Origin of the sequence: Bacillus sp. FSL K6-2971, from assembly GCF_038006405.1 — a bacterium.
In the GTDB taxonomy this organism is placed as follows: domain Bacteria; phylum Bacillota; class Bacilli; order Bacillales; family Bacillaceae; genus Bacillus; species Bacillus pumilus.
The window spans coordinates 2,351,117-2,408,787 of record NZ_JBBOVD010000001.1 but is presented as its reverse complement, the minus strand read 5'-3'; the positions used below and the strand labels follow the sequence as shown (position 1 = coordinate 2,408,787).

The window sequence follows — 57,671 nt, the reverse complement described above, 5'->3', positions numbered from 1 at the left end:
CAGCCAATTAAAGGATATCGTCAACATACAAAAAGGAGAGCTTCGCTTTGATGGGGCAGGGCTTTATGTGAACGATATTTACATCATGAATATCGGATTGCCCGAAAAGCAAAAGCTCATATTAGAGCATGGGATGGGCTTTATTTTGACACCGAAAAATTTCAACGCAGCCACAACGATTGCCAACCTTGGGCAGCGGCAAGCCATTTTATTTGATTTATCCAATGTACTTGGTGTGTATCGCGACTCTGGTGAACCATCCCTCTGTCCGCTCGCAAAGCGTGATTTGAATAACGGCACACTTGGTGTGTTCATTTTACCGCAATGGTATCGTGAAGATTTGGCTGTCCGTGTATTAGAAGAAGTACCCATTTTAGAAAATGCCATCAGAATGCCGACAGAGTTCATAAAAAAGAAAGTGAGGTAATAGGGCATGGCGAACACCATTGAACAATTTATACTCGCTGTGGCTACAACAAATAAAGAGCGGGTCATGGGCGGTACAGCCGTTTTTTTCTGTGAAAATAAAGAAGAACTCGACATGTACGCCATGAATTTAGAGGCCATTTTAGATGGAATTGCACACGGAATTGGAGAAGATCTTTACTTGATTGTCAAACATTTTTAAGTTATTCATTGTGGTCTGATTAAAAATTGATATAATATATAAGTTGAACCCTTCATGTTTGAAGGGTTTATTTCATAAAACTGAATGAAAATTTTAAATCCCGGTTGAAACATGATGATGAACATATTGAATCGCGGCTGGATTGAAAGGAAGGGTACTATGGGTAAACCTGTCGTAGCCATTGTTGGAAGGCCCAACGTTGGAAAATCTACAATTTTTAATCGAATCGCAGGCGAAAGAATATCGATTGTAGAAGACACACCTGGTGTAACAAGAGATCGAATTTATAGCTCTGCTGAATGGTTAAATTATGACTTTAACTTAATAGATACTGGTGGAATTGATATTGGAGATGAGCCATTTTTAGCGCAAATTCGCCATCAGGCAGAAATCGCAATGGATGAAGCGGATGTCATCATCTTTATGGTGAATGGCCGAGACGGTGTGACATCTGCGGATGAAGAAGTCGCAAAAATTTTATATCGCACGAAAAAGCCAGTTGTACTTGCTGTCAATAAACTGGACAACCCTGAAATGAGAAGTGACGTGTATGACTTTTATGCACTAGGGTTTGGCGAGCCATATCCGATTTCTGGAACGCACGGATTAGGTCTTGGTGATCTACTTGATGCAGTTGCAGAACACTTTAAGAACTTACCAGATACGCAGTATGACGAACAAGTTGTCCAGTTCTGCTTAATCGGTCGCCCGAATGTAGGGAAATCTTCTTTAGTGAATGCGATGCTCGGAGAAGACCGCGTCATTGTCAGCAACATCGCTGGTACAACAAGAGATGCTGTCGATACGATGTTTACGTACAATCAGCGTGACTTTGTCATTGTTGATACAGCAGGTATGAGAAAAAAAGGAAAAGTATACGAAACAACAGAGAAATACAGTGTGCTTCGTGCATTAAAAGCCATTGATCGTTCTGATGTTGTCGCTGTTGTTCTTGATGGTGAAGAAGGTATTATTGAACAGGACAAACGTATTGCAGGCTATGCACACGAAGCTGGTAAAGCCGTTGTGATCGTTGTGAACAAATGGGACGCTGTTGAAAAAGATGAGCGTACGATGAAGGAATTTGAGCAAAACATTCGTGAGCATTTTCAATTCTTAGATTATGCACCTGTCTTGTTTATGTCTGCTCTCACGAAAAAGAGAATTCATACGTTAATGCCGTCCATTATTACAGCTAGTGAAAATCATGCGATGCGCGTTCAAACGAATATTTTGAACGATATCATCATGGATGCAGTAGCCATGAATCCAACGCCGACTCATAATGGACAGCGCCTGAAAATTTATTATGCGACACAGGTGGCAATTAAGCCTCCGTCCTTTGTTGTGTTTGTAAACGATCCAGAGCTTATGCACTTTTCCTATGAACGTTTCCTAGAAAACCGCATTCGAGATGCGTTTGGTTTTGAAGGAACACCGATTAAAATATTTGCGAGAGCTAGAAAATAAAAAGGGTGAGCAGAATGAAGAAAATTTCAGTACTTGGAGCAGGAAGCTGGGGAACAGCTCTTGCTCTTGTATTAGCTGATAATCATCATGATGTACACATGTGGGGACATAGACAAGAGCTCATTGACCAAATCAATGAGAAACATGAAAATCATGATTACTTGCCAAATGTCGCACTGCCAGCGTCTATCCAGGCGACGACAGACATGAAGCAGGCGTTAGAGGGCACAGACGCTATTATTGTCGCTGTGCCAACAAAGGCCATTCGTGAAGTGTTGAAGCAGGCAAATGAGCTGATCACATCGAAAGTGCCGTTTGTCCATGTCAGTAAAGGGATTGAACCAGATACACTTCTTAGAATATCTCAAATGATTGAACAAGAAGTCCCAGGTGAGAAAAGAGAAGCTGTCGTCGTCTTATCAGGACCGAGCCACGCTGAGGAAGTAGGCTTGCGTCATCCGACAACTGTCACTGTCTCATCAGAAAATATTGAAGCGGCTCAATTTGTTCAAGATTTGTTCATGAACAACAACTTTAGAGTATACACAAACCCTGATGTGATTGGTGTAGAAATTGGCGGCGCACTGAAAAATATCATTGCTCTTGCGGCAGGGATCACAGACGGGCTTGGGTATGGTGACAATGCGAAAGCGGCGCTCATCACTAGAGGACTCGCTGAAATCGCACGTCTCGGTACAAAAATGGGAGGGAATCCTCTGACATTTGCCGGCTTAACGGGCGTTGGAGATTTGATCGTGACATGTACAAGTGTTCATTCACGTAACTGGCGCTGCGGAAATCTGCTTGGTAAAGGGTATAAGCTTGAAGAAGTGCTTGAAAAAATGGGGATGGTTGTCGAAGGCGTCCGTACAACAAAAGGCGCTTATCAGCTCTCCAAAGAATACAAGGTCAGCATGCCGATTACAGAGGCGCTTTACCACGTCCTGTTTGAAGGGAAAAAGGTCGACGATGCGGTCGAATCATTGATGGCACGTGTGAAAACACATGAAATGGAAGACCTTGTGAACATGTTTGAGAATCAAACAAAATAAATGGAAGACTGAACTTAGGCATGTAGAGGATGCAAGAAGGGGAAGACTTGCATAACATAGCAATGAAGTTTGAATAGAGCTTTGCCTCTACAGAATGAGGAAAAATAGTCGACCTAATGACTGAAGCAGAGTCCCCCTCTTTGCTTCAGTTTTTTTATGTGCTTTTTTCTGAATGATTGGAAAAATGATTGATATTTACCTTATTTTTGGTTTAGAATGAAATATAAACGCTTACAATTTGTTCGTTTTAAAGGGGGACAGGCACGATGAGTTTTGCTTTAATCAAGATGTGGTTTGCACTTGGTTCAATGGGGCTTATGTTTTTAGCTGTAGTAACCATTTATTTCAGTCGATTTAAGCTGAAGAGCCGGTTTCTTAAAATAACAGCCTCGACCGTCGCATACAGCTTGATGCTGATATCAGGTATCATTGTGTTTTTAGTTGTATTTAGCGGGCCGGTCAATGAATAAAGAAAAAGGAAGAATGTGATGATCAAAGCAAAAGTCAGTGTCACGTTGTTAGCACTTATTTTACTAACAGGATGTTTGTATCCAGAAAATCGCAAAACTGAAAACCGTGTGCCATATGAAGAGCAGCTGCAAAGCGTTCAGACAGCAATTGAGGAATTTCAAAAAGCAACAAATGGTCTTTTGCCGATTGAAACGAAAGAAGCAGACACGCCGGTTTATCAAAAGTACGTCATCGACTTTAAGCGCTTGTCACCAAGATATTTACACGATGTACCGTCGACATCTTTTGAAGGCGGGGGGGAATATATGTATGTCCTCACAGACGTCGAAAAAAAACCAACTGTGAAACTGCTTGATGTCAAAATGACGCAAACCATCAGTGAATTACGGCTTAGAATCAAAATATATCAAGATGAACATACATATCCGCCATACGGCAAAGTAGTATCAAACAATTTATATACGTTAAATGAAAAAAAGCTAGGCTTAAAATCGCCGCCTACGGTCATGAGCCCGGTGACAGGGAATTCCCTCCCATTACTGATTTCATCAAATGGCGAAATCTATGTGGACTACCGCAGTGATTTTGCTCATATTTTGAAGAATACGAAACGAAAGCTGAAACCAGGTGAAAACATTCAAGATGTCTATTGGCAGGAAACCCCGTTTGTACCCGCGTTTTCTGTCCCATATACCATCAACAAAAAAGGTGAGCCTGACTTTTTAGAAAAAAAGACGTCATAAACAAGAATGAACCTTTTTCCTCTGCATATAAATGAGGAGAAAGGTTTTTTTATGGCTAAACATACTCTCAAAACAAAAAAGGTGTCATATTCAAATAGGACAACGTCATACACATATATTGTCCAGACACCTTTCAAGCAAGTTTGATTGAAGAATAGAGTATTTTATTTGAAAACGAGGATAGCAAGTCCGGGAGGGGATCACTTGGAAAAAGTCGATATTTTCAAGGATATCGCTGAACGAACAGGAGGCGATATATATTTAGGAGTCGTTGGCGCTGTTCGTACAGGGAAATCTACGTTTATTAAAAAGTTTATGGAGCTCGTGGTGCTCCCGAATATCAATAATGAGGCAGATCGTGCAAGAGCACAGGATGAATTGCCGCAAAGCGCAGCAGGAAAAACCATTATGACCACTGAGCCAAAATTTGTACCGAATCAAGCGGCATCGATTCATGTGAGTGACGGTCTTGATGTCAACATCAGGCTTGTCGATTGTGTAGGATACACAGTCCCTGGTGCGCGCGGATATGAAGATGAAAATGGTCCAAGAATGATCAACACGCCGTGGTATGAAGAGCCAATCCCGTTCCATGAAGCAGCGGAAATTGGCACACGCAAGGTCATTCAAGAGCATTCTACCATTGGTGTTGTGATTACAACGGATGGTTCTATTGGAGAAATTCCAAGACATGATTATATTGAATCTGAAGAACGTGTGATTGATGAACTCAAAGAGGTTGGAAAGCCGTTTATTATGGTGATCAACTCTGTGAGACCCTATCATCCTGAAACAGAGGCGCTGCGGCAGGAACTGAGCCAAAAATATGATATTCCAGTACTCTCCATGAGTGTAGAAAGTATGAGAGAGCAAGACGTCCTTAGTGTGCTTCGTGAAGCATTATATGAATTCCCAGTCCTAGAGGTGAATGTCAACCTTCCAAGCTGGGTCATGGTGCTGAAAGAAGATCATTGGCTGAGAGAAAGCTATCAGGACTCAGTGAAGGAAACCGTAAAGGATATTAAAAGATTAAGAGATGTTGACCGTGTTGTTGGCCAGTTCAGTGAATTTGACTTTATTGAAAGAGCAGGCTTAGCAGGGATTGAAATGGGTCAAGGGATTGCGGAGATTGACCTGTACGCCCCAGATGATCTATATGACCATATTCTAAAAGAAGTGGTTGGTGTAGAAATTAGAGGGAAAGACCATCTTCTAGAGCTCATGCAAGATTTTGCGCATGCGAAGACAGAATATGATCAAGTATCAGACGCCTTAAAAATGGTGAAGCAGACGGGATACGGAATTGCGGCCCCGGCCTTGTCAGATATGAGTTTAGATGAGCCAGAAATCATAAGACAGGGCTCGAGATTCGGCGTAAGACTAAAGGCGGTTGCGCCATCGATTCATATGATTAAGGTAGATGTAGAAAGTGAATTTGCACCGATTATCGGAACAGAGAAACAAAGTGAAGAGCTCGTCCGCTACTTAATGCAAGACTTTGAAGATGATCCGCTTTCGATTTGGAATTCAGATATATTTGGGCGCTCACTCAGCTCCCTTGTCAGAGAAGGCATTCAAGCTAAGCTGTCGCTGATGCCAGAAAATGCAAGATATAAACTGAAAGAAACACTTGAAAGAATCATCAACGAAGGATCAGGTGGTTTGATCGCGATTATTCTATAGCATGTGAGACCTCTCATTGACAGGGGTCTTTTTTTGCGTAAGGAATGAGTCATAAAAAGACAATTGTATAAAGATTAGTCAGATTCAGGCTGAAATTAGGAATATTCGTTCGTAAAAGTGCCCTTAATCCTTGACGAATAAGGATTCTTCCCTTTAAAATGCTTGATATGGTATTTCATATGTGTTAATCTACTTACAGAAAATCTTCACTTTGTTGGACAAACATTCCTTCAAAGAGTTGTTTTCTAATGAAAAGCCATGTATACCGCTTTCTAGACGCTCTTTTTTTCGAAAAAAGTGTATAGAAAGAAGATGAATTGTGAAGAAATGATAACAATCTACTGAATGCATATTTTTGGGAGGAGGTGAAAGGCATGAACAAGACAGAACTTATTAACGCGGTTGCTGAAGCAAGCGAGTTATCTAAAAAAGACGCGACAAAAGCAGTTGATTCTGTTTTTGATACAATTTTAGATGCACTTAAAAATGGTGACAAAATCCAACTTATCGGTTTTGGTAACTTTGAAGTACGTGAGCGTTCAGCTCGTAAAGGACGTAACCCACAAACTGGTGCAGAGATCGAAATCCCTGCAAGCAAAGTACCTGCTTTCAAACCAGGTAAAGCACTTAAAGACGCGGTGGCAGGTAAATAATCGTTATGTGTAATGATCCTATTGTAGGAGTTATACATATACAGTTTCACACTGGTCTAGAAAAGCCCCTTTCATAAGGGGCTTTTCCTTTTGAATCAAAAGGTTCGTTTAGAACGCTCTCCTTTGCTTTTAGGATCTGAAGTGTGCTAGAATCTGATTGAAATGTAATCGCCTTTGGAGGATATAATACATGAGTGAAATAAATAAAGAACTAATCGAACACGCAGTACGCGATATATTAAAAGCCATCGGAGAAGATCCAGATCGTGAAGGACTTCTTGATACCCCTAAACGAGTAGCAAAAATGTATGAAGAAGTGTTCTCGGGATTAAATGAAGATCCAAAAGAACATTTTAAAACCATTTTTGGTGAAGACCACGAAGAACTCGTTCTTGTAAAAGATATTGCTTTCCATTCAATGTGTGAACACCACCTTGTACCTTTTTACGGAAAAGCGCATGTCGCTTATATTCCGCGCGGCGGAAAAGTGACAGGACTTAGCAAGCTTGCAAGAGCTGTAGAGGCTGTTGCCAAACGCCCGCAACTTCAGGAACGCATCACATCAACCATTGCAGATAGTATGGTGGAAACACTCAATCCGCATGGCGTGATGATTGTCGTTGAAGCAGAGCATATGTGTATGACGATGCGCGGAGTGAAAAAGCCAGGCGCAAAAACAGTGACTTCAGCAGTACGCGGTACATTTGCAAATGATGCAGCGGCAAGAGCAGAAGTGCTTTCCTTTATTAAAAACGACTAATTCAATAGATGGAAGGTGAACAGATTGAGTGAAAATAAAGCATCTGATTTTGTAGTGATTAAAGCCAATGAAAATGGTGTAAATGTCATCGGATTAACTAGAGGCTCTGATACAAGATTTCACCATTCCGAAAAGCTCGATAAAGGTGAAGTCATCATTGCACAATTTACTGAGCATACGTCAGCGATCAAAGTAAGAGGCGATGCTGTCATTCAAACAAGCTTCGGGGAAATTCAAAGCGAAGCAAAGAAATAAATACTTGAATGCACTTGATAGCATAAAAGTGAGAGCTGATATGGTATAATAAATCTCTATACAATGTGCAGGGCTACATATGAAACTGTAATTTTTGGGACAAGGGTGATATCTTTGCAAGACATCTACGGAATTTTATCTAATCTAAATATAAAATTAAATAAAAAGCTTTCTCATCCTTATTTGGCGAAACATTTACGTGCGCCACTCATCGATGAAGATAAGCTCCTTCTTTTTCATGCAATGTTTGATGAAGCTCAAATTGATGCAGAGAAAAAAGAAAATTATATTTTAACGGCGATGCTTGTGCAAATTGCCCTTGATACCCATGACGAAGTCACAACTGCTGCAGCGATCAAACAAGACGAATTCAAAAATCGTCAGCTGACTATCCTGGCAGGAGACTATTTCAGCGGTCTCTATTATTCTCTTCTCTCTGACATGAAAGACATCTACATGATTCGCACGCTCGCAACGGCGATCAAAGAAATCAATGAACATAAAATTAGACTGTATGATCGATCCATTCAAGATGCGGCGCACTTTTACAAAAGTGTAGCAACGGTTGAGTCTGCGTTATTCCAAAGGGTTTCTGAGCATTTTCAATTAACGCATTGGAATGAGATTGCAAGTCGTTTCCTTGTTTATAAGCGTTTCATGAAACAAGCAGAAGATGACAAACATTTAAAACTTTTTTTGAACGATAGCTATACGGACGCCTATACATGTTTTGACAACTTTGAGAATGAAGGCTATGAAAAGGCCAAACGATCAATCAAGGAGCATCTTGTTTCATCTCCGGTCGTTCAAAAAGAGCTATTAAATCGCCTGGATCATATGAAAAATGAACCTGCGTATCATCAGAAAGTGGAAGAAGGGTAAGTCATGCAGCAATCAAAAGAACAGCGAGTACACGGTGTATTTGAAAAAATTTATAAAAACTATGATCAAATGAACTCCGTCATCAGCTTTAAGCAGCATAAAAAGTGGCGCGATAAAACAATGAAACTGATGAATGTTCAAAAAGGAGCCAAAGCATTAGACGTATGCTGCGGAACAGCCGATTGGACCATTGCGCTTGCTGATGCTGTAGGCGAAAAAGGTGAAGTCAAAGGCCTTGATTTTAGTAAAAATATGCTGAGTGTTGGAGAAACGAAGGTGAAGACTGGGGGCTATAATCAAATTGAATTGCTTCACGGCAATGCGATGGAGCTTCCTTTTGAGGATAACACATTTGATTATGTCACGATCGGTTTTGGCCTACGGAACGTCCCTGATTACTTAACAGTGCTAAAAGAAATGACAAGAGTCGTGAAGCCTGGTGGAATGGTTGTCTGTCTAGAGACATCACAACCTGAAATGATTGGGTTTAAACAAGGCTACTATGTCTATTTCAAATACATCATGCCGCTCTTTGGTAAACTGTTTGCCAAAAGCTATCAGGAGTATTCATGGCTTCAAGAATCAGCCAAAGCGTTCCCTGGCATGAAAGAACTGGCGGCTCTTTTCGAAGAGGCGGGTCTGTCTGATGTCTCGTATCATCCATTTACGGGCGGTGTAGCAGCAACACATATCGGAAAGAAGCTTTGAATAAACGATATTTGGGTGAAAATAATGAAACTAAAAGCAATGATCTCTTTTTTAAATCATGATATCGATATTATTGAAAAAGAGCTTGAACAAACAGTTCGCTCTGATTATGCATTATTAAGTGAAGCGGGTCTTCATTTGCTGCAAGCGGGCGGAAAACGAATCCGCCCCGTTTTTGTTCTCCTTTCAGGCATGTTTGGCGACTATGACATTAATAAAATTAAATATGTTGCCGTTGCGCTTGAGCTCATTCATATGGCATCGCTCGTTCACGATGATGTCATTGATGATGCAGAGCTGAGAAGAGGCAAGCCAACGATTAAGGCAAAATGGGACAATCGAATTGCCATGTACACAGGAGATTATATGTTTGCAAGATCTCTTGAGTATATGACAAAGATCAATCACCCAATGGCGCATGAAATTTTGTCAAAGATGGTCGTCGAGCTCTGTCTTGGTGAAATCGAGCAAGTGAAAGACAAATACAATATGGATCAAAACCTGCGTACATATTTAAGAAGAATCAAACGAAAAACAGCATTGCTCATTGCAGGCAGCTGTCAGTTAGGTGCGATAGCAGCAGGTACAGATGAGAAAACACATAAAGCCCTTTACTGGTTTGGCTACTATGTCGGTATGTCCTATCAGATCATTGATGATGTGCTTGATTTCACATCAACTGAAGAAGAGCTTGGTAAGCCTGTTGGAGGAGACCTTTTACAAGGAAATGTCACACTCCCGGTCTTATATGCACTGAAGAATCCTACACTCGAAGGACAATTAAAGCTGATTAATAGTGAAACAACAGAAATGCAGCTAAAGCCTGTGATTGAACACCTCAAACAAACAGATGCGATCGACCGCTCGATTCGAGTGAGTGAAATGTATTTGAAAAAGGCATTCGAACAGCTAGACAAACTTCCTCGAGGACGAGCGAAAACGTCACTCGCTTCCATTGCCAAATATATTGGAAAACGAAAATTCTAATCAACATATTGTTGATTGGTTTTTTTGTGAAATTTTTTGTCAAAAATTGATTATTATATAAAAAAATGATACGATCACTTTGTAACAATGTAAGCCTATACATACATAAACGACGGGGTGGAGAACGTATATGGACAAAACATTTCTTATGGTCAAACCTGATGGTGTGGAAAGACAATTAATCGGTGAAATTGTGTCAAGATTCGAAAAAAAAGGGCTTCAGCTTGTTGGTGCAAAACTAATGAGTATTCCAAAAGAAGTAGCAGAAACACATTACGGAGAGCATAAAGAAAAACCATTCTTCGGGGAATTGGTTGACTTTATTACGTCAGGACCAGTATTTGCAATGGTATGGCAAGGTGAGCAGGTAGTAGATGTCACAAGACAGATTATCGGCAAAACAAACCCAAAGGAAGCGCTTCCGGGCACAATAAGAGGAGACTATGGATTGACGGTTGGAAAAAACATTATCCATGGCTCAGACTCACCAGAAAGTGCTGAAAGAGAAATCAACTTATTCTTCAAACAAGAAGAACTCACAAACTGGGATCAAACCATCTCAAGCTGGATTTATTAAAATTTAAGCCAAGGTGTTCATCAAATGAGCACTTTGGCTTTTTTTATATGAATATTTCTACACGAAATTTCGCATGAGATGATACAAATTTTCGATAAAAACAGCTATACTAGGACAAAGATAGATGAGACAGGAGAGGACTTTGATGGATCAATATCAAGTATTTGTCGGAAAATGGAAAAAACTAACCGGGGTGGATCTGAATTTATATAAAGAGGCACAAATGAAACGAAGATTAACGTCACTTTATGATAAAAAAGGATATAGAGATTTTGAAGCGTTCGCGGCTGCCCTTGAAAAGGATAGAGCACTATTAGACGAGACGATGGATCGAATGACGATCAATGTGTCAGAATTTTACCGAAACTATCAGCGCTGGGAAGTGCTTGATCAAAAAATTCTTCCGCTGCTTTTGAAAAACAGCGGGACCCTAAAAATATGGAGTGCAGCATGTTCGACAGGAGAGGAGCCGTATACACTCTCAATGCTGCTATCAAGCCATCCGCTTGTGAAGGACTTCCAAATTATTGCAACTGATATTGATGATAAAGTGCTGCAATCAGCTCAAAAAGGAAGATATCATGAACGATCACTGCAAGAGGTACCAGATCAAATCAAACAAAAATATTTCACAAAAGAAGATTCTTCATTTTACACTGTGAAGGATGAGGTGCGAAAGCACATTCAATTTAAAAAACACAACCTTTTAGCAGATCCTTATGAAAAACAGCTGGATCTTATCGTGTGCCGAAATGTCCTTATCTACTTTACAGAAGAGGCAAAAGAAGAGATTTACATGAAAATGAGCAGCAGTTTAAAACCAAATGGCGTATTATTTGTTGGTTCAACTGAACAAATTTTTCACCCAGAAAAGTTTGGACTGACATCTGCCGATACTTTCTTTTATCAAAAGAAGGGGTTGTAGCTGACTTTTTAGTAGTAAGTGTGTTATCATAGTTTTACTTAAAAGCGTTAATGCGATGAAGGGAGATCGAGTCATGAGATACTTAACAGCAGGTGAATCACATGGTCCACAATTGACCACCATTATTGAAGGCGTTCCAGCGGGACTTTACATAGAGCAGGATGACATCAACTATGAATTGGCTAGAAGACAAAAAGGCCACGGCCGCGGCAGAAGAATGCAGATTGAAAAAGACCAAGCAAAAGTGTTAAGTGGTGTTCGCCACGGGAAAACATTAGGTTCTCCTATTGCACTTGTCGTTGAAAACAACGACTGGAAGCATTGGACAAAGGTGATGGGGGCAGAGCCGATCACAGAAGAAGAAGAGAGTGAAATGAAGCGTCAAATTTCACGCCCTAGACCAGGACATGCGGATTTAAATGGTGCGATTAAATATGGACATCGTGATATGCGAAACGTATTAGAGCGTTCATCAGCCCGTGAGACAACCGTGCGCGTAGCAGCAGGCGCAGTCGCTAAACAAATTTTGGCACATTTAGGAATCAAGGTAGCTGGCCACGTTCTTGAAATTGGCGGAGTGAAAGCAGCTCATATGGCATATGAATCGATTGAAGATTTGCAAAAGGTAACGGAAGAGTCACCTGTTCGCTGCTACGACAGTGAAGCAGGTCAAAAAATGATGGATGCCATTGATGAAGCGAAGAAAAACGGTGATTCAATTGGCGGTATTGTGGAAGTCATCGTTGAAGGAATGCCGGTTGGAGTCGGAAGCTATGTTCACTATGACCGCAAATTAGACAGCAAGCTTGCAGGTGCTGTTCTGAGTATCAATGCTTTTAAAGGGGTCGAATTTGGTATCGGCTTCGAGGCGGCTTCTAAAAATGGTAGTGAGGTCCATGATGAAATCATCTGGGATGAAGAAAAGGGCTATACGAGAAAAACAAATCGCTTAGGTGGTCTTGAAGGCGGAATGTCAACTGGTATGCCAATTGTCGTAAGAGGGGTCATGAAACCAATCCCAACGCTTTACAAACCGCTTCAAAGCGTTGACATTGAAACAAAAGAACCTTTCTCCGCAAGCATTGAGCGTTCTGACAGCTGTGCTGTTCCTGCCGCAAGTGTTGTCGCAGAAGCAGTCGTGGCTTGGGAAATCGCCAATGCTGTAGTGGAGCAGTTTGGCCTTGATCAAATTGACCGCATTAAAGAAAATGTTGAAAAAATGCGCCAGCTTCAGAGGGAATTTTAATGAAAACACTGGAAGTTAAGACGTCTTCAGCCACTTATCCTGTATACATCGGTGATGGGATTAAATGCAATATCGTCGACTTGATGACTTCCACGGGGCATTCCTATACGAAGCTCTTAATCGTGACAGATACAGCGGTTGATGCCATTTACGGCGATGAAATGGTTCGATTACTTAAGCAGAAGTGGTCTGTGCATAAAGTGGTTGTGCCAAGCGGAGAGCAGTCGAAATCTTTTGCTGAGTTTGAGCATATTCATACGAAGGCTATTCAGTTTCAGCTGGATCGCTCCTCGTGCATCATTGCGCTTGGAGGCGGCGTAATTGGCGATTTGGCTGGCTTTGTTGCTGCTAGTTATATGAGAGGCATTGATTTTATTCAAGTTCCGACGACACTACTGGCACATGACAGTGCAGTTGGCGGGAAAACGGGGATTAACCACCCGCTCGGTAAAAATTTAATCGGTGCGTTTCATCAGCCGAAAGCCGTGATCTATGATACGAGCATGCTTGAGACTCTATCTCAAACTGAAATGAGGTCAGGCTTTGCTGAAGTCATCAAACATGCCCTCATTTCAAGTGAAGACTTTTTATCAGAGCTGATGTCTATTCGTTCTTTGGCGGAATGTTCAAAGAGCGAGCTGGCACATATGCTGTATCAAGGGATTGAGGTCAAAGCGTCGATTGTTCAAAAAGACGAAAGAGAACAAGGCGTGCGTGCATTTTTGAATTTAGGTCATACACTTGGGCATGCCATTGAAGCAGAGTATGGATACGGCGTTATTACGCACGGAGATGCTATTGCAATCGGCATGCAGTTTGCGCTATATGTGAGCGAAAAGAAGCTGGGACTCAGCCTCAATCGGACGGAACTAAAAGAGTGGATGAAAGAACTCGGATTTCCGGTACAAGTCAATCAAGATATTTCCACGAAAACATTTGTTGACCGGATGATTGGTGATAAAAAGGCAAGAGGCGGAACCGTTCAATTTGTTTTATTAAAGCAGGTTGGGGAGGCTGTCTTGCAGTCTTTCACAAAAGATGATCTGCATCAATGGCTCGAAGAATGGAAACGGGAGGAGGGATGTCTATGATGTTTCGCGGGATACGTGGGGCTACAACTGTGACAGAAGATACAGAAACAGAAGTGTTAAATAAAACGAAACAGCTGCTAGAAGCGATTATTTCAAGAAATCAAGTAGATCCAGAACGTGTCGTGCAGATCTTAATTTCAGCTACACAAGATATTCACTCCGTTTTTCCGGCAAAAGCCCTTCGTCAGTTTGAAGGGTGGACGTATGTGCCTGTTACTTGTATGCAGGAGCTGGACATTCAAGGCGGTCTTAAGCATTGTATTCGCGTTTTAATGACGGTCCAAACAGACACAAAGCAGGAAGATGTGCAACATGTGTACTTGGAAGAAGCTGTGACGCTTCGCCCTGATTTACAGTTGACAAAAAACAAGGAATTATAATACGATATGAACAGCCGAAGTTTACACACAGGTGTAAACGGCATTGCAAGTTTAGAGAAGATGAGAATGAGACTAGGGTAGTTGAGATGAGTAGAGTTGAGCAGAGATACGATACGTCTATTTCATCATACTGCCTAAAAGAGCACCCCTCTTTTAGGCTTATTTCGTATACTCATACAAACCCTCTATATGTCCCCTCATTCTCCTTAATCCCATTTAAGGAGTGTGCTTATGAATTCCCAATCAAATTTGACCCAATTTTTAAGGGACAGTGAGTCCCACAAAACGATTCCAATTGTTGAAACCATTACAGTTGATACGCTCTCACCGATTCAAATTATCGAAAAACTCAAGGCAGATATTGTGTATCTACTAGAAAGCAAAGATGAGTCTTCTAGCTGGTCGAGATATTCCTTCATCGGATTACATCCTTTTTTAACCTTACACGATGACCAAAACGAATATATTGCACGTGACGCTGCTGGGCAGGAGGTCATGAAAAAACAAGAACTGAAAGACTTATTAGACTGGATGAAAGAGCAATATCAAATCAAGACACCGGACGTTGACATCCCGTTTACAGGCGGGGCAGTTGGGTACTTAAGTTACGATCTTATTCCAAGCATTGAACCATCTGTCAGGCCGCATCTAAGCGCACCAACGACAGACAATTGTACTCTATTTGTCTGCCAAACGATGATTGCCTTTGATCATGAAACGAATCATGTTCATTTTATCCAATACACCCAGCTAACCGGAAATGAAACAGAAGACGAAAAAATACGAGCTTACAAAGAAAATCAAAAGCGGCTTGAACAGATGATTCACAAGCTCCATACAAAGGTCGATATGAAAGAACTGATTTTATCAGGGAATATGAACGAATCACCGTCCTTTGAACATGTGACATCAACCTATGAAAAAACACAATTTCTAAAGGACGTAGAAAAAATCAAAGAATACATTCGAGCGGGTGATATTTTTCAAGGCGTACTCTCGCAGCGCTTTGATATCCCAGTGTCAGTGAGTTCATTTGAATTATACCGTGTGCTTCGCATTGTGAATCCATCTCCATACATGTATTTTATGAAATTAAAAGACCGTGATTTAGTCGGAAGCTCACCAGAACGATTAATTCATGCCAAAAATGGGCACCTAGAAATTCATCCAATTGCAGGCACTAGAAAAAGAGGAGCAACAAAAGAAGAGGACGCCGCACTGGCAAGAGAGCTGCTAGAAGATGAGAAAGAAAAAGCAGAACATTACATGTTAGTAGATCTAGCCAGAAATGATGTCGGCCGCGTAGCAGAATACGGCAGCGTGTCCGTACCGACCTTTACAAAAGTTGTGAACTTTTCACATGTCATGCACATCATCTCCATTGTGACAGGGAAGTTAAAGCAGGATACACACCCAGTTGATGCACTCATGTCCGCATTTCCAGCAGGCACATTAACAGGGGCACCGAAAATAAGAGCGATGCAATTATTAAATCAAATGGAGCCTGAGCCAAGGGAAACGTATGGCGGCTGTATTGCCTATATTGGATTCGATGGTAATATCGACTCTTGTATTACCATTCGCACCATGAGCGTCAAAGATCAGACCGCTTCCATACAAGCAGGCGCTGGCATTGTCGCAGATTCTGTTCCAGAAAATGAATGGGAAGAGACGTGTAACAAAGCAGGAGCGCTTCTGAGGGCCATTCAGCTTGCTGAACATATTTTCTCAGAAAAGGAGAGTGTGCAGGATGAATCAGCGACTATCAGCTCTTGTTAATGGAGGCTTCCTATCAGAAAATGAAGCACATAGACTAATGTATGATATGATGAGCGGCTCTTTAACAGATGCTGAAGTCGCTGCAAGTCTATCGATTTTAGCGCATAGAGGAGAAACCGCTGAAGAAATGACAGGCTTCGTGAGGGCCATGCGGCAAAAAGCAGAACCAGCGGAAAGATCGCTTGATGTCGTTGACACATGCGGCACAGGAGGCGATGGACTCTCCACATTTAATATATCAACTGCAGCTGCAATTGTAGCTTCCGCCGCTGGTGCTAAAATCGCAAAACACGGAAATCGTTCAGTCTCTTCAAAAAGCGGAAGTGCCGACGTGCTAGAGTGTCTTGGGATTCACATTCAATCCACTCCAGAAGAAACAAGAAGGCAAATACAAGAAAAAAACATGGGCTTTTTATTTGCACCACTGTACCATTCATCTATGAAACAAGTAGCAGCAGTCCGCAAGCAGCTTGGTTTCAGGACGGTATTTAATCTATTAGGACCGCTTTGTCACCCGATGCAAGCCAAAAAGCAAATCATCGGTGTGTATGCAAAGGAAAAGGCAAAATTAATGGCGGAAGCCCTTGCTCCATTAGAGCCAGAGCATGTCCTGTTTGTATGCGGGGAAGACGGGCTGGATGAATTAACGATTACAGCCAATTCATATGTGATTGAACTCAAAAAAGGTGCCATGACAGAATATACGCTAAACCCAGAAGACTTTGGACTGGAAAAAGGATACTTATCAGATATTCAGGTCCAATCACCGGAAGAGAGCGCGAAATTGATTCAGAATATATTGAATCATCAAACAGAAGGGGCACCGCTTCATATTACAGCTCTGAATGCAGGAGCGGCTTTATATATCGCAGGCAAGTCAGAAAGCCTCATGGCAGGAACATTAAAAGCGTTAGAAACGATTAAAAACGGTGCAGCCAAAGAACAATTGGCTCGTTTAAAACAAAAAAAGAAAGAGGATGAGATCTATGCTTAATCAAATCATTGCACGCAAAAAAGAACATATCCAAACGTTGCAGTTACCTCATGATGGACACTTTGAAAGACGATCATTTAAAGAAGCACTCATGAACCCTCACCGCTCGATTGGGCTGATTGCTGAGGTGAAAAAGGCATCTCCTTCTAAAGGAATCATTCAGCCGAATTTTGATCCTCTGCAAACAGCAAAAGCATACGAAAAATCGAATGCTGATTGCTTATCAGTCTTAACAGATGAACCATTTTTTCAAGGGAAGAACGAGTATCTTTCATTAATTAAAGAACACGTCGCACGTCCAATTTTAAGAAAAGACTTTATCATCGATTCAATACAAATAGAAGAGTCAAGACGTATCGGTGCAGATGCCATTTTATTAATTGGAGAAGTACTTGAACCGCAACAGCTGTATGAATTCTATGCTGAAGCGAAGGAAAAAGGACTAGATATTCTTGTTGAAGTTCATGCAGCAGATACACTGGAACATATCTTAAACCTATTCACCCCCGAAATCATTGGCGTGAATAACCGAAATTTAAAGACATTTAAAACAACAGTTGAGCAAACAAAAGAGATTGCACCACTTGTTCCAAAGGATGTCTTACTAGTAAGTGAAAGCGGTATTCAGACATTTGATGATCTAACCTTTGTCAAAAAACATGGAGCGAGTGCTGTCCTTGTAGGTGAATCATTAATGAGAGAACCCTCACAAGAAAAAGCCGTTCAGACGTTATTTGGAGAATGACCACGATGAAGCTTTTTTTAAAATATTGCGGGGCGGTCTCACTAGAAGATGTAGAATGCATTGCGCAATCTCAAGCAGATGCGATCGGATTTATTTTTGCTCCAAGTAAAAGACAAGTCGATCCAGATCAAGTGAAACAATGGCTCACCAAGTCTCAGAGCAGGAAAAAGATTACGGGTGTATTTGTAAATGAAAAAATCCAAAAAGTGTGCGACATCACAAAGCATATTCCTTTAGATATCGTGCAGCTGCATGGAGATGAAACAAAAGAGGATGCAAAAGAAATAAAACAACAAACAGGGGCGGTAGTGTGGAAAGTCTTTCATCACGATCGTGATATAAAAGAAACACTTGATCAAATGACGGCATTTGCGCCGTTTGTCGATGGTTTTCTCATTGATGCGAAAGTAAAAGGGATGAGAGGCGGTTCTGGCACAGCTTTTACATGGGAAGCGGTACCTGTATACAATCAGCAAGCGAAACGACTGGAGAAAACATGCATCATTGCAGGCGGAATAACACCAGAAACACTACCAGAGCTTCTTGCCTATTGCCCAAAAGCGATCGATCTTTCAAGCGGCATAGAAGAAAACGGGAAGAAAAGCAGCGCTAAGATCAAAGCGCTCGAAGAAAGGATGTTAAACGATGTACGCATATCCAAATGAGCTTGGCAGATATGGAGAATTCGGAGGGAAATTTGTTCCCGAGACGCTCATGCAGCCACTTAAAGAAATCGAACAAGCATTTAACGAATTAAAAGAAGACCCAGCTTTTAAGCAAGAATATCTTTCTCTATTGCAAAACTATTCAGGCAGACCGACTGCGCTGACATATGCTGATCAATTATCTGCATACCTCGGCGGCGCAAAAATCTATTTAAAAAGAGAAGATTTAAACCATACAGGCGCTCATAAGATCAACAATGCACTTGGTCAGGCACTGCTTGCAAAAAAAATGGGGAAATCAAACATCATCGCGGAAACAGGCGCTGGACAGCACGGAGTAGCAGCTGCAACGGTGGCCGCCAAGTTTGGATTATCGTGCACGGTATTTATGGGAAAAGAGGATGTGGAGAGACAATCTCTCAATGTATTCCGAATGAAACTACTTGGTGCTGAAGTCATACCTGTCACAAGCGGAAACGGCACATTAAAAGATGCAACGAACGAAGCGATCCGTTATTGGGTCCAGCACTGTAGTGATCATTTCTATATGATCGGTTCAGTTGTAGGACCTCATCCATATCCCCAAATCGTCAGTGAGTTCCAGCGGATGATTGGTGATGAAGCAAAAGAGCAGATGCTTAAAAAAGAAGGCAGGCTCCCACATAAAGTCATTGCTTGTGTCGGCGGCGGAAGTAATGCGATTGGAATGTACCGAGCGTTTTTGGATGATGAGATTGATTTGATTGGTGTAGAAGCGGCTGGAAAAGGAATCGATACGCCGCTTCATGCAGCAACCATTACGAAGGGGACAAAAGGAGTTATTCATGGATCTTTGACCTATTTAATCCAAGACGAATTTGGCCAGATTATTGAGCCCTATTCCATTTCAGCTGGTTTAGATTATCCCGGGATCGGACCAGAGCACGCATATTTACATGCGAGCGGCCGGGTTCAATATGTGAGTGCTACAGATCAAGAAGCATTGGATGCTCTAAAGCTGCTGACAGAAAAGGAAGGAATCCTGCCAGCGATTGAATCAGCACACGCTTTAGCCAAGGCGTTTGAGATGAGCAGGACGATGAGTGAAGATGAAATCATCCTTGTCTGCCTGTCAGGAAGAGGAGATAAGGATGTGCATACATTAATGAATGTGCTTGAAAGTGAGGGCAAAACCAAATGATCACATTTCAATTAGAGCAAGGCGAGAAATTATTCATCCCATTTATTACGGCAGGGGATCCGTCAGAAGAAATCACGATCGATTTAGCTTTGTCCCTTCAAGCAGCCGGTGCACATGCGATTGAGCTAGGTGTTCCTTATTCCGATCCGCTAGCAGACGGTCCTGTCATTCAAAGAGCCTCCAAAAGAGCTCTAAATCATGGCATGAATATCGTAAAAGCGATAGAATTAGCAGGGAAGATGAAAAAAAACGGTGTAAAAATTCCTGTAATTCTATTTACGTATTATAATCCTGTGTTACAATTAGACACAGAATACTTTTTCGCTTTACTGCGCAAAAATCATATTTCGGGACTCTTAACACCCGACTTGCCTTTTGAAGAAAGCAGTGAGCTGCAAAAGAACTGTCAAACATATGACATTTCATATATTTCGCTCGTTGCACCAACCAGTAAGGAACGATTAGTAAATATAGTAGAGCAGGCAGAAGGTTTTGTGTATTGTGTTTCATCTCTTGGTGTAACAGGTGTCAGACAAACCTTTGACGAATCGATTACTGATTTTATTCAACAAGTGAAACAGCTGAGTCACATACCGGTTGCGGTCGGTTTTGGCATCTCAACAAGAGAGCAGGTAGACTCAATGAATAAACTGAGTGACGGCGTCGTTGTAGGAAGTGCACTTGTGAAAAAAATTGAAGAACTTCAGGATCAATTGTTAGCAAGTGATACTCGTCAAGACGCTTTAAGAGAATTTGAAACCTATGCAAAAACATTTAGTCCCCTCTATTCATTCAAATGAGGTGAAACTTTTGCAAATCAAAGATCAATTAAAACAACTAAAACCGTATCAACCTGGGAAACCAATTGAAGAGGTCAAAAAAGAATATCAATTAGACAAAATTGTGAAATTGGCTTCAAATGAAAACCCTTTTGGATGTTCCGCACATGCAAGAGAGGCGATACAAGCTGAGCTTGAACATTTAGCGATTTATCCAGATGGATACAGCGCAAGTTTTAGGACAGAGCTTGCTGAGTTTCTTCAAGTAAATGAAAAACAATTAATATTCGGGAATGGCTCAGATGAACTTGTGCAAATTATTGCTAGGGCATTCCTTGACCAACATACAAATACCGTCATCCCAGCTCCGTCTTTTCCGCAATATCGTCACAATGCAATCATTGAGCGGGCAGAGATTCGAGAGGTGCCGCTTTTAGACGAAGGAGCTCACGATCTGAAGGGCATGCTGGATGCGATTGATGAGAACACGAAGGTCGTCTGGGTATGTAACCCGAATAACCCGACGGGAAATCATTTGTCAGAATCTGAGCTTGTGGCGTTTTTAGATCAAGTACCAGCTCATGTGCTTGTAGTATTAGATGAAGCATATGTCGAATACGTTCGTGCGGAAGACTTTCCGAACAGCTTATCTTTATTACACAACTATCAAAATGTTATCGTACTCCGTACGTTTTCTAAAGCGTATGGACTGGCCGCGCTTCGAGTAGGCTATGGCATTGCATCAGAAGAGTTGATTACTGCGATTGAACCAGCGAGAGAGCCGTTTAATACGAGTCGTATCGCTCAGGCAGCAGCTCGTGCAGCGATAAAAGATCAGGACTTCATTCAATCATGCAGACAAAAAAATGAAGCAGGTCTCAAGCAATATCAAGAATTTGCTGACCGTTTTGGACTATTTATTTATCCGTCTCAAACAAACTTCGTGCTGATTGATTTTAAAAGAGATGCAGATGAATTATTCAATGCATTATTGAAAAAAGGCTACATTGTTCGTTCTGGTAAAGCACTTGGTTTTCCAACGTCTTTACGTATTACGGTCGGAACAATGGAGCAAAATGCAGAAATTCTAAGTACACTTGCTGATTTAATGCAAGGCATTCGTGCGTAGCATAACCATAAAGTCATATCCTTTTACAGGATATGGCTTTCATTGTACCAACCTCATACATATAAGCTGTTGAAATGGCTTTTTTAATTTTCGCGAAAAAACAGGTGATGAACATGAATGATGCAAATGAAACAATATTAATCGCTGGACTTGGTTTAATTGGAGGTTCCATCGCACTGTCGATTAAAAAAGAGTATCCTCATAAAAAAATTGTTGGATACGATGTGTCCAAAGAACAAATGGTTGCAGCAACAAAGCTGGGTATCATTGATTTAGCAGCTGATTCATTTGCGGCAGGTTTGGCTGAATCTGCGACTATTATTTTGGCAACACCAGTTCAGCAAACAGTCAAGATGCTTCGTGATATTGCAAACTCTGGAATTGAGAGAGAGCTCACAATTACCGATGTTGGCAGCACAAAGCAAAAGGTCGTCGATTTTGCTGAAAAAACGCTTCCTAAGCACTATCAATTTATTGGTGGACATCCAATGGCAGGCTCTCACAAGTCAGGTGTTATAGCAGCGAAAGACTTTTTATTTGAAAATGCGTTCTACATTTTAACGCCGGCAAAGGAAACAAACCGCGAGGCTGTTGATCGTTTGAAGGGCTTGTTAAAGGGGACAAATGCTCATTTTATTGAGATGACCCCAGAAGAACATGATGGTGTAACAAGTGTGATTAGTCATTTCCCTCATATTGTTGCAGCCAGCCTTGTGCATCAAGCACATCATTTTGAAGAACAATTCCCACTTGTCAAACGGTTTGCTGCTGGAGGCTTTCGTGACATTACACGTATTGCTTCAAGTAATCCTGCAATGTGGCGAGATATCCTTCTGCACAACAAAAACAAGATTTTAGACCGGTTCCATGAATGGAAAAAAGAGATCGATCGCATTGAGGCCTTTGTACAGCAAGAAGACGCTGAAGGCTTGTTCTCTTATTTTCAAGAGGCAAAGGAATATCGTGATGGACTTCCTCTGAGGAAAAAAGGTGCCATTCCTGCTTTTTATGACCTTTATGTGGATGTTCCAGATCACCCTGGGGTCATTTCGGAGATTACAGGACATTTAGCAAATGAGAGCATCAGTATTACGAATATCCGTATTATTGAAACGCGGGAAGACATTAATGGGATTTTGCGCATTAGTTTTCAAACGGAAGACGACCGTAAACGTGCAGAGATCTGTATAAAAAATAGAGCGAATTACGATACATTTTATGCTGACTGAGGTGACAAAGATGAAAATTCATAAACATGCTCCTATGAATGGAGTCATTCATATTCCAGGTGATAAATCCATTTCTCATCGATCAGTGATGTTTGGAGCAATTGCTGATGGGACGACAGTGGTGAAAAACTTTCTCCCTGGAGCCGACTGTTTAAGTACGATTGATTGTTTTAGAAAAATGGGCGTTGAAATTGAACAAAAAGGGACAGATGTTGTGATCCATGGGAAGGGACTGAAAGAGCTCAAGGAGCCGTCTGACGTCCTCGATGTCGGGAATTCTGGTACAACCATTCGATTAATGATGGGAATATTAGCTGGTTGTGAGTTTCACAGTACACTGATCGGTGATGAGAGTATTGCTAAAAGACCAATGCAGCGAGTAACAGGTCCACTTAAACAACTAGGAGCGAAAATAGATGGCAGAGCAAACGGCGAGTATACGCCGCTTTCTATTCGTGGCGGCCATTTAAAAGGTGTCTCATATGAGTCTCCGGTGGCAAGCGCCCAAATTAAGTCCGCTGTCCTTTTAGCAGGTCTTCAAGCAGAAGGAACAACAACATTAACTGAACCGCATAAATCAAGAGATCATACAGAAAGAATGCTCTCTATGTTTGGTGTGAAACTAGACGAAGATGAACAAAGTGTTTCTATTGAAGGTGGTCAAACATTAAAAGCAACAGATATATTTGTTCCTGGAGACATCTCCTCAGCTGCATTTTTCCTTGTTGCTGGATCTATTGTTCCTAACAGCCGAATTGTCTTAAAAAATGTCGGGCTAAACAAAACAAGAACGGGTATTATTGATGTTCTGAAACTAATGGGTGCGAATCTTGAGATCAATGAAGTAGATGCAAAAGGCGGAGAGCCATATGGCGATTTAACGATCTCTACCTCTTCATTAAAAGGCATCGAAATTTCTGGTGATATGATTTCAAGACTTATCGACGAGATTCCAATTATAGCGCTTCTAGCGACACAAGCAGAGGGAACAACGATCATTAAAGATGCTGCTGAGTTAAAAGTAAAAGAGACCAATCGAATTGATACAGTCGTGTCAGAACTTAAAAAACTAGGTGCTGATATTGAAGCAACAGATGATGGTATGAAGATTCATGGTAAAACCACACTTCAAGGCGGCGCTGTCGTGTCAAGCTACGGAGATCACCGAATCGGTATGATGCTTGGGATTGCCGCATGTATCACAAAGCAAGCTGTTGAGATTGAAGATACAGATGCTGTACGCGTCTCATACCCGAATTTCTTTGAACACATTGAATACTTAACCAAAACAGTCTGAGGATGTCCTCAGGCTTTTTCTTTCCTTTTGCATATTTGTAAGGAATATAGCATAGCTTGTCTCAAGATGAAACCTGGAAAAAAATCATTTTATCTGATCAAAAAATGAATTTCAGGTGTTTTCAGTTTACAAAACTTCCGTTTCGTAAAGGATGAAATGAAAACCAGTCTTTAAAACACAAAAATGGGTTCATTTTAAAAGTGCAACATATTTGCTGGATGAGTACCTGTCGATTATGATATGAAGTAACAATAGTTTAGGTTTTTGGAAAACAGAAAGGAACGGTTTGATTTGAATAGTTCATTACAAGAAGCCATAAAATTAGTTGAGGCGGGTGAGACTGAAAAAGGACTTCAAACACTTGCTCAGGCAGAAAAGCATTTGCATGATGAAGAAAAGGCGCAGGCAGCTCAGTTATATTATGATTGGGGAGATATCGATAAAGCGAGAAATCTCATCAGTGATTTACATGATTTATATCCAGAGGAAACAGGGTTAACATGTTTTTATGCAGAACTGCTGATTGACTCTGATGAAGAAGAAAAGGCGATTTCGGTATTAGAGACGATTCCTGAAGATGATGATGCCTATCCAGAAAGCCTACTGTTAATGGCAGATTTGTATCAAATGCAAGGACTATTTGAAGTCAGTGAACAAAAGCTCTTAAAAGCAAAAGAGATGCTTCCGAATGAAGCCATTATTGATTTTGCGTTAGGTGAATTGTATTTTTCTCAAGGTCTTTCAAAGAAAGCGGCCGACTATTTCTACAAGGTCGCAGATCAACAACATGAGGTTGGCGGCGTCAATGTTTATCAGAGGCTCGCTGAATCACTCAGCACAGCTGGAGAATTTGAAGATGCGCTTGAATGGTACGAAAAGGCAGTGAAAGGTCAAACAGATCCGAATACACTTTTTGGCTACGGATTTACAGCGATGAGGGCTGGTCGAACGAAAACAGCCATTCAGCAGCTTTCAGAACTAAAAGATATTGATCCATCTTATTCGTCTCTATATATGCCTTTAGCGAAAAGTTATGAGGAAGAAGGACTATATCACGAGGCTTTAGAGGTAGTAAAAGAGGGTATTAAAATTGATGAGTATAACAAAGAATTATATTTATATGGTGCAAAGATTGACTTGAAAAATGGGGATTCAGAAGATGCGAAAAAGCTACTTCAAGAAGCACTTGCTCTTGATCCGGGATATATTGAAGCGATTCAAACATTGCTCGCGATCTATTTAAATGAAGAGCTTTTTGATGAAATTTTGGATGTCATAAAAGAGGTTAAAAGCTTTGGGGAAGATGATCCAAAATGGAATTGGTATGCTGCATCTGCATCTGTTGGACGAGAAGAATACAAAGAAGCAGCTGAGTACTTCAAGCTGGCTCTGCCTGATTTTGATGAGGAACGTGACTTTTTATATGAATACGCATCGTTCCTTTTAGAAGAAGGCAGACAAAAAGAAGCATTGCCGCTATTACGCAAAGTTCTTCAGAAAGATGGCACGAATGAAGAAATCGAAGAAACGATTTTAAGAATTGAAGACGAAATTTCCTTATAGTTTGCAGGAATGAAGAACTGGTTTGTTGAATAATTCATGTATAGCAATTTAATTTACGATAGAGGAGGGAATAACATGCAGACCCCTGTTTCTGTCAATGAAAAGAAGGAATTCATCCGGTGGTTTTTAAACCATTATCAGTTAAAGCGAAGAGAGTGTGTTTGGATATTAAATTATTTAATGAGTCACGACTCTTTGATGGAAAAGGTTCATTTTGTAGAGCAAGCAGAATTTTGCCCAAGGGGAATCATTATGTCAACACACTGTGTGGATGAAGTTCCCTTTAGATTTTATAAAGAGAATATCATGACGACAGATGCTGAAAAGTCATTCCATGATATTCGTTTGAATAAACAGCAAGATTTGTTTATTCAATTGAATTTCCGTTCTGCTTATCGTTCGCCGGAATATGCAGCTGTGCTTGAAACAAATCCTCATATTCCAAAGGATCTTTATGAGAACGAAAAAGATAAGGATCTTGCGGAGAAAGTGCTTGAACACTCGATCGCAACTTTCCAAAAAGAACGACTTATGAAAGAGATAGATGAAGCACTTGACCGTCATGATCAAGAAACATTTAATAAGTTAGCAAGAGAATTAAGCCTATTGTCATAAACTGAACGAATAAGCCTTGCCCTATCCAGGCAGGGCTTATGTCATGAAAGAGGGGAAATAGATGAAGTTTCAAGCGGAGGATGCAGATCGCTTTTTGCAATCTAGAGATTACATTGATACCGCTATCATTCCATTAGTTGGAATAGATGTGAATCAAATCAAACAAACCGTATCTTTAGGGGAGTTTACCATTCTTGTAACAGAGGAACTTGAAAGACAGCTGAAAGGGCGGGTCTTTCTTTTTCCACCACATACATATGTAGAAGCCAATGACCGAAAACTAGAAGACATCTTCACGATGAAGCAGTCGCTAGAAGATCATTTTCAGCATGTTGTGTTGATCTCATCTGATCACCAACGGAAAGAGCATGCGGCGGTTAGTGAATCACTATTTTTGTTAAAGGCGGTTCCGCTCGAGCATTTAAAGGTAGAATTAAAGCAAAAAATTGTTCAAGACAGTGTAGAACAAATTTTGAACTTTTTGTTACAAAAGTGGAACCCTTCATAAAAACCCTTACATTTGCATTGTACATAGCTTTTTAGGCTGTTGACCTTGTGAATAGATTGATATATTATGAGGGTGTCCTAGTTTTATGAAATTTTTTCTAATTCAGTTATAAAGTAGCTGACGACCTGAGGGGGGGAGAAAAAAATGAGCGAGAAGAGACATGGAGTGTCCAGACGTCAATTTTTGAATTACACGTTGACCGGCGTGGGGGGATTTATGGCCGCTGGAATGCTCATGCCTATGGTTCGCTTTGCGCTTGACCCTGTGCTAAAAGGAACAGAGGATCAGGATATGGTTCAAGTTGTCAGTGTAGATGAACTGACGAAGGAACCGAAGCGCTTTGACTTTAAAATTGATCAAGTAGATGCATGGTATGAGTCAAAGGAATCTAGGTCAGCATGGGTGTACAAAGAAGGGGATGAAATTGTCGCTTTATCGCCTATCTGTAAACATTTAGGATGTACAGTGAACTGGAACAGTGATCCGAAAAATCCAAACAAATTTTTCTGCCCATGCCACTATGGGCTGTACGACAAGGATGGTACAAACGTACCCGGAACTCCGCCACTTGCACCGCTTGACCATTATAAGCAGCAAGTGAAGGACGGATACCTCTATCTTGGAAAAGCTGTGCCGAAAGGGGAAGGGTAACGATGCTTAACAAGATTTATGATTGGGTAGATGAGCGGCTAGACATTACACCAATATGGAGAGATATTGCGGATCATGAGGTGCCAGAGCATGTCAATCCAGCACATCATTTCTCCGCTTTTGTGTACTGTTTTGGCGGTTTAACGTTTTTTGTGACAGTCATTCAAGTCCTTTCGGGCATGTTTTTAACGATGTATTACGTGCCGGATATTAAAAACGCCTGGGAATCTGTCTATTATTTACAAAATGAAGTGGCATTTGGTCAGATTGTCAGAGGGATGCACCACTGGGGTGCGAGTTTAGTTATTGTCATGATGTTTTTACATACGCTAAGGGTCTTTTTCCAAGGGGCGTATAAAAAGCCTAGAGAGCTCAACTGGATTGTTGGTGTGCTCATTTTCTTTGTGATGCTTGGACTTGGTTTTACAGGTTATCTCTTGCCATGGGATATGAAGGCGCTATTTGCAACGAAGGTTGGTCTTCAAATTGCAGAAGCGACGCCTTTCATTGGTAAAGAGATCAAAACGCTGCTTGCAGGTCATCCTGACATTGTAGGGGCACAAACGCTGACGAGATTTTTCGCTATCCATGTCTTTTTCTTGCCAGCGGCATTATTTGGGCTGATGGCTGCCCACTTTATTATGATTCGTAAGCAAGGAATTTCTGGACCGCTATAAAAAATTTGCGTTTGATGAATGTTCAATGAGGAGGGGATGACTTTGCATAGGGGAAAAGGGATGAAGTTTGTCGGAGACTCTAGAATTCCGGCAGAAAGAAAACCTAACATACCTAAAGACTATTCCGAATATCCGGGAAAAACAGAAGCCTTTTGGCCGAACTTTCTTTTAAAGGAATGGCTTGTAGGTGCCGTTTTTTTAATTGGATTTCTTGTCCTAACTGTGGTTCATGCACCTCCGCTTGAGCGGATGGCTGATCCAACAGATACCGGCTATATTCCGCTGCCAGACTGGTATTTCTTATTCTTGTACCAGTTATTAAAATATGAATTTGCTGCAGGTGGCTATACGGTAGTTGGTGCGATGATTATGCCTGGGATTGCGTTTGGTGCACTGTTGCTCGCACCATTTCTTGATTCTGGTCCTGAACGCAGACCGTATAGAAGACCGGTTGCAGTGGGGATGATGATCCTTGCAGTCGGCGCAGCAACATATTTAACGTGGGAGTCTGTTGCTACTCATGATTGGGAAGCAGCGGCAAAGCAAGGTGAAATTAAGAAAGAAGCAGAGATTGATACCTCAGCGGAAGAGTATAAAATTTATCAGGAGCAGACATGTATCTCCTGTCACGGGGATAACATGCAGGGCGGAGCAGCCGGGCCGTCACTTGTTGACAATGGTCTTGCACTTGAGGAGATCGCTAAAATCGCTGTTGAAGGTAAAGGCAACATGCCTAAGGGTATCTTTAAAGGCAGCGATGAAGAACTTGAAAAGCTGTCTAAATATTTATCTGAGGTCAAATCTAAATAATTCAGTTGTTTAAATGCAAGTACAAGGATATACTCAAAAGAGAAAAAGCTGGCGCTGTCAGCTTTTTTCTGATTTTAATAGATCGTGAGTGAAGAGACGTATGAGATGGATTCAATATCTGCTAGCCACACGCTATATGCTTGTGCTAGTCTTGATGATCAATTTCCTTGGCACTGTGTACGGCTACTATTGGTATATTCCACAGCTTGTAGAGACGCCGGCTATCTTTTTAGCTTTTGTTCCAGACAGTCCAACGGCAAGCTTTTTCTTTTTATTTGTTCTGCTTGCGTTTTTGATGAAACGAAACGCTCCTTATTTTGAAGCACTTGCCCTCGTGACCTTAATGAAGTATGGGTTATGGGCTGTAGGAATGAATATCTTTGTCCTTTTATCTGTGGATGATTTTCCGTGGGAAGGGTACATGCTGATTGGGTCCCACTTTGCGATGGCGGTTCAAGCCGTATTGTTTGCACCGTATTATCGTTTTAAAATGCGTCATTTGGTGGTAGCTGGCATATGGATTTTACATAACGATGTGATTGATTATGTATTTGGTATGATGCCGCGTTATTCTATGCTGTCTGCCTATACAAACGAGATCGGCTACGTCACGTTTTGGTTAAGCATTGCCGTTCTTCTTGTTTCGTATTATTTCGTCCTATCGAAAAAATCGGTCAAGCTCGAACTCCCTTAACAATCTTGGTCTAACCTTGTCCTTTTCTTCATACGCTGTATGGAGAAAGGCTAGGAGGGACTTGCATGAAACGAAAGCCAATCGCGATGATTCTATTATTTTTTCTCGTATTACAGCCATCTGTTGCCAAAGGCGAGGAAACAGCCGCTAGTGTGCTGCAAGAATTAACGGAACTATCAGATTCAATCTTTCAATTAACGAGACAAGCCAAATATGATGAGGCGTTACAGGTCGCATTGTATGTTGAAAAGACATTTAAAGCTGAGAATTGGCGCGGAACGCTGACAAATACGCAGATTCGGCAAATTACAGTTGGCTATCAAGATATCATAAAAGGGCTGCCGCAGGAAGAATTGAATGAGCGCGAAAAGCTTCGTTATGCCTCTCAGTTTAGAATGCTGCTCGATGCGATCCAGTCAGACTCTGAGCCTCTTTGGGGTTCGCTGGAGAAGCCCATTATGGGGTCTTTTCCTACGTTGAAAAAAGAAGTGAAGGATCCGGAGTCAACGACGTTTTATGAAACTTGGAATGAGCTGGTTTCTTTATACGATATGATCTATCCGAGTTTAACCATTGATGTTTCGCCTGAAAAGCTGCAAACGATTAAGCAGCATATGGAAGTGATTGAGCAAGGTGAATTTTTAAAAGCATCAAGTGGGACAAAGCTTGAGCGCCTCACGAAGCTTGAAGAAGATTTATCGAGTGTGTTTGCCCACGTTGATCAAGATGAGGCTGACCCATCGCTTTTATGGGTCATTTTAACAACAGGAAGCATCATTTTATTAACGTTAACGTATGTTGGATTTCGGAAATACCGTGCTGAAAAAGAGAAGAAGCAAAAGCGACAAGTTGATTATCCGAAATCATAAAAAAAGAAGCACCATTTTTGGGCTTCTTTTTTTTAATGCGGATTGAGCGGCTTTTTGTGTTCATCTAATGTGAAGCCTTCACCAAGCACATCATGCACGTCACTGACGGATACAAACGCATGAGGATCGACTGAGGTCACGACGCTTTTGAGATGGACAAGTTCATTTTTCGGGACGACGCAATAAAGAACGTTGCGTTCCTGTTTTGTATAGGAACCGACCCCTTTTAAAATGGTCACACCCCGCTCCATTTCCTCTGTGATTTTCTTTTGAATGATGTCATCTTTTTCAGATATGATCATGGCGCCTTTGGCTGCGTAAGCGCCTTCTTGCATGAAGTCAATGACTTTCGCAGCAACAAATACTGCGACGAGTGTATACATGGCTTCTTTGTAATTTAAATAAGTAAGAGAAATCGTAATGACGCAAGCGTCGAAGATGAACATTGTTCGTCCCATAGCTACCTGATAATGCTTGTTGATGAGTCTTGCGATGATGTCCACACCGCCGGTAGTACCGCCGAACTTAAAGATGATCCCGAGGCCTGTTCCGATAAACACACCAGCAAAGAGCGCGGCTAGGGCCAAATCGTGCTGGAGAGGCATATGTATTTGAAAGCGCTGGAAAATGGCAAGAAAGACAGAAAGACTGACGGTCCCTACAATTGTATAAGTAAACATGGTTCTGCCGAGCATTTTCCAGCCGATAAAAAAGATCGGAATGTTTAAGACAAGGTTTGAAATGGATGGGTCAATGTGGAATAGAAAATATAAAAGCAGTGTAATACCTGTAAATCCGCCTTCCGCCAAGTTGTTCTGCATATTAAAATGAACAAGACCGAAAGAAAAAATCGCAGATCCTATTAAAATAAAGACGATATTTTTAAGACGAATTTCTTTTAGCAAGAGACCACTCCTTTTTTTGCTTAGACAGCGATAATATTATATGGTATGGGAGAGAAACAAGCAAACTGAGTTTTAAACATTTGTCAAATATTTATGATTTCGCTAACATGTAAGAGATGGATAGGAGGATGAGCTTCATGACGAATGAAAAAACGCTGCGTCACGTGCAGCAAGAAGTAGATGATTACATAGGACAATTTAAAGAAGGCTATTTCAGCCCGCTTGCCATGATGGCCCGTCTGACAGAAGAATTAGGTGAGCTAGCAAGAGAGGTCAACCATTACTATGGAGAAAAGCCGAAAAAAACAACGGAAACAGAAAAAAGCATGGAAGAAGAAATTGGCGATGTTTTGTTTGTGTTAACATGTCTCGCTAATTCACTAGATATATCACTAGAGGAAGCACATGATCGTGTGATGCATAAATTCAATACAAGAGACAAAGACCGCTGGACGAAAAAAGAAGGGAAGTAGAGACGATGACGAACCAAACCATCAAAGTAGTAATCGCTGGAGCAAGAGGAAGAATGGGGATAGAAGCTGTGAAGCTGGCAGAAGAAACGAGCCATTTTGAGCTTGTGGCAGCCCTTGATCACGCGCACGAAGGAAAAAAATTATCTGATGTGATTCATACGACATCTGAGGCGCCGATTTATACAGATATTGATGTGTGTCTTTCAGAGACAGCACCTGATGTATTAATTGATTTGACGACACCAGAAATCGGGAAAGTACATACAAAAAAGGCGCTTGAACATGGCGTGCGTCCAGTTGTCGGAACCACTGGTTTTTCTGAAGCTGACCTGAAAGAGCTACAGCAATTAACAGAAGAAAAGGGCATAGGCTGTATTATTGCGCCAAACTTTGCTGTCGGTGCGGTCTTAATGATGAAGTTTGCCAAAATGGCAGCGAATTACTTTCCTGACGTTGAAATCATTGAGCTTCATCATGATAAAAAACTAGATGCTCCGAGCGGTACTGGGCTTAAAACAGCTGAAATGATTGCAGAAGTCAGAGAAAGCAAAAAGCAAGGACATCCAGAAGAAAAAGAATTAATCGAAGGTGCACGAGGCGCAGATTATGACGGTATCCGTCTGCACAGCGTAAGACTTCCGGGTATGATCGCACATCAAGAAGTACTGTTTGGAATGGACGGACAGACGCTCACCATTCGTCATGATTCTTATAATCGTGCCTCATTTATGTCAGGTGTAAAGCTTTCAGTTGAACAGGTTATGCACATTGATCAGCTCGTCTATGGTTTAGAAAATATCATCGACTAATAAGGAGTGGATTCCTGATGAACATTGCTTTAATCGCTCACGATAAGAAAAAAAGTGACATGATCCAATTTGCCATTGCGTACCGTGATATATTGGCAAATCATACACTTTACGCAACAGGGACAACAGGTTTGAGAGTGAAAGAAGCGACGGGGCTTCCCATTCATCGTTTCCAGTCAGGGCCGCTTGGAGGAGATCAGCAGATTGGTGCTTTAATTGCTGATAATGCAATGGACCTTGTACTCTTTTTTAGAGACCCGCTTACCGCGCAGCCGCATGAACCAGATGTATCTGCACTCATTCGGCTTTGCGATGTGTATACCATTCCACTTGCCACCAATATGGGGACCGCTGAAATTTTAGTCAGGAATTTAAATAAAGGTACGTTTGATTTTCGAGATGTAGCAAAAAACGGAGGAACAAATGAAACGACTTGATATCCTTGCATTCGGAGCCCATAGCGATGATGTAGAGATCGGAATGGGCGGAACGATTGCAAAATACGTAAAAAAAGGGGCGCGTGTCGGGATTTGCGACTTGACCCAGGCCGAATTATCTTCGAATGGAACGGTAGAGAGCCGTAAAGAGGAAGCAAAAGCGGCTGCCGCCATTTTAGGCGTGTCAACGAGAATCCAGCTCACGCTGCCAGACAGAGGGCTTTATTTAAATGACGAAGCAATGAAGGACATTGCGGGCGTGATTCGTACATACAAACCGAAACTAATTTTTGCTCCGCATCACCAAGATCGGCATCCAGATCATGGTCATGCGGGCTCACTTGTAGAAGAGGCTGCTTTTTCGGCAGGTATACATAAATTTGAAGATTCATACAAGCAGCCAGCGCATAAAATAAGTCAGATGTATTATTACATGATTAACGGCCATCATCGTCCAGATTTTGTGATTGATATTTCTGAGGAAATGCACCAAAAGATTGATAGCTTACATGCGTATCAAAGCCAATTTGTGAAATCGGCGCATTCGGTTGAGACACCTCTTGTGAACGGCTATATTGATTTTGTCAAAATGAGAGAGTCTATGTATGGAAGGGAAGTCAATAAAGCTTATGCAGAAGGGTTTATCACAAAGAAACCACTTTTGATCGATGACGACTTACTTGGGGGGTAATTATGAAAAAACTGAAGGTCGGAATCACTTGTTATCCAAGTGTCGGCGGCTCGGGCATTATTGCGACGGAACTTGGAAAACGTTTAGCTGAAAAAGGGCACGATGTTCATTTCATTACCTCAAGTATTCCGTTTAGGCTCAATAAAGTGTATCCGAATATTTATTTTCATGAGGTGAATGTCAATCAATACGCTGTTTTTCAATATCCGCCTTATGACCTTGCATTAGCAAGTAAATTGGCAGAAGTCGCAAAACGAGAGAAGCTTGATATTATTCACGCGCATTATGCGGTGCCTCACGCCGTCTGTGCGTACTTAGCGAAGCAAATGACGGGACACACAGTGAAAGTCGTTACCACGCTTCACGGGACGGATATTACGGTTTTAGGCTATGATCCATCTTTAAAGGAAGTGATTCGATTTGCCATCGAATCATCAGACCGGGTAACAGCTGTGTCGCATTCATTAGCTGCACAGACGTATGATCTGATTAAACCGGATAAAAAAATTGATACGATCCATAATTTCGTCGATGAGCGTGTGTATTTGCGTGAAGATCATGAAGTGCTGAAGAAACATTATGGTCTCATGCAGGACGAAAAGGTCATCATCCATGTATCGAACTTCCGAAAGGTAAAGCGGGTGCATGACGTGATTCATGTCTTTAAAAAGATTTCTGACCAGGTGCATGCAAAGCTGCTGCTGATTGGTGATGGTCCTGAAAAGTCGGTCGTATGCGATCTTGTGAAAAAGCTGGAACTAACTGATCGTGTGTTGTTTTTAGGAAAGCAAGAGAAGGTAGAGGAGCTTTATTCAATTAGTGATTTGAAGCTGCTGCTTTCTGAGAAGGAGAGCTTTGGGCTTGTACTTCTTGAAGCAATGGCCTGCGGTGTCCCTTGTATTGCAACAGATGTTGGCGGAATACCAGAGGTCATTGCACATGGAGAGACAGGATTTCTTGTCCCGCTCGGTGATATAGACGGGGCAGCAAAACATGCGGTGTCGTTACTCAAAGACAAAGCGCTTCATGAGCAAGTGTCAGCGGCGGCCCAGTCTAGCGTTCAAGCCCATTTCTCTTCTGAAAAAATAGTGAGTGAATATGAAGAGCTTTACCTAGAATTGATCGAAGGTGATGATGAACATGAATGAACCATTCACACATGCGATCCCTATTTTACATACACTGCACGAACATGGGCATCAGGCTTACTTTGTCGGCGGAGCAGTGAGAGATGTCCTTTTAGGCAGGGAAATCGGAGATATCGATATAGCAACCGATGCAACGCCTGATATGGTCGAGTCTTTGTTTGAAAAAACAGTTGATGTTGGCAAAGAGCATGGCACTGTCATTGTGTTACATGATGGGATCAGTTATGAGGTGACGACGTTTCGAACTGAATCAGAATATGAAGATTTTCGCAGACCGAAAGAAGTGGCGTTTATCACATCCTTGAAGGAAGATCTTTTAAGAAGAGATTTAACGATCAATGCGATGGCCATGGATATAAATGGGGAGATCATTGACCATGTAGGAGGCAAACAGGATATTGAGCGGAAACGAATTCAAACCGTAGGAGATCCTGCGTGCCGCTTTCAGGAAGATGCGCTTCGTATGATGAGAGCGGTCCGTTTTTTAAGCCAGCTTGGCTTTGAGCTCGCTGCAGAAACGGCTGAAGCAATGGAAAAAGATAAGCACCTCCTTGCCAACATATCCGTTGAACGTAAAAAGATTGAAATGGAAAAGCTTTTAAAAGGCCGTTATTGTGAGCGGGCGATCAAAGTGCTCATTTCTACCAAATTGTATGAAGAATTGCCGGGTCTCAAAAAGGATTGTCTGCAAGAATCCTATCAGTCATTTCCGTATTATTTACTGGATGGACTGGAAGAAGTATGGGGGGCTGTCATCCATTTGCTTGGCTTAGATGAAGCGGAGGCTGTGCTCTTCTTAAAAGAATGGAAGCTGTCAACAAAGCTTTTGAAAGACGCTGTGGCTATTAGTCAATACGTCGATTGTGACTGGGATGCAGAGAAGATGTTTGAGGCTGGTGAACACGTACTCTTATCTAGCTTGAAGATCTCACAGCTAATACATGAGCGTCGCATTTTCTTTGACGAGCTGGAGGCAGCGAAGCGTTCTTATGATGCACTACCGATTAAAACGCTTCAAGACCTCGCTGTTTCAGGAAAAGATTTAATGGCCTTTCGGCAAAAGACATCAGGAAAATGGATCGCAGAAGAGCTTGATTTGGTGAAAAAAGCCGTTCTGCAAAATCATTTAGAAAACCGAAAAGAAGCCATAGAGGAGTGGCTTACAGCATGCGATCAGCAATTAGAAAACGATTAATTGAACTATTTACAGCATCTAGCCAGGATTTTGTCTCGAGTCAGCAAATTTGTGATGAGCTTGGCTGTTCTCGAACGGCTGTCTGGAAGCATATAGAGGACCTCAGAAAAGAGGGGTATGAGGTAGAAGCCGTCAGAAGAAAGGGATATCGTCTGCTACGTAAACCGGACAAAATCAGTGAGGACGAAATTCTGTTTGGTCTAGAAACAGAGAGCTTTGGCAGGCACATTTATTTTCAGAAAGAAGTCGCCTCCACCCAGCTGATTGCCCATGATCTTGTAAATGAAGGTGCGCCCCATGGCACGATCGTGGTCAGTGATCATCAGACAAACGGGAAAGGCCGCCTTCAAAGAACGTGGCATTCACCAAATGGGACAGGCATTTCGATGAGTCTCATTCTACGACCTGAAATTCCGCTGCACAAAGCGCCGCAGATGACGCTTTTGGCATCTGTAGCCATCGCAGAAGCCATTGCAGAGCAAACAGGACTCAGTCCCTCTATTAAATGGCCAAATGATATTTTGTTAAAAGGGAAAAAAGTTGTTGGGATTTTGACTGAATTAAAAGCAGAGGCGGACCAGGTTCATGCGGTGATTATTGGACCGGGCATAAATGTGAACCAAACGGCAGATGACTTTCCGGATGAACTAAAGGATGTCGCCACGAGCCTGCGAATGGAACTGAATGAAAAAGTGGACCGTGCTGCGCTCATCCAACAGATCATGTCCACATTTGAAAAAAGGTATGCTGATTATATGAAGCATGGATTTGCGCCCATTAAACAATTATGGGAATCGTTTGCGATGACGATCGGTCAGCATATTGTAGCCCGCACCGTCAATGGGCAATACACTGGAAAAGCGCTCGGAATCAATGAAGAAGGTGTTTTATTGCTTGAAACGGAGGAAGGGATCCAAAAAATCTACTCCGCAGACATCGAGATCAAGTCAACTTAAGTGGAACACCCGGCACATTTTTGATATACTTCGTGTGGACAGTATCTGAAAAAGAGCTGTACCTGTTAGAAACAAAAATTTGATAAATTTCTGCCTTGATCCTAAGGGACTTGGACAGAGGGATGATTCGCCGCGCATGAGAGTTCAAAACATGTGATGTGAGGCAAGCCATTTCCTCTCCAGAATGAGGAGGAACAAATGAAGACAAAGCTAGATTTTTTCAAAATGAAAGAACAAAATGAACCGATTGTAATGCTGACAGCATACGACTATCCATCTGCAAAGCAAGCAGAAAAAGCGGAAGTCGACATGATCTTAGTCGGTGATTCACTTGGGATGGTTGTACTTGGACTCGATTCGACAGTACAAGTCACGATCGATGACATGATTCATCACACAAAAGCAGTGAAAAGAGGCGCAAAAGACACATTTATTGTGACGGATATGCCATTTATGTCTTACCATTATTCATTAGCAGAAACATTGAAAAACGCAGCACGCATCATGCAAGAAAGCGGTGCGGATGCCTTAAAGCTAGAAGGCGGAGAAGGAGTTTTTGAATCCATTCAAGCTCTCACAAGAGGCGGGATTCCTGTCGTCAGTCATTTAGGCCTCACACCTCAGTCAGTTGGAGTACTTGGCGGGTATAAAGTGCAAGGAAAAGACCACGAAAGTGCGCAGAAATTGATTGAAGACAGCTTGAAATGTGAGGAAGCTGGTGCGATTGCACTTGTGCTTGAATGCGTACCTGGTGAACTGACAAAACGAATTACCGACATGCTGAAAATTCCTGTGATCGGGATTGGTGCAGGGGCTGAGGCAGACGGACAAGTTCTCGTTTACCATGATGTGGTAGGATACGGGGTGTCTAGAACACCTAAGTTTGTGAAACAATACGCGCAAATTGATACTGTATTAGAAGAAGCGCTTATTCAATATACGAAAGAAGTAAAAGCACACACATTTCCAGAAGACAAGCATACATTTCATATCAAAGAAGAAGTCCTTGATGGTTTATATGGGGGTATCAAAAAATGAACGTTGTCACCCATATTCACGAGTTGAAGGAATTGATCAAGCTGCATCAAGAAAAACAGCATTCCATCGGCTTTGTCCCAACGATGGGCTTTCTTCATGAAGGACATCTGACGCTTGCGAAAGAAGCAAGGGATCAAAATGACATTGTGGTAATGAGCATCTTTGTCAATCCTTTGCAGTTTGGACCGAACGAAGACTTTGAATCCTATCCAAGGGATATGGAAAGAGATCAGCGCCTTGCAGAAGAAGCAGGGGTAGATATTTTATTTACACCTGATGTGAAAGAAATGTATCCAAATGAACCATCGATCACGATGACGGTTCAAAAGCGGACTGATGTCTTATGTGGGAAAAAACGCCCAGGACATTTCGACGGTGTTGTGACTGTGCTTACAAAGCTATTTCATCTTGTAGCACCAACAAATGTATACTTTGGTCTAAAGGATGCACAGCAAGTCGCTGTGATCGATGCGATGATCAAGGATTTCTTCTTTGATCTTCATCTTGTCTCAGTGCCGACAGTTAGGGAAGAAGACGGTTTAGCGAAAAGTTCAAGAAATGTGTACTTGTCTGATAAAGAAAGACAAGATGCTCCTGCTTTGTACCGCGCATTAAAAAAAGGACAGTCAGCGGTTGAAAAAGGTGAACGTGACATCAGTCGCATTTATCAGTTGATAGAAGAAGAAATTCTTCAAACGAGCGGGGAAATTGATTATATTGAGATTTACTCCTATCCAGAGCTTGAGCCGCTTCAGCAGTTAGCAGGTCAGGTCATCATTGCGATTGCGGTGAAATTCTCACGGGCAAGACTGATTGATAATGTGATATTCCATGTTCCTGAAAGCGGTGAAAAGCATGTATAGAACCTTTATGACTTCTAAACTTCATAAAGCGACAGTAACAGAAGCAAACTTACATTATGTAGGAAGCATCACCATTGACGAAGATTTACTTGATGCGGCAGGTATGATGGCAAATGAGAAAGTACAGATTGTCAATAATCATAATGGCGCGAGGCTTGAAACATATATTATTCCCGGTGAAAGAAAGAGCGGTGTCATTTGTCTAAATGGCGCAGCAGCAAGATTGGTTCAGCCGGGGGATGAAGTGATTATTATCGCTTATGGGATGCTTTCAGAAGAAGAAGCAAAGACACATACACCAAAAGTGGTCGTGTTAAATAAAGAAAATCAAATTGAACAAATGATTGGGCAAGAGCCTGCGAGAACGATTTTATAACGCATGCTGCAATGAAACAGAACAGTTTAAGAAAAGGAGCTGTTCTGTTTCAGCTATTTTTGCCCAGAGCGTGTTTCACTTCGAGTGGAACGAGGAATTGAGGTGTCCATTTTATGGCCGATCAAAGGTTTGTTGTCGTTGATATTGAAACCACCGGAAATTCACCTAAAAAGGGTGATAAAATCATTCAAATTGCTGCGGTGGTCATTGAAAATGGACAAATTGTCGAACGGTATTCAAAATATGTGAACCCGGGAAAAGCAATCCCTGGATTTATTGAACAGCTGACAGGCATTCAGCAGCATATGGTAGACGATGCAGTGTTTTTTGAGGACATTGCCCAAGAGGTGTATGATCTCATTCAAGGCGCTTATTTTGTTGCGCACAATGTTCATTTTGACTTGAATTTTTTAAATGATGAACTAAAAGCATGCGGGAAAAATGAGCTGGATGTGCTAGCGATTGATACAGTTGAAATTTCTAGAATTCTTTATCCAGAGCTTGAAGGCTATAAGCTCACTGAATTAAGCGAAGAGCTCATGCTTCCACATGACCACCCGCACAGGGCGGATAGTGATGCGGAAGTTACTGCCATGTTATTTTTAACCTTACTACATCAATTAACACATACACCGCCAAATGTGCTAAAGCAGCTGCGTAGATTATCCTCTTATCTCTTAAGTGATATAGGACTTTTAATCCAGCAGCTTGAAACGAGTGATGCTAGACGCGAAGATTCTTTGGTAGAAGTCGGCTCTTTTGCTGTAAAAGATGTGACCAATTCTGAAAAGGATACGACAGATTCAGTAGGGGAAGACGATGAACAACTGTTTGAGGAGATCAAAAAGAAGCTTCCCCAAACAGTGGAAGGTTATGAAGTAAGAGAAGGCCAGCTCAAGATGATGAATAAAGTGAGAGATGTGTTTCATGAAAGAGCTTATGCTTTAATTGAAGCGGCACCAGGTATTGGAAAAACGCTCGCATACCTCATACCCGCTGCATTAGAAGCAAAGAAATCAGGAAAACCTGTCATTATTAGTACATATTCCATTCTTTTGCAGCAGCAAATGCTTCAGCGTGATGTGCCGATTTTAAATCAATTGCTTCCATTTGATCCAGCAGCCTGTGTATTCAAAGGTCGGGCGCATTATATTTGTTTAGATAAGTTTGAGCATGTGCTACATGAGGAAGATGATAACTATGATGTGGTCTTAACGAAGGCGCAAATATTAATGTGGCTCCTTGTGACAGAAACGGGTGATTTATCTGAACTAAATTTACCGTCGGGAGCTGCCAATATAAAAGACCGAATTTCGTGTGTGCACATGCCGTTTACATCGAAAAAGCGCCGCTTTAAAGAATACTGCTTTTATGAGCGTGCGAAAAGAAGGGCCAAAACAGCCGATTTAATTTTAACGAATCATCGCCTGCTCTTATCACAAACGGAAGCATCATCTATCTTTCAGCATGCTGACGTATATGTGATTGACGAGGCTCACCAATTTGAGAAAACAGCCAATGAAACGCTAGGGGATAGTGCGTCGTATATTCAGCTTCATGCGAAATTAACGCAGCTTGGCTCCATGCAGGGCGGTCTGTTAAAGAAGCTCAAAAAGAGATTTCACGGTGCCGGCTTACAGACGGACACCTTTATCGAAATGGATGAGTATCTCAATCAGCTTCAACTGGAAAGTGACGCCTTCTTTAGTACCGTTCATTCTTTTGTCAAAAGGACAAAACCAAAAGCAGACATCAATCGTCTCATTCATAGAGTCCGTCATCAGTCGAAGCATGCGCAGTGGAAACGGATTAAAGAGACGGCAAGTAAGCTTTGTTCCTTGTTAATTGCTTGTGAAAAGCTATATGAACAGCAAAAAAACGAGCTTCTTCAAAAAAGTGATCAGCTGACAGAGCACTTTGCGTTTGAAGCAGAGGAATACGATCAAGTGATGTCGTTTATGCATACATTTTGCAGTACGCTGTACCGATTCATTTTTGAACCGAAAAACGATGAAACGGTTTGGATTGAGATCGATGCAAAGGGTGCCAAAAATGCTGTCTTTATGCATGCACAGCCGCTAGATACTGGAGAGCTTTTAGCGGATCGATTTTTTATGAACAAAAAAAGTGTTGTCCTCACATCAGGGACACTCACAATCAATGGTCGCTTTGATTATTGCTTAGAACGATTTGGTCTGCAGGATTTTTATCCGCATCTTGTACAGATTGAGTCACCGTTTGAACTTGAAAAACAGCTCAAGGTAATCGTACCAGCTGATATGCCGCCGATTACGAATCGTGATGAGCGCGACTATGTAAAGCAATCAGTACGGTACATTAAGATGATGGAAAAGCAACAACAAGCGAAGATATTGGTGTTATTTAATTCACATGAGATGTTAAAAGCAGTATATGATGAACTGAAAACAGAAGGGATGCAAGCCGCCCTTTTTGCTCAAGGTCTGACGGGCGGTAGCCCTGTTAAATTAACGAAGATGTTCAAATTAGCAAAACATGCGATTTTACTTGGTACGGGTAGTTTTTGGGAAGGTGTCGATTTTCCTGGATCAGAGCTGACAACAGTCATTATGGCACGTCTCCCGTTTCGGCCGCCTGATTCACCGCTCATTGAAGCAAAATGTGATGCCGCTAAAAAACAGGGAAAGAACCCGTTTAAAGCCGTTGCTCTCCCAGAAGCTGTGTTAACCTTTAAACAAGGTGCAGGACGCTTGCTGCGCTCTGAAAAAGACATAGGGACATTGCTCATTTTAGACCGCCGAGTGAAAACCGCGTCATATGGAAAGCTATTTTTAGAATCACTCCCTCATGCGCCGGTCCACGAGATGTCAAAAGAATCACTTGAGGCGTATATAGAGAAACTCAACAACGAAAAGCCGCTGTCATAAGCGGCCTTTAGCTGGTGTGGGTTTGGAGTTAATTTATCGTAACGGCTTTTTGTGTTCCGTTGTAAAAATAGTATCGGTTCCCGCGCCGAAAAGTATGACTAACAATATTTACGTACCGAGGAGGAATTAGAAGTGGAAAGTAAAATAGAGGTACTTTCAACTGTTCACATTAAGCATTCAGAGGACCTGTATAAAATTGTTGACTTATTGAACAGAACGCTAAAAAGAGAAGATCTCATGTTTGGATTGGCATTAGATCAAGAAGATCAAAATCAAGCGATATTTACAATATATCGCACATAGGGGAAGCTTGACATGAAAAAAATAGTTTGGATCATTTCATCCGTTGTGGCTCTTGTTTTGCTCATTGGCATCATCAGCTTTACGTGGATTTATCAGATTGCCATGGGGCAAAAAGAACAAGGTCATGAGGCGGCGATTGAACGAGCAAAAAAACAAGCAAACATCGTACAAGTGGAGCAAGTAGAAACCTTTGTCGGAAAAGAAAAACAATTTATTGTTGAAGGGAAAAACAAACAAGACGAAACAACCTATGTTTGGGTACCTGCCAGCAAAAAAGAAAAAGTGATTGCAAAAAAAGCAAAAGAAGGCATTACCTCAAATCAAGCAGTACAAGCCGTTCAAAAGGAGAACACGGTCTCTAAGCTAAAGGACGTTCAATTAGCAAGAGAAGGTGACGTACTCCTTTGGGAAGTGACGTACTTAAATGAAAACAATCAATACAGCTTTAGCTATGTCGACTTCTCGACAGGACACGTGGAAAAAAATGTAACACCATAGTTTCTCCTGTCTTGCGTTGACCATGCTGATTTAGAACGGTTATAATAAAATGTATGAAAAAAGAATCACACCTATCGAAAAGGTGAGTTTCTTTCTGGCTTTGGAGGGAATTATGTTGAAAACAACGATTAATCAAGTGTTCAAACATGTCGATGAAGATGTAACCATCGGCGCATGGATTGCCAATAAACGTTCAAGCGGTAAAATTGCATTCTTGCAGCTGCGTGACGGGACAGGCTTTATTCAAGGAGTCGTAGTAAAAGCAGAAGTGGAAGAGGAAGTCTTTAAGCTTGCGAAATCAGTCACTCAAGAAACATCTGTCTATGTGACAGGACAAGTGACAAAAGACGAGCGTTCACCTCTTGGTTTTGAATTGCAAGTGAAATCCATTGAAGTGATTCACGAAGCAACTGACTACCCGATTACACCAAAAGAGCATGGAACAGAATTCTTAATGGATCACCGTCATTTATGGCTTCGTTCTAAAAAGCAGCATGCCATTATGAAAATTCGTAACGAAATCATTCGTGCTACATATGAGTTCTTCCATCAAGAAGGTTTTGTGAAAGTAGATCCGCCAATTTTAACTGGAAGTGCACCTGAGGGCACAACGGAGCTGTTTGCGACGAAATATTTTGATGAAGATGCGTACCTTTCTCAAAGTGGACAGCTTTACATGGAAGCTGCGGCAATGGCACTCGGAAAAGTATTCTCATTCGGACCAACATTCAGAGCAGAAAAATCTAAAACAAAACGTCATTTAATTGAGTTTTGGATGATCGAGCCTGAGATGGCTTTTGTCGAATTTAATGAAAACCTTGAGTATCAAGAAAATTATGTGACTCATGTGGTTCAAAGTGTACTTGAAAACTGTAAAGTGGAATTGCATACACTAGGCCGTGATACAGCAAAATTAGAAAATATCAAAGCACCATTCCCGCGCATCACTTACGATGAAGCAATTAAATTCTTGCAAAAAAAAGGATTTGACGATATTGAATGGGGAGATGACTTCGGCGCGCCTCACGAAACAGCGATCGCTGAAAGCTACGATAAACCGGTGTTTATCACTCATTATCCAACATCATTAAAACCATTTTACATGCAGCCTGCACCAGATCGTGATGATGTCGTTCTTTGTGCAGACTTGATTGCACCAGAAGGCTACGGAGAGATCATTGGCGGTTCTGAACGTGTCCATGATCTAGAGCTGCTTGAAGCAAGATTGAAAGAACATGGGCTAGATCAAGAAACATATAAATGGTACACAGAATTAAGACAATATGGTTCTGTACCGCATTCAGGTTTTGGTCTTGGACTTGAACGTACAGTTGCTTGGATTAGTGGAGCGCCGCATGTGCGTGAAACCATTCCTTTCCCAAGATTATTAAACCGTTTATATCCTTAAGACGTGAAAGCCTCCAACATATGGAGGCTTTTTCAAACGTTTTTTGAAGGGGCACGTGAAATAAAACGTGATATACTTAAAGTGAAGAGGTGTATCCGATGAATAGGCAGCAATTTATTAATATGCAGCAAATGGGTTTGACCAGTTTGCCTAATTTGCTGATTGCTCATTATGAGCAGTTAGGACTGAATGAATCACAAATGATGGTGATGCTTAAGATTAAAATGAATGAAGAACAAGGTGTGTTCTTTCAAACATTTGAAGAGCTATCCCATGGCATGACCATTTCAGCTGAAGAGTGTGCGTATATGGTTCAGCATTTAATTCAAAAAGGATTTATTTCGATTCAGCCGTTTGAAGATGGGTCTGGTATTCAGCATGACCGTTACTCAGTTGAGCCTTTATGGGGCGTGCTGTATGACTTTTTAGAGGCAAAACAAGCGAAGGAAGGTCAAAAACTTCACGTACAGGCTGAAAAATCTTTATATGCTTTATTTGAAGATGAATTTGGCAGACCGCTCTCTCCTCTTGAAGGAGAAACACTCTCGATCTGGATGGATCAAGATCATCATGATGCTGAAATGATTCGCCTAGCATTAAGAGAAGCGGTTTTATCAGGAAAATTAAATTTCCGTTATATCGACCGAATTCTGTTTGAGTGGAAAAAGAAAGGGCTGAAAACAGCGGAAGAAGCAAAAGAGCATAGTCAGCATTTCCGTTCTCAGCAAAAAACGCCACCTTCAAAAGAAGAGACGTCAACATATAAGCGACAAGTTCCTTTTTATAATTGGCTGGAACAATAACCAATAAAGGAGAAGTCATGTTATCAAAAAAACAAATCAATGAATGTTTAGATATTATAGGAGATATGTTTCCAGAGGCTGAGTGTGAACTTGTTCATTCGAATCCATTTGAACTTGTGATCGCTGTAGCACTCTCTGCGCAGTGTACAGACGTGCTTGTCAACAAAGTGACCAAAACGTTATTTCAAAAATATCAAACACCAGAAGATTATTTAAGTGTACCGCTTGAAGAATTGCAGCAAGATATTCGTTCGATTGGCCTTTATCGAAATAAAGCCAAAAACATTCAAAAGTTGAGCAAAATGCTGATTGAAGAATATGGCGGCGAAGTACCAAAGGATCGGGACGAGCTTGTGAAGCTTCCTGGGGTGGGCCGGAAAACAGCAAATGTCGTCGTTTCAGTCGCTTTTGGGGTGCCGGCAATTGCAGTGGATACACATGTAGAACGTGTCAGCAAGCGACTGGGAATCTGCCGCTGGAAGGATTCTGTTCTCGAAGTAGAACAAACCTTAATGAAAAAAGTGCCAGAAGAAGATTGGTCTGTGACGCATCACCGCCTGATCTTTTTTGGTAGATATCACTGCAAGGCGCAACGTCCGCAGTGCGAGTCTTGTCCGCTTCTTGATATGTGTAGAGAAGGGCAGAAGAGGCTGAAAAAAGGATTGGTGAAGCTGGCATGAGCGGGGCAGTTGTTTTTTCCTCATATGTCGAAAAACTAAAAGGGAAAAAGGTAGAGATGAAAGGCGGTCGAGTAGACATACTTAGAGATCATCCACTCGCATATGATCTATCATCAGAACCTTTAACAGATGAACTTCCATGGCAGAAAACAGAAGAATTTGTTCCTGTGATGTTCGAACTGTGGAATGAATTAAAAGAAAAAATGCTTCCTCGTTTTCAAACAAGAAAGTCCCGGTGTGAAGAAGATGATATGCTGCAAGGGATTGTCAGTATGATTGCGATGTTTTACTGGATCAAAGGGGAGAGACTGCAAACGCTTGATTGGGAACATATTAAGAAAGAGATATTTCCTGTTGCTCCTATTAATTGGACAGAACGTTTAGAGTTCATTTTGCTAAAACCGACTCAATATCACTGCTTCATTCAACTGGACGAGCTATACACAGAACTAAAAAAGCAGTATGGAAAATATGAAGCACTTAAAAAGATTAGACAAAACCGTTAAAAAAAAAGCACTTGCCATATAGGCAAGTGCTTTTTCATTATTCATTTTCTTTTCGATTAGGAGAAGTTGATTGCGAACTTGAGTTTTGAGAGTTCGTTTTCGCATCATCTTTCTTTTTATCTTTATTGTCAGTTTGTGAGTTGCCGTTCCCATTTGTACTGTCTGAGCCATCATCGGCAGAACCATTATTTCCGTTTTCCGTATTTCCGCCTTGATCCTGATCCTTATCCTGATCCTTATCTTTGTCTGGATCTTTTTTATCATCTGGCTTTTGCTCATCAGTGCCTGGGGGTTGATTTTTGTTATCGTCAGTCTGGTCTGTCTGCTCGTCATCAGGCTGCTGCGGTTCTTCTTCTTCTTTGTTCTCATCATCTGCTTTTTCTTCCTCATCTTCATCATCCTTGATGGTGAGGAAGGTAGAAGCTGCTTTACTTGTGACATCCTCTACAGTGGCTGTCACTTGGAATTTATAAGTAGAGCCAGGTTTTACACCAGAGATGACGGCTTCTTTAGCAGAACTGTTTTGAATCTCTTTATAGCCGCTGTTATCAACCGCTTGTTTTACATTAAATGTAGCATCTGCGTCGTCATCATAGCCCCAAGTCAGTGTGATGGATTTTTTCTCTTCATCATACACCGCTTTTAAGTCAGAAGGCTTATCGGCTTCTTTTTTCTCATATGTGTCAGACACTTTTGTCGGAACCGTACCTTTGACAAAGTATTCTGTTGTCTTCTTCTCACTAGGTGTATTTGGTCCGGCTAATTTAGCTGGATCTGATCCTTTTTCAACCGTAGCTTCAACGACACTGTCTGGTTTTTCAAATGAGCCGCTTCCATCATCAATTTGAGAAATTAATCGCTGGAAGACAAGTTTGGCAACACGCTGTTCATAATCTGTGAGCCACATTTTGCCGTCCGCATCTTTGGAGTTACCGATCCCAGTCCAAACGGCTGCTGTATATTGCGGCGTATAACCAACAAACCACGAATCTTTCGCACCGCCAGAAGGAATATTGTATTTATTGATATCATCTTGTGTAAAGTTCGTTGTACCTGTTTTACCAGCTACTTGAACGTTCGGTACTTGTGCAAGTGTACCAGTTCCAGATTGGACAGCAGTTTTCAGCATATCTGTAACCATAAAGGCTGTGTAATCACTCATAGCCGCTTTGGAATCTGGCGTAAGGTCCAGCTTTGTACCGTCATTAAATTCAACAGACTTGACAGCATGCGGTTCGTTATAATATCCATTATTACCGAATGCACTAAAGGCCCCAGCCATTTTTAGAGAGGACACGCCATCGTCAAATCCACCGATTGAGTAAGACTCAGGAATGTCAGACGGTAAGTCCATACCTAAATTATTGGCGAATTGAACGGCATTGTCTGTCCCAGCTTCTTGGAAAGCTTTTAGGGCAGGGATGTTTCGTGATTGTGCCAAAGCACTTCTTATCGACATTTTCCCTAAATGTCTTCTGTCAAAGTTATTAATTGGTGTACCGTTTGAGTACGTATACGGTGCATCATCAATTTGCTGATACGTTGACCATTTTTTGTTTTCAATGACTGGACCGTAATCTAAAATTGGTTTGATTGTTGAACCTGGCTGGCGTTTTGCATCAGTCGCATAGTTAAAGCCGCCGGCTGGTACATCTCGTCCACCGCCAATAGCTCGGATCTCACCATTTTTCGTATCAAGCAGAGTAACACCTGCCTGCATACCTTTCGTAAATCCAACTGAATCCCCATTGATAATATCATCTAGGTGATCCTGTGCTTTTCGATCGAGTGAAGTATAGATTTTTAATCCATCTGTAGATACATCTACTTTGGCTTTTTTCTGTACTTCTTCCATGACTTCTTCAATGTAAGCAGAATACTTACTTGAGTTTTGCTTCTTATATTTATCAGCAGGGATGACAGTTTTGCTGACAGGGGTTGCTTTTGCAACATCATAGTCTTTCTCTGAAATATAGCCTTGTTTTTTCATGAGCCCTAACACGATATTGCGGCGTTTTTCCGCTGCCTCAGGATTTTTCACTGGGTTATAAGCAGAAGGACTCTGCGGCATACCTGCAAGTGTGGCAGCCTGTGCAACCGTTAGTTTATTTAAATCTGTCACGCCGAAAAATTGTTCGGCCGCTTTCCCAACACCGTAAGCATAAGGTGAGAAGAAAATGCGGTTTAAATACATTTCTAAAATTTCATCTTTAGAGTACTTTTGCTCAAGTTGAATCGAGAGCCATACTTCCTGTACTTTACGTTTTAACGTTTTTTGATTGTTAAGTAGAGTGTTTTTCACAACTTGCTGTGTAATTGTACTTCCACCTTCAGCTCCAAAACCGTCCTCGACGTTTGCGACAAGGGCACCGCCAATACGGATTGGGTCAATCCCGTGGTGTTTATAAAAACGTGCATCTTCCGTTGCGATAAATGCTTCTTTTACCACATCGGGTATATCTTTAATCGAGACATACGTTCTTTTTTCCGCACCGACTTCTGCAAACACTTTCTTGTCTATGTCATAAAGCTTTGAAGAATACGGTGTTTTGAGCTTACTATCATCAATTGAAGGAGCGCTCGATGCAAAAACGGCAAAAGTTGTGATTCCGGCTACTACACAAAGAAGACCGATCACGAGTAAAGATAAAAATATTTTTTTAAATAGGCCTGTTTTCTTTTTGCCTTTTTTGTTCTTTTGCTTCTTATTGTTTTCTTGACTTGCTTTACGTCGCTGTTCACGACTTGTAAATTGATCAGACATCACATCTCAACCTTTCGTGTTAAACCTTTTTCGAACGTCATTGCTACTCACTTTCATCCGAAAAATGAAGTGTCTCCACTACTTTAATATAATCAATTCTTGGCGAATATCCAAGTGTCATTAAGTGGCCGGCTTCCATTAATTCGTCTTTACTAATGGATTTCCGGCCGTTTAGCTTCTGCCGCTCCCAGAAGAAAAAGAGATCTGAAGCGGGCAAATAATAAACGGAGCCAAATGCGGATATAATAACGAAACAAATACCGCCTTGCTTTTCAACCTGTTTCATATGCTCAATTTGATGGTCGTGAAAATTTTTGAGCGGAAACGAGGTAGTGCTTTTGGTTTCCTTTGCTTCAAAATCGATATAGCGCCCTTTGTACACTCCATTATAGTCTGTTGTGGATGATTGTTTAAAATAGGCTTCTTTGATCACAGCAGCGCTTCTTTTTGGATAATCCACATTCACAATTTGAACGGGGGTAGGCTTTTTATGAATGACTGCGATCCCGTTGACCAAATAGTACTGGTTGGTTTCATTTAAGTCAGCCTCAAGCGTCATCCCGCGGTTACTATAAGAGGATTCGCCGCTGATTCCTTTTTTTGTCCCAATTGGTTGAATGGGCTGATACGATTTTCCGTTTGGATACCGAATCATCAAGTTTCAGCCTCCTTTTAATGCATTTTGTATTGGAGAGATACCTATGTTGTCACAAGAAGAGCACATCATCACTCAGCATATATTGCGTGAAACGAAAGTGAAAAATAAAGACAACCTGACGAGGACAAATGCTTATAAGCGCTTTTATGACCGTCATCCAGAGATGAAATGGTCGCTGCTTGCTTCCTTTGTCTCGAGAAATGCTGGATGGTCTATGACGGATTTAAAGGGCGAGCTCTTCCATCCAGGTTTAACAGATCAGCAGGGGAACCTTTTTTTCACAGCATATGAAAGAGCGAATTGGCTGATATTTTCGGATGCTTACCCTCAGCTTCTTTTGTATGAATGGTCTAAGCGGTGCGGCAAACCCTTGTTCCATCTGCTTCCGTATTTTTCTGTATCTCGTTTTATGAGCACTGAGTGGGAACGTTTTTGGCTAAAGCGTGACAGAGAGCGCCTGCTTTATGCACTCATCATAAATGAACAATATACTATACAATCTCCTATTATACAAAATCCTCTTCTGAAAAAGAATGTTTTTCACTCGATTCAATATCTGTTTAGCGAGTGGGGACATTTTCAAACCGTTGTTTTTCCAACGGTGGACGGGCATTTGTACGGGTTAACCATACGGAAGTTTTCCCACGTAAAGGAGCGTATTTCATTAGGGAAAAAACTAGCGAAACTATTATTTCGGGCCGATTTATTTTCGGATTTTTATCATTTTTTGCATACTGTTCCGCATACCGGATCACGGTTTGATTTTGAGCCGTTTTTAGGGATCGCTAGAAGGTCAACACCTTTTCTTCGAACTGTTTATCCAGTGATGACACATTCATTAGACGATCAAAGAGAAGATTGGTTTCAAAAGAAATTGAGCCCATCTTTGTTTGATGCAGAGACGTTGCCAAAACAAATTGAGCTGACCAACTGGTATTTTCATAAAAAAAGACAGCTTCGTTTTCTTTTCTCATTAGAGCACTATTTTTTGCATAAATAAAAAGCAGGGGGTACCTGCTCAGATTGTAGAGAAACTCATGTTTTTCTACAATCTTTTTTATTTTCATCGTAATGATGATGGATGAGATTTAAAGAAAAAGGCCTCCCACACACCTAGCCTAGCTTCGCTAGGTGTGTGGCAATCTTCTTCATGTTCTGACAGGCAGCTGTGAGAAGCACTTGCTCACTCACATTTTGTTTTCCCCTCAACCGGCAGTAGCGAAGCCCATGCAGTTGTTTTGAATCTGCAAAGCTTCGCTCTATTTTTTCTTTTCTTTTTTTATATAGCTCTTTTCCAGAAGCAGACAGACGATTTTGCCTGATCTTTTCTTTATGTTCTTCCCATACATGTCTTGAGATCACTTTTTGATGATTTTTCGACCTTGTACAGCTCTCTAGGAAAGGACACGATACGCATTTTTTAGGGTCTGATTTGTAGAACCGATAACCTTTTCGATCAGTTGTTGTATATAATAGCTTCTCACCATTTGGGCATATGTAGTGATCATGTTCAGAGTCATACTGAAATTTCCACTTCTCAAATAATCCTCTTGTTGGATGAAAGCGTCTATGTGCGATGACACCAAAAATACGGCGATCGGATAAACCTTTACAGATTGGGGTTGTCAAATAACCAGAATCAAGGGCAACAGCTTCTACTTGAAAACCAAATCGGGCGATTTGGTGATCCAATCGATCAAGATATGGAACGGAATCATGGACATTGCCGGGTGTGACATGGGCATCTGTGATGATGTTGTGCTTCATATCCGTTGTACGGTGGTCTAGGTAGAAAAAGCCTTCTGGCTTGTTTTCGCGATAAAGATAGCCACTTTCAGGATCAGTTTTACTTTGACGAATGTCTTTTTTTGTTTTCACCTCCTCTTTTTTCTTTAAGGGCTTTTTTCCGTGTACCTCTCGATCTTCTTGGACGGCTACATCTAATTCTTTCATATAGTTCTGAGTATCTTGTTCGATCGTTTTTCTTGTATATTTATGTTTATTTGCATTCGCTTTAAGATGGGTTGAATCAGTAAAAAGGACGCGCCCTCCAACCATATCGTGATTGATGGCTTGAAGCACAATCTCGTCGAAAATGTCTTGAAAAATCGTTGTATCTTTGAATCGAGTACGACGATTCCAGCTAATGGTCGAGTGATGAGGAACGGGGTCATTGATGTTCAAACCTAAAAACCATCTATACGCCATGTTATAGTAAATTTCTTTTTCAAGTTGTCTTTCAGAACGGATACCGTACAGGTATCCGATAAACATCATTTTGAATAAAATAAGTGGATCAAGAGAAGGGCGACCTTTATTCTCACTATAATACGGTTTTACTTTATCTACGATAAATGAAAAGTCAATGTACTGATCAATTTTACGAAGCAGGTGATCCTCTTCGACCAGTTGATCTAGCAATACAAATTCGGCTTCGTGCTGAGAAGAATTTCTAGTGTGGAACATGAGAAAAACACCTTCCTTTAGTATGCTTTTCTCTATTATAAAACGGGGGAATGGAAACTTTAAGAAAAAATATAAAGCTGTCGAGATTTTCTCGACAGCCTGAGCAGGGGGTACCTGCTTTTTTTACGTGGATGGTCGATTAGGACCGCCGAGCTTTTTATCAAGCTGATCTGTACTGTTTTCTTTCCCTTTTGGCTTTTGCTCTTTTGGTGCTGGCTGCTTTTTCATGAAATCTACCTCCTTTGTCCTTAGAATTTACACAATCGGACGCAATCATACAAAGAAGGACAAGCAGATGTCGAAAAGGAAGAAATAGCGCTCATCTACACTTAGATTGGCGATTTGCTTCTAGTTTTGTCATGTGTGAAGGAGGGTGTGAAAGAAAAGAGAATGTAACGAGAGACGATAAAGGAGGAATCTGATGATGAGCGAATTTGTATCAAAAGAATCCATTTTGCAGTTATTAGAGGAAATCGAGCGAAAAATTGATGCGGTGGAAGAAGAGCTGTCTCTTGCTGTGAACGAAACAACACGTGCAGCCATAGAGGAGCAAGAACAAATGATAGACCGGCTTGAATCAGAAGTAAAGGACTGTGAAGTGAAGATTCACGCAGCTGAGTATCAACTGGCGGCAAGACCGGCATACCACGCAGGGTAGCTTTCTATTTGAGCAATAAGTAAACGTTTGATAGGATGGTTCATAGAGGTGAACACTTTGGATAATCAAACATTACTTGAACATACACAAGAGCTGAGAATATGGATCGAAGAGGCGTATGAGCAGTACCAAAAGGGAAAGGCTGAAGAGGAATACCCCGTATATGATTTTCACACAGAAATTCAGCCGGCCGTTGAGACATTTGATCAGAAAATGGAAGAGTGGCTCACTGCTGCGATCTCGTTTATTCATCTGGCGAAACCTAGATATTTACACGAAGAACAGCTTGAAGCCGTCAAAGAAAATGGGAAAGAGGTTGTCCTGCAATCTTATTTTGGCAAACAGCATGCACCCCGTGTGAAAAATTTAGTTGAGTCAGTGATTTACACCCTGAACCTTTTAATAGAAGAAATCAACAAGCGCAGCTGAAGACATCGCTGCGTTTTTCTTATGGCTGCTTTAGGCACATCTTCTGCTTTTCATCATAATATATGAGTGACAAGACTATGTGTTGAGAGCGAGAGGAGCGAGATATATGATCCCTTATTCAAACCAGCAGCCGTATGAATTCAATCCATTCAATCAAGGGCCATTTCCGTATCCAGAAATGCAGCAGCAGCCTCCGCAACCTCCAGAATATTTCATGCCGCCACATCAAGGTGGCATGAGCCAGGCATCACCTGCTGTCTATCAGCCGCCTTATGGATACCAAGAAAATGTGCCGCCTTATCAGCCGCCCGAAGCGATCAATCAACCCCAGATGCAGCCACCACCAGGCATGATGCCCATGCAGCAGCCTATGAACCCTTATCCTTTGCCCAGACCGCAAAAACAGCAATCATCTCAATTTAAAAGTGTGCTATCGCAATTCAAAAAAACGAATGGACAATTCGACTTTAACAAAATGTTTGATACAGCTGGGCAAATGATGAGTACTATGAATCAAGTAGGCTCATTAGCGAAAGGATTTACGAGCATTTTTAAAGCATAGTTAAAACCCAATAGAAGGATCTATTGGGCTCTTTGCTTTGGTGCCGTCACACGAAGCGTTTGGTCTTTCCACACGCTTTTCATGTTCGTTTCATCTATTTTTGCCGGCATTAAAATGGTTTTTGTAAAGCTCGAATACGAGGAAGTTGTATCCGTTTTTATTGTTTCCTGCACGGATAAGTGTAAATATTGGGCTTTTACTTCTAGCGCGATATCGCCTTCGACAAAATGGTCTGGAAATTGGATTGCGATATACACAAACTGCTCATCCTCTGTCACATCGGTCGTAATCGATGCAAGTGAATGCGATGTGGTCATGAGCGCCTCCGCACTATTTAATATCTCATGAAACGGGGAGGATGCGAAAAATTGTTCAATCGCTTCATAGAGAATATCTTCATTTGCCAGCAATTCATGTTTCTTTTCGCCTTCATGTTCCATTTGAATCACCTCTCATCTACAGCCTATGCAGAAAGGGCTCAGGCGGTTATCAATTGATGAGAGGAAAAAATTATGATTAAATAGTGTTGAATGAAGCAAGGTGTATGAGTGCAGCGTTTCATACACGGAATAGATCTAGAAGCAAAGCTTGAAGGGAGCAATTGACATTGCTGAAAAAATTATTCGGTTTCGGGAAAAACCAAGATGATGTAAAGGAAGAAATCATTTATTCTCCAGCTGATGGAGAGTTAATGGATATGACGGATGTACCAGACCCTGTTTTCTCTCAAAAGATGATGGGAGACGGCGTAGCAGTCAAACCAAATAGTGGCACGATTGTGTCACCAGTAGAGGGTGAAATCATTCAGCTCTTCCATACAAAACATGCAATTGGCATTCGAACACTCTCAGGGCTTGAGCTTCTGATTCATATCGGACTTGAAACAGTGGGATTAAATGGTGAAGGATTTGAAGCGCACATCAAAGAGGGAGATAAAGTGAAGATCGGTGACCCTCTCATTACGTGTGATTTAGAACTGATTGAAGAGAAAGCGGCAAGCACAGTGACACCGATTGTCATTATGAATGGTGACTTGATCGAGCATCTCGATAAAGAACCAAAGGGATCTGTTGAAAAACAGACATCTAAGCTTTTTACCGTTAAATTGAAATAATCAGGACAAAAAAAAACTACCCAATCGTTTGAGGGTAGTTTTTTTGATGACATTAATCTTCCATCGGAACCCAGCCTTGACTTGCTTCCATAACAGACCACAATCCTTCTGGAATCAAATATTGATCTTTTTGGCTGCGTTTAATAACAGTTTCAATCTCGCTTTCTCTGCCTTCTTTAATCTTCTTTGCCCAATCTGGGTCGACGATTAGCTCACGTGCGACAGCGATAAGCGGAATTCCTTGGTTATAGGCACTTAGTGCATCTTCGGCTGTAATGACGCTGCCTACACCGATGAGCGGAAGGTTATCGCCGCAACGATCTTTTAGCAGCTCCATACGCGTCTTATCCGTATCTGCACCGCGTCTTGCTTTAGAGTCAATCTCCATTAAAGAGATATGCAAATAATCAAGGTTTTTAGTTTTAAGAACATCGACTAAGGTAAACGTCTCTGTCATCGTTAAACCAGGCGTTTCTGGTTCTTCAGGGGATAATCGATATCCAAAGATTAACGGTTTTTTCGCATGCTTTTCGATTGCTTCTTTCACTGCATCCACAACAGCGATAGGGAAAGCTAGACGCTTTTCTTCATTTCCTCCCCACTGATCTGTCCGCTGGTTGCTATGCGGAGAGTAAAATTGCTGTAATAGATAACCGTTTGCACCGTGGATTTCCACGCCGTCAAATCCTGCTTCGACCGCTCGTTTTGCCGCTTCTTTAAAAGAGTCAATGATATGGACAATTTCCTCTTCTTTTAAAGCGCGTGCAATCTGCTTTCCATCTTTAAACACATCACTTGGCGCAACCACATCACCATTTGGAACTAAGTGAGGGAGAGCCTGAGAGCCGCCGTGATGAATTTGAATGATGGCTTTTGTTCCCTTTGCCTGAATCGCAGAAGCTAGTTTTTTCAGGCCGGGTATATCTTCATCTCTTGCGATAGAAGGCTGTCCTTCAAATGCCTTACCATCTGGAGTCACGTTCGCACATGCTGTAATCACCATGCCCATATCACTAGATCTAGCTGTAATGAAATCAATTTCCTCTTTAGAAATAGTGCCATCCTCGTGAGAACCGAAGTGTGTCATTGGCGCAACGACTAACCGGCCATTAATAGACGCACCTCCTGGAAACGTAAATGGTTCAAATAATGGCTCAAAATCTTTTTTCATACGATTTCCTTCTTTCTTGAAATGTTTTCTCATCTGAAGTGTAATTGATATGGTTACATGCAAACAAATAATTTGCTCAAAAAAACATATCAAACATTGTCGTCTAGTCATGCAAACAAATATTCGGTACACTATGTAAGAGAGGTGATGCGATATGAAAAAGAAAACAATGAACGAACTCATAGAAGAATTAAAAAAAGACGAACAGGTAGAACATTGGCATGAAATTAAAGCGAAGCCTGCACAGACCTCTCCGGTTCCTGAAAGAGTGAACGAAAAGCTGAAAAAGGCGCTTGAGAAACGAGGCGTGAGCGAACTCTACATTCATCAAAAGGAAGCCTTTGAACGTGTGATGGACGCAGAGCATGTGGTAACTGTCACACCAACAGCTTCAGGTAAAACACTTTGCTACAACCTGCCAGTCCTTCAGTCGATCGTAGAAGATCAGACAAGCCGCTCCCTTTATTTATTCCCAACAAAAGCGCTCGCACAAGACCAAAAGAGTGAACTTAACGAGATCATCCACGAGATGGATGTTCCGATTCATAGTGAAACATATGACGGAGATACCTCTCCCGCCATTCGGCAGCGAGTCAGACAAGCAGGACATATTGTCATCACAAACCCAGATATGCTACATTCAGCCATTTTGCCTCATCATACGAAATGGGTCAGCTTGTTTGAGAATTTGAAGTATATTGTCATTGATGAGCTTCATACATATCGAGGCGTATTTGGCAGTCATGTGGCCAATGTCATTCGCAGGTTAAAACGAATTTGTGCATTTTATGGAAGTGATCCGATTTTCATTTGTACGTCCGCAACGGTTGCGAATCCAAAAGAGCTTGCGCAGCAGCTAACGGGAAGCAAGATGCATTTGATTGAGCGAAACGGGGCACCAAGCGGTAAAAAGAATTTTGTGTTTTACAATCCACCAGTTGTGAATAAACCACTAAATATTAGACAAAGTGCCGCCACTGTCGTTAATCAACTTGCTAAAACTTTTTTAAAGGAAAAAATCCAAACGATTGTTTTTGCTAGAAGCAGAGTAAGAGTTGAAGTGATTTTAAGTCATATTCAAGAGCTAGTGAAAAAAGAGATCGGCCCAAAATCAATTCGTGGATATCGCGGAGGCTATTTACCAAAAGAGCGGCGTGTG

Annotated in this window: 65 protein-coding genes (2 of these 65 running past the window's edge); 58 read left to right on the top strand and 7 right to left on the bottom strand. The window is 41.5% G+C overall.

Annotated elements, in window-relative coordinates:
• The 35 genes from MHI33_RS12740 to ypjB all read left to right on the top strand — a co-directional run.
• Positions 1–427, top strand: the 3' portion of a protein-coding gene (locus MHI33_RS12740; protein ID WP_003215905.1) for a YIEGIA family protein. 458 nt of this gene lie to the left of the window's left edge; 427 of the gene's 885 nt are visible here — the last part of the coding sequence; its start codon lies beyond the left edge, outside the window; the stop codon is at positions 425–427.
• Positions 428–433: 6 nt separating this feature from the next.
• Entirely contained in the window at positions 434–628 is a 195-nt protein-coding gene (locus MHI33_RS12735; RefSeq protein ID WP_003215794.1) for a capping complex subunit for YIEGIA, read from the top strand.
• A gap of 159 nt (positions 629–787) precedes the next feature.
• Entirely contained in the window at positions 788–2,098 is a 1,311-nt protein-coding gene (gene der, locus MHI33_RS12730; protein WP_003215663.1) for a ribosome biogenesis GTPase Der, read from the top strand.
• Positions 2,099–2,112: 14 nt separating this feature from the next.
• Positions 2,113–3,150, top strand: a complete 1,038-nt coding sequence (locus MHI33_RS12725) for an NAD(P)H-dependent glycerol-3-phosphate dehydrogenase (protein ID WP_340911762.1) — start codon at positions 2,113–2,115, stop codon at positions 3,148–3,150.
• Between the two features lie 266 nt (positions 3,151–3,416).
• A complete protein-coding gene (locus tag MHI33_RS12720) occupies positions 3,417–3,620 on the top strand; it encodes a DUF2768 domain-containing protein (protein ID WP_034318888.1) in 204 nt (67 codons plus the stop codon).
• A gap of 18 nt (positions 3,621–3,638) precedes the next feature.
• Positions 3,639–4,364, top strand: coding sequence for a hypothetical protein (locus MHI33_RS12715; protein ID WP_044141100.1), 726 nt, complete (start codon positions 3,639–3,641; stop codon positions 4,362–4,364).
• Between the two features lie 204 nt (positions 4,365–4,568).
• Positions 4,569–6,047, top strand: coding sequence for a stage IV sporulation protein A (gene spoIVA, locus MHI33_RS12710; protein ID WP_003215616.1), 1,479 nt, complete (start codon positions 4,569–4,571; stop codon positions 6,045–6,047).
• Between the two features lie 374 nt (positions 6,048–6,421).
• Entirely contained in the window at positions 6,422–6,700 is a 279-nt protein-coding gene (hbs, locus tag MHI33_RS12705) for a non-specific DNA-binding protein Hbs (protein ID WP_003215863.1), read from the top strand.
• Positions 6,701–6,890: 190 nt separating this feature from the next.
• A complete protein-coding gene (folE, locus tag MHI33_RS12700) occupies positions 6,891–7,460 on the top strand; it encodes a GTP cyclohydrolase I FolE (protein WP_003215789.1) in 570 nt (189 codons plus the stop codon).
• Positions 7,461–7,484: 24 nt separating this feature from the next.
• On the top strand, positions 7,485–7,715 hold the full coding sequence (gene mtrB, locus MHI33_RS12695) for a trp RNA-binding attenuation protein MtrB (RefSeq protein ID WP_003216082.1): 231 nt from the start codon (positions 7,485–7,487) through the stop codon (positions 7,713–7,715).
• 114 nt (positions 7,716–7,829) lie between these two features.
• Positions 7,830–8,597 carry a heptaprenyl diphosphate synthase component 1 gene (locus MHI33_RS12690; RefSeq protein ID WP_003215666.1) on the top strand — a complete coding sequence of 256 codons (768 nt, stop codon included), beginning with the start codon at positions 7,830–7,832 and terminating at the stop codon, positions 8,595–8,597.
• A 3-nt stretch (positions 8,598–8,600) separates the two neighbouring features.
• Entirely contained in the window at positions 8,601–9,305 is a 705-nt protein-coding gene (locus MHI33_RS12685) for a demethylmenaquinone methyltransferase (RefSeq protein ID WP_034661076.1), read from the top strand.
• Positions 9,306–9,329: 24 nt separating this feature from the next.
• Entirely contained in the window at positions 9,330–10,292 is a 963-nt protein-coding gene (gene hepT, locus MHI33_RS12680; protein ID WP_044141101.1) for a heptaprenyl diphosphate synthase component II, read from the top strand.
• Positions 10,293–10,422: 130 nt separating this feature from the next.
• Positions 10,423–10,869, top strand: a complete 447-nt coding sequence (gene ndk, locus MHI33_RS12675) for a nucleoside-diphosphate kinase (protein ID WP_003216015.1) — start codon at positions 10,423–10,425, stop codon at positions 10,867–10,869.
• 145 nt (positions 10,870–11,014) lie between these two features.
• A complete protein-coding gene (locus MHI33_RS12670; RefSeq protein ID WP_065098310.1) occupies positions 11,015–11,794 on the top strand; it encodes a CheR family methyltransferase in 780 nt (259 codons plus the stop codon).
• Between the two features lie 73 nt (positions 11,795–11,867).
• Positions 11,868–13,040, top strand: coding sequence for a chorismate synthase (gene aroC / locus MHI33_RS12665; protein ID WP_340911754.1), 1,173 nt, complete (start codon positions 11,868–11,870; stop codon positions 13,038–13,040).
• On the top strand, positions 13,040–14,131 hold the full coding sequence (gene aroB / locus MHI33_RS12660) for a 3-dehydroquinate synthase (protein ID WP_185108481.1): 1,092 nt from the start codon (positions 13,040–13,042) through the stop codon (positions 14,129–14,131). Before aroC ends, aroB begins: the two co-directional genes overlap by 1 nt.
• Positions 14,128–14,511 carry a chorismate mutase gene (gene aroH, locus MHI33_RS12655; RefSeq protein ID WP_034661065.1) on the top strand — a complete coding sequence of 128 codons (384 nt, stop codon included), beginning with the start codon at positions 14,128–14,130 and terminating at the stop codon, positions 14,509–14,511. The genes aroB and aroH overlap by 4 nt, the downstream gene beginning before the upstream one ends.
• A 231-nt stretch (positions 14,512–14,742) precedes the next feature.
• A complete protein-coding gene (gene trpE / locus MHI33_RS12650; RefSeq protein WP_340911749.1) occupies positions 14,743–16,290 on the top strand; it encodes an anthranilate synthase component I in 1,548 nt (515 codons plus the stop codon).
• Complete coding sequence (trpD, locus tag MHI33_RS12645; protein ID WP_340911746.1) at positions 16,262–17,284, top strand: anthranilate phosphoribosyltransferase; 1,023 nt, start codon at positions 16,262–16,264, stop codon at positions 17,282–17,284. The genes trpE and trpD overlap by 29 nt, the downstream gene beginning before the upstream one ends.
• Positions 17,277–18,029 carry an indole-3-glycerol phosphate synthase TrpC gene (gene trpC, locus MHI33_RS12640; protein WP_340911745.1) on the top strand — a complete coding sequence of 251 codons (753 nt, stop codon included), beginning with the start codon at positions 17,277–17,279 and terminating at the stop codon, positions 18,027–18,029. Before trpD ends, trpC begins: the two co-directional genes overlap by 8 nt.
• A gap of 5 nt (positions 18,030–18,034) precedes the next feature.
• Positions 18,035–18,694, top strand: coding sequence for a phosphoribosylanthranilate isomerase (locus MHI33_RS12635; RefSeq protein ID WP_340911742.1), 660 nt, complete (start codon positions 18,035–18,037; stop codon positions 18,692–18,694).
• On the top strand, positions 18,675–19,874 hold the full coding sequence (trpB, locus tag MHI33_RS12630) for a tryptophan synthase subunit beta (RefSeq protein ID WP_095117833.1): 1,200 nt from the start codon (positions 18,675–18,677) through the stop codon (positions 19,872–19,874). The genes MHI33_RS12635 and trpB overlap by 20 nt, the downstream gene beginning before the upstream one ends.
• Positions 19,871–20,674 carry a tryptophan synthase subunit alpha gene (trpA, locus tag MHI33_RS12625; RefSeq protein ID WP_044141111.1) on the top strand — a complete coding sequence of 268 codons (804 nt, stop codon included), beginning with the start codon at positions 19,871–19,873 and terminating at the stop codon, positions 20,672–20,674. Before trpB ends, trpA begins: the two co-directional genes overlap by 4 nt.
• Before the next feature lie 10 nt (positions 20,675–20,684).
• Complete coding sequence (gene hisC / locus MHI33_RS12620; protein WP_340913835.1) at positions 20,685–21,782, top strand: histidinol-phosphate transaminase; 1,098 nt, start codon at positions 20,685–20,687, stop codon at positions 21,780–21,782.
• A 113-nt stretch (positions 21,783–21,895) separates the two neighbouring features.
• A complete protein-coding gene (locus MHI33_RS12615; RefSeq protein ID WP_106067140.1) occupies positions 21,896–23,011 on the top strand; it encodes a prephenate dehydrogenase in 1,116 nt (371 codons plus the stop codon).
• Between the two features lie 10 nt (positions 23,012–23,021).
• Positions 23,022–24,308: a 3-phosphoshikimate 1-carboxyvinyltransferase gene (aroA, locus tag MHI33_RS12610; protein ID WP_106067091.1), complete on the top strand. Its 1,287-nt coding sequence runs from the start codon at positions 23,022–23,024 to the stop codon at positions 24,306–24,308.
• 291 nt (positions 24,309–24,599) lie between these two features.
• Positions 24,600–25,871, top strand: a complete 1,272-nt coding sequence (locus MHI33_RS12605; RefSeq protein WP_065098301.1) for a tetratricopeptide repeat protein — start codon at positions 24,600–24,602, stop codon at positions 25,869–25,871.
• Positions 25,872–25,946: 75 nt separating this feature from the next.
• On the top strand, positions 25,947–26,486 hold the full coding sequence (locus MHI33_RS12600) for a ReoY family proteolytic degradation factor (RefSeq protein ID WP_003215573.1): 540 nt from the start codon (positions 25,947–25,949) through the stop codon (positions 26,484–26,486).
• A gap of 61 nt (positions 26,487–26,547) precedes the next feature.
• Complete coding sequence (locus MHI33_RS12595) at positions 26,548–26,994, top strand: YpiF family protein (protein ID WP_340911733.1); 447 nt, start codon at positions 26,548–26,550, stop codon at positions 26,992–26,994.
• A 144-nt stretch (positions 26,995–27,138) separates the two neighbouring features.
• A complete protein-coding gene (locus MHI33_RS12590; protein WP_007500911.1) occupies positions 27,139–27,645 on the top strand; it encodes a ubiquinol-cytochrome c reductase iron-sulfur subunit in 507 nt (168 codons plus the stop codon).
• 2 nt (positions 27,646–27,647) lie between these two features.
• Positions 27,648–28,322, top strand: coding sequence for a menaquinol-cytochrome c reductase cytochrome b subunit (gene qcrB, locus MHI33_RS12585; protein ID WP_003215804.1), 675 nt, complete (start codon positions 27,648–27,650; stop codon positions 28,320–28,322).
• Positions 28,323–28,364: 42 nt separating this feature from the next.
• Positions 28,365–29,132, top strand: a complete 768-nt coding sequence (locus MHI33_RS12580; RefSeq protein ID WP_340911730.1) for a menaquinol-cytochrome c reductase cytochrome b/c subunit — start codon at positions 28,365–28,367, stop codon at positions 29,130–29,132.
• A 100-nt stretch (positions 29,133–29,232) separates the two neighbouring features.
• Positions 29,233–29,826, top strand: a complete 594-nt coding sequence (locus tag MHI33_RS12575; protein WP_113387110.1) for a DUF1405 domain-containing protein — start codon at positions 29,233–29,235, stop codon at positions 29,824–29,826.
• Positions 29,827–29,891: 65 nt separating this feature from the next.
• Positions 29,892–30,695 (top strand): sporulation protein YpjB, encoded by an 804-nt coding sequence (gene ypjB / locus MHI33_RS12570; RefSeq protein WP_106067089.1) that lies wholly within the window; start codon positions 29,892–29,894, stop codon positions 30,693–30,695.
• A 32-nt stretch (positions 30,696–30,727) separates the two neighbouring features.
• Here the strand turns inward: ypjB and MHI33_RS12565 are convergent, their stop codons facing one another.
• Positions 30,728–31,600 (bottom strand): YitT family protein, encoded by an 873-nt coding sequence (locus MHI33_RS12565; protein ID WP_003215598.1) that lies wholly within the window; start codon positions 31,598–31,600, stop codon positions 30,728–30,730.
• Positions 31,601–31,737: 137 nt separating this feature from the next.
• Between MHI33_RS12565 and MHI33_RS12560 the strand changes: the two genes are divergently transcribed.
• From MHI33_RS12560 to MHI33_RS12480, 17 genes are all read left to right on the top strand, one after another.
• The gene (locus tag MHI33_RS12560; protein ID WP_003215805.1) at positions 31,738–32,073 is read left to right on the top strand and encodes a nucleotide pyrophosphohydrolase; all 336 of its coding nucleotides are present in this window, start codon (positions 31,738–31,740) and stop codon (positions 32,071–32,073) included.
• A gap of 5 nt (positions 32,074–32,078) precedes the next feature.
• Positions 32,079–32,882, top strand: a complete 804-nt coding sequence (dapB, locus tag MHI33_RS12555) for a 4-hydroxy-tetrahydrodipicolinate reductase (RefSeq protein WP_058014826.1) — start codon at positions 32,079–32,081, stop codon at positions 32,880–32,882.
• Positions 32,883–32,899: 17 nt separating this feature from the next.
• Positions 32,900–33,319, top strand: coding sequence for a methylglyoxal synthase (gene mgsA, locus MHI33_RS12550; RefSeq protein ID WP_050943855.1), 420 nt, complete (start codon positions 32,900–32,902; stop codon positions 33,317–33,319).
• On the top strand, positions 33,306–34,010 hold the full coding sequence (gene bshB1, locus MHI33_RS12545; RefSeq protein ID WP_050943856.1) for a bacillithiol biosynthesis deacetylase BshB1: 705 nt from the start codon (positions 33,306–33,308) through the stop codon (positions 34,008–34,010). The genes mgsA and bshB1 overlap by 14 nt, the downstream gene beginning before the upstream one ends.
• Before the next feature lie 2 nt (positions 34,011–34,012).
• Positions 34,013–35,158 carry an N-acetyl-alpha-D-glucosaminyl L-malate synthase BshA gene (gene bshA / locus MHI33_RS12540; RefSeq protein ID WP_126741098.1) on the top strand — a complete coding sequence of 382 codons (1,146 nt, stop codon included), beginning with the start codon at positions 34,013–34,015 and terminating at the stop codon, positions 35,156–35,158.
• A complete protein-coding gene (locus MHI33_RS12535) occupies positions 35,151–36,353 on the top strand; it encodes a CCA tRNA nucleotidyltransferase (RefSeq protein ID WP_340911719.1) in 1,203 nt (400 codons plus the stop codon). Before bshA ends, MHI33_RS12535 begins: the two co-directional genes overlap by 8 nt.
• Positions 36,326–37,309, top strand: coding sequence for a biotin--[acetyl-CoA-carboxylase] ligase (locus MHI33_RS12530; protein WP_065098294.1), 984 nt, complete (start codon positions 36,326–36,328; stop codon positions 37,307–37,309). Before MHI33_RS12535 ends, MHI33_RS12530 begins: the two co-directional genes overlap by 28 nt.
• A 198-nt stretch (positions 37,310–37,507) precedes the next feature.
• Positions 37,508–38,347 carry a 3-methyl-2-oxobutanoate hydroxymethyltransferase gene (panB, locus tag MHI33_RS12525; RefSeq protein ID WP_217012308.1) on the top strand — a complete coding sequence of 280 codons (840 nt, stop codon included), beginning with the start codon at positions 37,508–37,510 and terminating at the stop codon, positions 38,345–38,347.
• A complete protein-coding gene (gene panC, locus MHI33_RS12520; RefSeq protein ID WP_185108494.1) occupies positions 38,344–39,210 on the top strand; it encodes a pantoate--beta-alanine ligase in 867 nt (288 codons plus the stop codon). The genes panB and panC overlap by 4 nt, the downstream gene beginning before the upstream one ends.
• Complete coding sequence (panD, locus tag MHI33_RS12515) at positions 39,203–39,586, top strand: aspartate 1-decarboxylase (RefSeq protein WP_034620444.1); 384 nt, start codon at positions 39,203–39,205, stop codon at positions 39,584–39,586. Before panC ends, panD begins: the two co-directional genes overlap by 8 nt.
• Before the next feature lie 113 nt (positions 39,587–39,699).
• Complete coding sequence (dinG, locus tag MHI33_RS12510; RefSeq protein ID WP_185108496.1) at positions 39,700–42,492, top strand: ATP-dependent DNA helicase DinG; 2,793 nt, start codon at positions 39,700–39,702, stop codon at positions 42,490–42,492.
• 132 nt (positions 42,493–42,624) lie between these two features.
• The gene (locus tag MHI33_RS12505) at positions 42,625–42,795 is read left to right on the top strand and encodes a YpmA family protein (protein ID WP_003215469.1); all 171 of its coding nucleotides are present in this window, start codon (positions 42,625–42,627) and stop codon (positions 42,793–42,795) included.
• Between the two features lie 12 nt (positions 42,796–42,807).
• A complete protein-coding gene (gene tseB / locus MHI33_RS12500; RefSeq protein WP_113767354.1) occupies positions 42,808–43,293 on the top strand; it encodes a cell wall elongation/penicillin-binding protein regulator TseB in 486 nt (161 codons plus the stop codon).
• Between the two features lie 115 nt (positions 43,294–43,408).
• A complete protein-coding gene (asnS, locus tag MHI33_RS12495; protein WP_185108498.1) occupies positions 43,409–44,701 on the top strand; it encodes an asparagine--tRNA ligase in 1,293 nt (430 codons plus the stop codon).
• A gap of 98 nt (positions 44,702–44,799) precedes the next feature.
• A complete protein-coding gene (locus tag MHI33_RS12490; protein ID WP_065098288.1) occupies positions 44,800–45,504 on the top strand; it encodes a DnaD domain-containing protein in 705 nt (234 codons plus the stop codon).
• A gap of 17 nt (positions 45,505–45,521) precedes the next feature.
• The gene (nth, locus tag MHI33_RS12485) at positions 45,522–46,184 is read left to right on the top strand and encodes an endonuclease III (protein WP_034661035.1); all 663 of its coding nucleotides are present in this window, start codon (positions 45,522–45,524) and stop codon (positions 46,182–46,184) included.
• Positions 46,181–46,690 carry a YpoC family protein gene (locus MHI33_RS12480; RefSeq protein WP_185108500.1) on the top strand — a complete coding sequence of 170 codons (510 nt, stop codon included), beginning with the start codon at positions 46,181–46,183 and terminating at the stop codon, positions 46,688–46,690. Before nth ends, MHI33_RS12480 begins: the two co-directional genes overlap by 4 nt.
• A 37-nt stretch (positions 46,691–46,727) precedes the next feature.
• Here the strand turns inward: MHI33_RS12480 and MHI33_RS12475 are convergent, their stop codons facing one another.
• Together MHI33_RS12475 and recU are read right to left on the bottom strand one after the other, a co-directional pair.
• A complete protein-coding gene (locus tag MHI33_RS12475) occupies positions 46,728–49,454 on the bottom strand; it encodes a PBP1A family penicillin-binding protein (protein ID WP_217012310.1) in 2,727 nt (908 codons plus the stop codon).
• Positions 49,455–49,497: 43 nt separating this feature from the next.
• On the bottom strand, positions 49,498–50,109 hold the full coding sequence (gene recU / locus MHI33_RS12470) for a Holliday junction resolvase RecU (RefSeq protein ID WP_065098285.1): 612 nt from the start codon (positions 50,107–50,109) through the stop codon (positions 49,498–49,500).
• A 46-nt stretch (positions 50,110–50,155) separates the two neighbouring features.
• Between recU and MHI33_RS12465 the strand changes: the two genes are divergently transcribed.
• Positions 50,156–51,112 carry a DUF2515 domain-containing protein gene (locus tag MHI33_RS12465; RefSeq protein ID WP_265208201.1) on the top strand — a complete coding sequence of 319 codons (957 nt, stop codon included), beginning with the start codon at positions 50,156–50,158 and terminating at the stop codon, positions 51,110–51,112.
• A 113-nt stretch (positions 51,113–51,225) separates the two neighbouring features.
• Here the strand turns inward: MHI33_RS12465 and MHI33_RS12460 are convergent, their stop codons facing one another.
• Both MHI33_RS12460 and sspM read right to left on the bottom strand, forming a co-directional pair.
• A complete protein-coding gene (locus MHI33_RS12460; protein ID WP_340909443.1) occupies positions 51,226–52,578 on the bottom strand; it encodes an IS1182 family transposase in 1,353 nt (450 codons plus the stop codon).
• Positions 52,579–52,701: 123 nt separating this feature from the next.
• Complete coding sequence (sspM, locus tag MHI33_RS12455) at positions 52,702–52,806, bottom strand: acid-soluble spore protein SspM (RefSeq protein ID WP_012010346.1); 105 nt, start codon at positions 52,804–52,806, stop codon at positions 52,702–52,704.
• 196 nt (positions 52,807–53,002) lie between these two features.
• Between sspM and MHI33_RS12450 the strand changes: the two genes are divergently transcribed.
• From MHI33_RS12450 to MHI33_RS12440, 3 genes are all read left to right on the top strand, one after another.
• The gene (locus MHI33_RS12450) at positions 53,003–53,236 is read left to right on the top strand and encodes a DUF5446 family protein (RefSeq protein WP_223251159.1); all 234 of its coding nucleotides are present in this window, start codon (positions 53,003–53,005) and stop codon (positions 53,234–53,236) included.
• 57 nt (positions 53,237–53,293) lie between these two features.
• Positions 53,294–53,665, top strand: coding sequence for a YppE family protein (locus MHI33_RS12445; RefSeq protein ID WP_044141136.1), 372 nt, complete (start codon positions 53,294–53,296; stop codon positions 53,663–53,665).
• 106 nt (positions 53,666–53,771) lie between these two features.
• Positions 53,772–54,227 (top strand): YppG family protein, encoded by a 456-nt coding sequence (locus MHI33_RS12440; RefSeq protein WP_113767350.1) that lies wholly within the window; start codon positions 53,772–53,774, stop codon positions 54,225–54,227.
• Between the two features lie 20 nt (positions 54,228–54,247).
• Here the strand turns inward: MHI33_RS12440 and MHI33_RS12435 are convergent, their stop codons facing one another.
• A complete protein-coding gene (locus MHI33_RS12435; protein ID WP_003215994.1) occupies positions 54,248–54,667 on the bottom strand; it encodes an Hsp20/alpha crystallin family protein in 420 nt (139 codons plus the stop codon).
• Between the two features lie 167 nt (positions 54,668–54,834).
• On the opposite strand from MHI33_RS12435, the gene MHI33_RS12430 reads away from it, so the two are divergent.
• On the top strand, positions 54,835–55,341 hold the full coding sequence (locus tag MHI33_RS12430) for a PTS sugar transporter subunit IIA (RefSeq protein ID WP_003216086.1): 507 nt from the start codon (positions 54,835–54,837) through the stop codon (positions 55,339–55,341).
• Between the two features lie 52 nt (positions 55,342–55,393).
• Here MHI33_RS12430 and MHI33_RS12425 read toward each other — a convergent pair whose 3' ends face one another.
• Positions 55,394–56,512 carry an NADH-dependent flavin oxidoreductase gene (locus tag MHI33_RS12425; RefSeq protein ID WP_192878381.1) on the bottom strand — a complete coding sequence of 373 codons (1,119 nt, stop codon included), beginning with the start codon at positions 56,510–56,512 and terminating at the stop codon, positions 55,394–55,396.
• Between the two features lie 154 nt (positions 56,513–56,666).
• Here MHI33_RS12425 and MHI33_RS12420 point away from each other — a divergent pair, with 154 nt between their 5' ends.
• Positions 56,667–57,671, top strand: the beginning of a protein-coding gene (locus MHI33_RS12420; RefSeq protein ID WP_340911688.1) for a DEAD/DEAH box helicase. 1,242 nt of this gene lie beyond the right edge of the window; only the first 1,005 of its 2,247 coding nucleotides appear in the window; its start codon is at positions 56,667–56,669; the stop codon falls past the right edge of the window.

Coding starts and splice junctions, on each gene's coding strand:
- aroB (WP_185108481.1), top strand. CDS start 13,040: ATGAAAACACTGGAAGTTAAGACGTCTTCAGCCACTTATCCTGTATAC.
- MHI33_RS12590 (WP_007500911.1), top strand. CDS start 27,139: ATGAGCGAGAAGAGACATGGAGTGTCCAGACGTCAATTTTTGAATTAC.
- MHI33_RS12715 (WP_044141100.1), top strand. CDS start 3,639: ATGATCAAAGCAAAAGTCAGTGTCACGTTGTTAGCACTTATTTTACTA.
- MHI33_RS12460 (WP_340909443.1), bottom strand. CDS start 52,578: ATGTTCCACACTAGAAATTCTTCTCAGCACGAAGCCGAATTTGTATTG.
- MHI33_RS12635 (WP_340911742.1), top strand. CDS start 18,035: ATGAAGCTTTTTTTAAAATATTGCGGGGCGGTCTCACTAGAAGATGTA.
- mgsA (WP_050943855.1), top strand. CDS start 32,900: ATGAACATTGCTTTAATCGCTCACGATAAGAAAAAAAGTGACATGATC.
- MHI33_RS12735 (WP_003215794.1), top strand. CDS start 434: ATGGCGAACACCATTGAACAATTTATACTCGCTGTGGCTACAACAAAT.
- hepT (WP_044141101.1), top strand. CDS start 9,330: ATGAAACTAAAAGCAATGATCTCTTTTTTAAATCATGATATCGATATT.
- MHI33_RS12575 (WP_113387110.1), top strand. CDS start 29,233: ATGAGATGGATTCAATATCTGCTAGCCACACGCTATATGCTTGTGCTA.
- panB (WP_217012308.1), top strand. CDS start 37,508: ATGAAGACAAAGCTAGATTTTTTCAAAATGAAAGAACAAAATGAACCG.
- recU (WP_065098285.1), bottom strand. CDS start 50,109: ATGATTCGGTATCCAAACGGAAAATCGTATCAGCCCATTCAACCAATT.
- dapB (WP_058014826.1), top strand. CDS start 32,079: ATGACGAACCAAACCATCAAAGTAGTAATCGCTGGAGCAAGAGGAAGA.
- MHI33_RS12615 (WP_106067140.1), top strand. CDS start 21,896: ATGAATGATGCAAATGAAACAATATTAATCGCTGGACTTGGTTTAATT.
- panC (WP_185108494.1), top strand. CDS start 38,344: ATGAACGTTGTCACCCATATTCACGAGTTGAAGGAATTGATCAAGCTG.
- tseB (WP_113767354.1), top strand. CDS start 42,808: ATGAAAAAAATAGTTTGGATCATTTCATCCGTTGTGGCTCTTGTTTTG.
- qcrB (WP_003215804.1), top strand. CDS start 27,648: ATGCTTAACAAGATTTATGATTGGGTAGATGAGCGGCTAGACATTACA.
- der (WP_003215663.1), top strand. CDS start 788: ATGGGTAAACCTGTCGTAGCCATTGTTGGAAGGCCCAACGTTGGAAAA.
- MHI33_RS12595 (WP_340911733.1), top strand. CDS start 26,548: ATGAAGTTTCAAGCGGAGGATGCAGATCGCTTTTTGCAATCTAGAGAT.
- aroA (WP_106067091.1), top strand. CDS start 23,022: ATGAAAATTCATAAACATGCTCCTATGAATGGAGTCATTCATATTCCA.
- MHI33_RS12450 (WP_223251159.1), top strand. CDS start 53,003: ATGAGCGAATTTGTATCAAAAGAATCCATTTTGCAGTTATTAGAGGAA.
- MHI33_RS12725 (WP_340911762.1), top strand. CDS start 2,113: ATGAAGAAAATTTCAGTACTTGGAGCAGGAAGCTGGGGAACAGCTCTT.
- trpB (WP_095117833.1), top strand. CDS start 18,675: ATGTACGCATATCCAAATGAGCTTGGCAGATATGGAGAATTCGGAGGG.
- MHI33_RS12720 (WP_034318888.1), top strand. CDS start 3,417: ATGAGTTTTGCTTTAATCAAGATGTGGTTTGCACTTGGTTCAATGGGG.
- folE (WP_003215789.1), top strand. CDS start 6,891: ATGAGTGAAATAAATAAAGAACTAATCGAACACGCAGTACGCGATATA.
- trpD (WP_340911746.1), top strand. CDS start 16,262: ATGAATCAGCGACTATCAGCTCTTGTTAATGGAGGCTTCCTATCAGAA.
- sspM (WP_012010346.1), bottom strand. CDS start 52,806: ATGAAAAAGCAGCCAGCACCAAAAGAGCAAAAGCCAAAAGGGAAAGAA.
- MHI33_RS12670 (WP_065098310.1), top strand. CDS start 11,015: ATGGATCAATATCAAGTATTTGTCGGAAAATGGAAAAAACTAACCGGG.
- bshB1 (WP_050943856.1), top strand. CDS start 33,306: ATGAAACGACTTGATATCCTTGCATTCGGAGCCCATAGCGATGATGTA.
- trpC (WP_340911745.1), top strand. CDS start 17,277: ATGCTTAATCAAATCATTGCACGCAAAAAAGAACATATCCAAACGTTG.
- MHI33_RS12465 (WP_265208201.1), top strand. CDS start 50,156: ATGTTGTCACAAGAAGAGCACATCATCACTCAGCATATATTGCGTGAA.
- aroH (WP_034661065.1), top strand. CDS start 14,128: ATGATGTTTCGCGGGATACGTGGGGCTACAACTGTGACAGAAGATACA.
- MHI33_RS12480 (WP_185108500.1), top strand. CDS start 46,181: ATGAGCGGGGCAGTTGTTTTTTCCTCATATGTCGAAAAACTAAAAGGG.
- nth (WP_034661035.1), top strand. CDS start 45,522: ATGTTATCAAAAAAACAAATCAATGAATGTTTAGATATTATAGGAGAT.
- MHI33_RS12530 (WP_065098294.1), top strand. CDS start 36,326: ATGCGATCAGCAATTAGAAAACGATTAATTGAACTATTTACAGCATCT.
- MHI33_RS12435 (WP_003215994.1), bottom strand. CDS start 54,667: ATGGAACATGAAGGCGAAAAGAAACATGAATTGCTGGCAAATGAAGAT.
- dinG (WP_185108496.1), top strand. CDS start 39,700: ATGGCCGATCAAAGGTTTGTTGTCGTTGATATTGAAACCACCGGAAAT.
- bshA (WP_126741098.1), top strand. CDS start 34,013: ATGAAAAAACTGAAGGTCGGAATCACTTGTTATCCAAGTGTCGGCGGC.
- panD (WP_034620444.1), top strand. CDS start 39,203: ATGTATAGAACCTTTATGACTTCTAAACTTCATAAAGCGACAGTAACA.
- ypjB (WP_106067089.1), top strand. CDS start 29,892: ATGAAACGAAAGCCAATCGCGATGATTCTATTATTTTTTCTCGTATTA.
- MHI33_RS12475 (WP_217012310.1), bottom strand. CDS start 49,454: ATGTCTGATCAATTTACAAGTCGTGAACAGCGACGTAAAGCAAGTCAA.
- aroC (WP_340911754.1), top strand. CDS start 11,868: ATGAGATACTTAACAGCAGGTGAATCACATGGTCCACAATTGACCACC.
- hbs (WP_003215863.1), top strand. CDS start 6,422: ATGAACAAGACAGAACTTATTAACGCGGTTGCTGAAGCAAGCGAGTTA.
- MHI33_RS12685 (WP_034661076.1), top strand. CDS start 8,601: ATGCAGCAATCAAAAGAACAGCGAGTACACGGTGTATTTGAAAAAATT.
- ndk (WP_003216015.1), top strand. CDS start 10,423: ATGGACAAAACATTTCTTATGGTCAAACCTGATGGTGTGGAAAGACAA.
- MHI33_RS12560 (WP_003215805.1), top strand. CDS start 31,738: ATGACGAATGAAAAAACGCTGCGTCACGTGCAGCAAGAAGTAGATGAT.
- trpE (WP_340911749.1), top strand. CDS start 14,743: ATGAATTCCCAATCAAATTTGACCCAATTTTTAAGGGACAGTGAGTCC.
- MHI33_RS12490 (WP_065098288.1), top strand. CDS start 44,800: ATGAATAGGCAGCAATTTATTAATATGCAGCAAATGGGTTTGACCAGT.
- MHI33_RS12600 (WP_003215573.1), top strand. CDS start 25,947: ATGCAGACCCCTGTTTCTGTCAATGAAAAGAAGGAATTCATCCGGTGG.
- MHI33_RS12425 (WP_192878381.1), bottom strand. CDS start 56,512: ATGAAAAAAGATTTTGAGCCATTATTTGAACCATTTACGTTTCCAGGA.
- MHI33_RS12440 (WP_113767350.1), top strand. CDS start 53,772: ATGATCCCTTATTCAAACCAGCAGCCGTATGAATTCAATCCATTCAAT.
- MHI33_RS12535 (WP_340911719.1), top strand. CDS start 35,151: ATGAATGAACCATTCACACATGCGATCCCTATTTTACATACACTGCAC.
- trpA (WP_044141111.1), top strand. CDS start 19,871: ATGATCACATTTCAATTAGAGCAAGGCGAGAAATTATTCATCCCATTT.